This is a genomic window from Streptomyces sp. NPDC048417 (assembly GCF_040651615.1).
In the GTDB taxonomy this organism is placed as follows: domain Bacteria; phylum Actinomycetota; class Actinomycetes; order Streptomycetales; family Streptomycetaceae; genus Streptomyces.
Window position 1 is genome coordinate 126385 of record NZ_JBEZKI010000022.1, and the last position, 56143, is coordinate 182527.

The window sequence follows — 56143 nt, forward strand, 5'->3', positions numbered from 1 at the left end:
ACGTCCGGGGACCGACCGACACCGAATCGGGGACCGACACCACCGGGGACCGGGGACCGACCGACACCGAATCGGGGACCGACACCACCGGGGACCGGGGACCGACCGACACCGAATCGGGGACCGACACCACCGGGGACCGGGGACACAAGGTCCCTCTCCGCCGGAAGACGACGCCGAAGGCCCGGACGAAGAACAAGGGGAAGCGCGGTCGACCCCGAACTCCGCAGGCCCGGCGACCGCCCCGTGAACCGGAGCAGTCGGTGGACCAGCTCGTCCAGCAGGTCCGTCCTCACGTCCCCGCCCTGCTCGAACGGGACGGCAACGAGGCGGTCACCCGTGTGCAGCTGCGGGAGATCCTCCGCCGCGAGGGCTTGAAGGGCGGCCGGAACGACCGGCTGAGCCTCGTGCTCCAGCAGCTGCGGAGCGACGACACCACAACGACCAGGGGCACCGCCCGATGAAGACCTGCCACCAGTTCGACACCGTCCGCGCGGAGTACCAGCGGGAGATCGGCTTCATGGTCGCCCACTCCCAGCGGCACGCGGGCAGGCCGGCAGCGAAGGCCAGCGCGAAGCAGGCTGCCTCGACGAAGCAGCGGATGGCCCGCGCGCTCACCAGCCACGTCAGTCGCTGCCCCGAGTGCGGCTGACCTGGCAAAACACCAGCTCAAGGCCCTCATCGCAACCGGTGGCCCGGCTCCGTGCCGGGCCACCGCCCCGCTCCAGGAGACACCCCGTGATTCCTCACCCCCCTCGCTCGGCCGAGCCCACATACGCCGAGGCCAGCGCCTGGGCCGACGTCCTGGTCAGCCGGCGACTCCTGCACGCCGCCGTCCTCACACCGACCGGCCAGTGGCTCGTCCAGACCCAACCCGACGGACCCGTCCGCCTCCTTCAAGGGCCGGCCGACGTCCTGGCCCTGGCCGCGACCATCCAGCAACGCACCCGCTCTACGAGGCCCGAATCCCGATGACGAACGCACCCAAGAGCAGCACCACCCCGGAACCTGATCCCGACTCCAACTCGGTGTCGGGGCGAGCAAGTTATCCCCTTGGATACTCCGCCTTGAGCGGAGTATCCAAGGGCTCCCCCGCCCCTGGGGGGCCGGGGCTCGTCCGGCGCCGGGGGACGCCAGACGAGGAGGCTGCGACCGAGGGCGGATCGCAGCCAGAGGGGACGCAGGACGAACGTGAGCAGCCTCGCACGCGCCGCCGCAAGTACCAACGTCGCCAACGTCCGCACGTCCGCAACACCCGCTTCAGTGACGACGAACTCATCCTCGTGACCGCCGGCGCGAAGGCCGCCGGCCTCACCCTCGCCGGCTTCCTCGCCCGTGCTGCTCTCTCTGCTGCCCGTGACCTCGAACGAACCGCTAGTGCCGTTGCCGACGAGCGTGAGGTGATCGCCGAGTTCTTCGCCGCCCGTCGGCACCTCGGCCACATCGGCAGCAATCTGAACCAGATCGCCCGAGCGGTCAACGCCGGAGCTCACCCGGGCGAACTCGACGTGGTCATCGCGGCCACCGACCGCGCCGTCCAGCGCGTCCAGCGCGCCACCGACCGACTCCTCCACCACGACTAGGACCGCCTCACCTTCATGATCCCCAGGATCCAAAAGCGTGGCCAGCGCACCATCGGCCTTCTCTACTACCTCTACGGACCGGGCAAGTTCGAGGAGCACTCCGATCCCCACCTCGTCGCCTCCTGGGACCACAACGCTCCCGACCCCGGCCGCGACGCCACCGCGACCCTCAAACAGCTCCAGCAGCTACTGGACCAGCCCGTCGAGAACATCGACCCGTCGCAACGACCGAAGAAGCATGTGTGGCATCTGTCCGTGCGCAATGGCGGCGAGGACCGGATCCTGTCGGATCAGGAATGGGGAGACGTGGCCCGCCGGATGGTCGCCGCTGCAGGCATCGACGACCCCGAGGCTGGAGCGGGCTGCCGGTGGGCTGCTGTACGGCACGCTGACGACCACATCCATATCGTCGCCACCCTCGTCCGTGAAGACGGCTACAAGCCTGATCTCGACAACGACGCCATCCGTGTGCAGGCGCAAGCCCGAGTCCTCGAAGCGGAGCTGGGTCTGCGGCGCCTCCACAAGGGTGACGGCACCGCAGCGAAGCGGCCCACCAGCGCCGAACGCCACAAGGCCCAACGCCAGGGCCGCGAGCGCACCGCACGCGAGGAGCTGCGCGAAACCGTACGACGGGCGGTGGCCGGCGCGCGGAGCGACGAGGAGTTCTTCGACCGGCTCGCCGCCGCCGGCCTCCTGATCCGCAAACGCGCCGCGCCCTCCGGCGACCTCCTCGGATACAAGGTCGCTCTGCCCGACGACCTGAACAAGGACGGCGAGCCGGTGTTCTATCCCGGCGCCCGCCTGGCCCCCGACCTGTCGCTGCCACGCATCCGCGAGCGCTGGACCGGTGAGGCCCAGGATGTTCCAGCTGCCCAGAAGGAGGCGATCCCTACGGGGCCGGGCAGTCCGGCCGCCGCGCGCCGCGGGACGGCATCGGCTGTGTGGCAGGCCGTGCTCGTCATCGAGCACGGCGACGATGCGGTCGCCGCCGCCCACATCGCCGCGGCCGGCGAGGTCGTGGACGCCCTCGCGAAGACGTCAGCTGCCCACACCCGCCGCGAACTACGCGACGCCGCAACGGCTTTTGAACGGGCCTCGCGCTCTCACATCCGCGCCGTACGCGGGCACGATCGAGCCCTGCGGCAGGCCGCCCGCGACCTCGTCCAGGGCGGCCCGGCCCTCGGCCGCGGTGAGGACGGCGCCACCACGGCGATGGCGATCGACATGCTGTTCTTCCTGATCACCGCCGCCGCGCACTGGCATGCCAGGAAGGGGCACGCCCAGCAGGCCGAGGCCGCCGCCCGCGCCGCCGAGCACCTTCGCACCGCCTACCAGGCCGCCGCCGCCCAGCCGCTCGGTGTGCTCTACCAGCGCGGCCGGCGTCTGAGCCGGCCGATGCTCCAGCGGCAGACGGTGCTGCTGCGCGAGGCGCTGCCAGAGCTGGCCGAGCAGATCCTCGCCGAGCCCGGCTGGTACGCCCTGGCGGCGACGATCGCGGAGGCCGAAGCCGCCGGCCACGACCCGGCCGCCCTCCTGACCGACGTTGCCGCACGGCGCGAACTCGGCACTGCGGACTCCGTCAGCGACGTGCTCGTGTGGCGGATGCGACGGACCGCCGACCTGCCCGCCGATGCCTCCCACCTGCCCGAGACCAACACCGCAGGGAACCGGTCCACGACGCGCGGGACGACCACCAGGCACTCCACGCCCGGCAGGCGACGCAGCGGAGAAGAGACCCCGCGCAAGACCCGGTAGGCCGCCAGATGCCGGTACAACGACGTGTGATCGGGCACACCGTGGCAACGCCGCAGCACCGTACCGAAATACGCCCGAGAAGCCGAGCACCCCGGCTGACCTGGCCGGAGAGGCTGTGGACTTTGTGAATTGAAACCACCGGTGGCGTGGGGCACGATCATGAAGCGCGCAGGACGAAACGACGAGGTAGAGGAGGCCGCCAGGGTGTTTCACCGGATACGCCGCCGGGCCAAGGAGCCGAGCGAAGCTCAGAGGCAGTTCGCCGAACTGCACGCGCAGCTGCAGGGCCAGGTACCGCCCGGCTTCGGAGTACCGGCGCCTGAGCCGGAGCCCACCGAGCCGGCCGCCGTCGTGGACGACTTCCTTCCGCCGGAACTGCGCGTGCCGAGCCACGACCAGGTCGAAGGCAAGATGATGCCCTGGGCGCAGCCCCTCGTTCTCGACGGCGAGATGGCTGCCTGTGCCGAGTGCGGCGCGTACCGGGACTGGCTCATCCTCTCCACCCGCGGCGAGATCTGGCTGCGCTGCCGGGCCGGCCATCAACAGCGGGAGACTCGCATCGACACCGCCTGGTACAACCGGCACTCCGGGCCGGTGGACGCGACGCACGCCACGTTCGAGGACTGCCTGCGCCACCTCGGACACTGACCACCACTCCTACGACCCCACCGGGCCTGCGGGCCCGCACTGACCACCCGTCGCCTAGCACCAAGGGGTCAGTTCCGCCATGCGCGTTCGCGTCGCCACCACCGCCCTGGGCATCACCGCGGCCCTCCTCGCCCTGCCCGCCTGCTCCACCGACACCACCGGGACCAAGCACCAGACCTCTTCCTCCTCCTCCCGTACGGGAAAACCGTCCGGTGCCGTCCAGAATCCGGCCGCGCTCGGTTCCCGCCTGCTCGACCAGAGCGACCTCGGAAGCGGCTACCTGCCGAAGCCCGAGCGTCCGGCCCAGCACGACGACGTCACCGTCATCGGCTGCCCGGCCCTGAGCGAACTGGGCGGCGACGCGGCGACCGGCGGCACGCTCGCCTTCCCGCACAAGGCGAAGGCTGACTTCACCTACGGCAACAGCTCCTCGGAGATCTCCGAGGAGCTGTACAGCGACAGCCCGAACAAGCTGTCCGACGGCATCGACCGGATCTTCGACGCCATGACCGGCTGCCCGACCTATCAGGTCGTCGCGGGCGGCACCCCGGTTGACGTGACCTCGCAGAAGCTGCCCGTACCCCACCGCGGCGACGAGGAGTGGAGCCAGCTCCTGACGTTCCTCGCCGAGGGACGGAGCACCGTGGTCAAGCAGACCGCGATCCGCGACGGCAGCCTGCTGCTGGTCGTCTCCGGCTCCCCAGCCCTCGTCGACCGCCACCTCGACAAGGCCCTCGCCAAGGCCACGGCGACCAGCTGACCTGCGTGCACGTCACGCTGCTGCCTCCGACCTGCACAGGTCGGGGGCAGCGGCGCGTTACGGGCTGACGCGTTGAGCAGCGCGAGCGGCTTGGGCCGGCACCCAGGCTCGGACCTGGCCGGGCTGTACGTAGAGCACGTTCGGGTTGTGACTGTGCGGCCCGTAGCCGCTGGAGGCGTTCACGATCAGGTACGCCCCCGCGGGGACGTGCCAGTTCCAGAACCAGGCGTCCTGCTGCCGCCCGGTGTCGCACCAGGTCACGACAGCTTTGGAGCCACGGCGACCGCGCTGGTAGACCCGTGCCACCTGGAGGAGTTGCCCCTGCCCGGAGCTTCGGTGCTGCTGGAATGCCTGCCACTGCGCCGCGAGGGCAGCCGTGCGCTTGCGGCGTGAACGGACCGTCAACGCGATCGTCACGGCGACGACGAGAGCGACGACCAGAAAGGCCCCGAGGCTGGTGTGCATTGCCGCATCCTGCACCGTTCCATCATCGGGCAGCAATCCTTCCTCGGAGGACCCATCGGCCACTTCACACCCGAAAAGCAAGAAAGCCCGGCACCCCCAACTGGGAGGGTGCCGGACTGCGTTCGTCGAGAAATACGAGCGGGGCGTTAGATGGCCGGCGCGCGCAGGAGGCGTTCCCGGGTGGCCTCGGGCAGCACCCTCCGCAGGACCGGTGCGGTCGAGCTGAGAGACGCGGCGAAGGCGGCGACGAGATCGTGCGGGACGCTCGCGGCGAACGATGCCGCCCACAGACACGGTGCGCCGAGCGCGGGCTCGGCCCACGCCTGCCATCCAGACGGTCCCGTGTCGTCGTCTTCGGCGTACAAGGTCCGCGGGTCGGCGTCCTGGATGAGGGGCGGGACCTCGCCGAGGCTGATGTGCGAGGTGAACGTCGGGTCCGTCGCTGCCGCTTGAGGCTGGTCGATGTCGCGGAGCCATCCGTGGGCGGCGACAGCGTCGAGGACCAACTCGGCTCCGGCGAACGGCACGGCAGGCTGGTCGCTTGCGTCGAGTGCGACGAGGAAGTCGACCACCGCCTCGCCGGGGACGTCGCGGGTGAAGTAGGCGGACCACTGGGCGAGCGGGCTGCTCGCCTCGGCTCGGGCGGAGACCTGCCAAGCGATCGGCAGCTCGCCCAGGTGGAACGGCTCGTCCGCCAGGCCCCACTGGGCCCAGCGTAGGGCGTCGGGACTGATGTGCAGGACGGTGCTGCGCAGGACTTGGCGATCCTCCGGTGCCTCGTCCAACTCATGCCGTCCGCGGACGATCGTCAGGCTCGTCCAGCCCAGGCCGGCGAGCGTGTCAGCGACGACATCGTAGAGGCGCCCATCGTCACCGGCCAGGTGCCGGGGGCCGACCCAGAACGCGGGCTGGCCGCCGCGTGGGGCGGACGAGTGAAGCGGGAACTCGGGGTACAGGGGCGCCTCCAAGGGCTCGGTGCGTATCTAGTTGCCGCCGGCACGGCGGCGGGGGCGGCGCGGGGGGGCCTGGACAGGCCCCTGCCGCGTCAGCTCGATGGCGACCTCCGGTGGCAGGTGGCCGAGCTGTGCGTCCTCGCCCCGCCCTTCAGCGAGGTAGACGACGGTTCGTCCGGTCTCGTCGACCGACTGCAGGACCCGCGCCAAGCGGTGGGCCATCGGGAAGAACGGGTTCATAGCCTGGCGGACCGGAGCATTCCGGTCGCAGCCGGACAGCAGATCGATGAGATTGCCGACGGTCATCTCCGGGGATGTCACGAACAGCCTCCTGGAATGCGGGGAAACGGGTGCGGTGGAGCGGGCGGCCGTTCGGACGGCCAGCTGGCTCACAGGGCGGGCATCACCTGTCGGTGTCCGCCCTGTCACAGGCGGCGTGAGGTCTCCAGCACGCGCGCGACGGCGGCGGCGACGATGTCGGCCGGCGTCTCGGTGTCGAACGACAGGTGATAGCCGCGGACCCCGGCGGTGCCGGTGACGGCGATCTTCCATCCCTCACCGTCCGTGCCGGGACGCCCGAGCGGGAACCAGCCGAGGTAGAACCTGCCGTCCTTGCTGCTGACGTACACGTCCGCGCGGTCATCGACGATCAGATGGAAGTCCTCGGCGGAGAACTGGTCCATAACCAGGGTCGGCTGACCGGGGCCAAGCTGCCACTCCCGCAACCGCAGGGCTTCGACGGTAGTGGAAAAGCCGGTGCCCACAGGGGCTACGGTCACGGGCAATCACCTCTCTGACCTGGGGTTTCTCGCAAGGTCGTCTACGTTGACATGACCTCGCACCCGTTGGCCAGTCTTTCCGCGATCTTTCCTGTCTGCCCCGGGCGAACTGCCCAAGCACCACCTCATGTGGGATCTCAGACGGCGTGGCCAAATCTCGCGGCCGTTGGCCAACCCGTGGCCGACTGGCCACGGATCTGAGACTCCCCAGCCCACTCTGCTCGCTCTTTTGGGTGAAAGTGAAGTAGTGCAGCCACCGTCTGGACAGCCTCTCGGTAGCCCGGCCCCTCTGCCCGGCACACCGCCACCCGTCTGGAGCAGTGGCGCACCTGGTACGCACAGGACCACCTCTCGCTCCAGGACATCGCCGACCACGAAGGAACAAGCGTCTCGACCGTCAGACTCGCATTCCTCAAGAACCCCGTCCCTCTGCGCCCCGCCGAGTCCTATCCGGGCCGCCCAAAGGAAATGATCCTCAGCTGCGAACAAGCCGGCCCGATCGAAGGGAAGGTTTTCGGAAACCCATCCCGGCAGTCGCTCCGTCTCCTAGCCTGTTCTGCGGCGATCACGGGCGAGGCAGCAAAGGTGTAAAGCGTGGTTGGGGGCGACTTACCGGGGACGGGGAAGGCCGACGACCTTGCCGTGGTCCTTTCGATGTCCAAGTTCCGGCTTGCCCACGCGGACGACGATGGCGAGGGCGAGGATCCGGAAGACCCGCCAGAACGATCGGCCTGGCCAGATCTCGATTTCGCCGAGGACCTCGGTGTGCTCGTTGCCCAGCGCTTGTCGGGAGTGCTGGCCGGGCCTCCGGACCACCTGCACAACCCGGATCACTCGACGGTCGCCCGTCGCATGGACCGGTTGCTGAGCGAGATCAGGGAGGGCGGGGACGCGATCGTCCACGTCCTCAGCCATGGCTTCATCCTGCGGAGAGCGCAGGAGCTGTGCATCGTCGCCAAGGACTCCTTGCCTTCGGACCACCGGGACGTCGTCCAGACGGTTTTCGGGATCACACGGTTCCTCACCGACGCGGACCGGTGCTCCGGGCGCATCCTGCTGCTGCTCGATGTCTGCCACAGCGGGGCAGGCATCGATCCGACGACAGACGTCACCTTCCCGGACCGCCGTGCGTTCGTCATCGCCGCCTGCCCGTCCAACAAGCAGGCACGAGGCGGACGCTTCTCCCAGGCGGTCAGCGACGTCCTCAAAGGTCTGGCTCAGGGCCACAGCGAGATCCACCCGAGCGAGCGCTTCGTTCGTCTCACCTGGTTCAAGGACGCGGTCCACAAAAGGGTACGCAAGCTGTGCACGGACGCGGACGAACCGGTACAGGAGGTCGTCTCCAGCGACCTGCACGCACCCGTGACCCAGTTCCTGCCCAACCCGTGGTTCCGCGAGGACCCCGCAGAGGTCCTGGGGTTGAAAAGCTACTGGGCCCTGCAGGAGTTCATCGTCGGCAGTGTGCATCCCTCGCTCGATGTGGATCACTACTTGTCACGCGCGTCCGGGCGCGATACGGCGCAGCAGGCTCAGCCGACCTGCCACTTCTCCGGCCGTGAAGCGGAGTTGGAACAGATCCGCGCCTGGCTTGCGAATGGCGCGGAGGAAGGTGCGACGCTGTGCGTCGTCACCGGGAGCCCTGGGGTCGGCAAGTCCGCGCTGCTGGGCGTCGTGGTCTGCTGTACCCACCCGCAGCTGGCCAAAGAACTCAGGCCGGTCATGAACAGCATCCCGAAGAAGCTCCGTCCCGATCCCCGCTCCCAGGTGGCCGCGGTGCACGCGCGGGGCATGGTCCTGAGCCAGGTTGTCGACGCAGTCGCCGCCCAGCTCGACCTTCCGCTGCCGCCGGAGGGCTGGACCGCTCAGAAACTGGTGGACGCGGTAGCCGGGCTGGCGGAGGAACCTCTGATCGTGGTGGATGCCCTGGACGAAGCCATCGAGAGCGTCCAGATCAGTGTGGAGCTGCTGCTGCCGCTGGCGAACCGGGAGGACCAGGGAGGCGGCCGACGGCGGGCATGCCAGCTCCTGGTGGGTGTGCGCCCCTATTGGGACAAACTTCCCCAGTTGGCCGAGGCTGCTCGCGACGCCCGCCAGTCGCTGGTCGATCTGGACGCCGTCGACCGGGCGGGGCTCAGGGACGCCCTGACCGATTACATCGACGACATGCTCAGTTACACGGACACCTACCTCACCCGCGGAGAGGAGCGGCTCAAGGTCGTGCAGGGCGCGGCTGAGCGGATCGAAAGCCGCGCTGAAGGGGGAGAGTTCCTCGTGGCCCAGCTGTCCGCCCGGTTCCTCGAGGCTGCGGCCCCGATGACCGAAGAAGAGCTCGAGCGCGCGCTCAGCGGACTACCTCTGACCTTCGCCGCCCTGTTGGAGACACAGCTGAGCGAAGAACGTACCCATCCGTGGGCACGCCCGGTCCTCGCGGCCCTGGCCTTCAGCGCGGGCAGCGGAATGCCCGCCGATGCGATCGCCGATGTCGCGCCCGAGTTCCACCCCCAGAAGGCACGGCCGACCCGTGCCGACGTCCGTTCGGCGCTGGACCACGTGGCGTTCTACCTCCGGCACGACGTCGACCCGACGTACGGGACGACGCTCTACCGGCTCTTCCACCAAGAGCTGGTGGACCATCTGCATCGGCACCCGCGCGCCGGATCCGGCCCGTCGGCCGGGTCGCTCGCCGACCGGCCTGAAGGAGGATCGGGTGCAGGCCCGGTGACGGCGTCATGAGCCGGGACGAAGAGGCCGTCTTCCGACGCCTGCTGTCCAGCCTGCCGCGCTACGGGGCCGGCCGGCGCTGGGACCTCGCCGATCCCTACCTGCGACGGCATGCCGCCGAGCACGCGGCCCGGGTGGGTGGCGACCTGCTCGGCGAACTTCTCTCCGACGGCGAGTACCTCGTGAACGCGGACCCGAGGTCCGTCACATCGGCACTCTCCCCCTTCCGGGACGTGTACGGGGGCTTCATCCAGCAGCTGCTCGACGTGTACTGCGCCTCCGTCAGTTGGCATCAACGGGTGGACCCGGGAGCGCGACGTCAGATCCTTGCCCTCGACGCCCTGCGCCTCGGCCACCGGGAACTGGCAGCGAGCATGGAACGTCTGCCAGGCGGCCGCGTACTCCCGTGGCACTGCGTGTGGTCGAGCGCCACCAACGTCTCCCCATCGGCAGGCGCCACCATGACTGGTCACGCCGAGGCCATCACCGCACTGACCGTGACCGAGGTCGCCGGCTGCCTGGTGGCGGCAACGGGCAGCAAAGACCGTACGGCTCGGATCTGGGACCTCACCACCGGCCGGACCCGGCACGTACTGCTTCACGGCTCGCCGGTCACCAGCCTCGCCTCCACCCTTCTCGACGGCCGGCCGATCCTGGTAACCGGCAGCGACCGGATCACCCGGTGGGATCTGTCGACCGGCCATCCGCTGGGCTCGGTGTCCGTGGGATCTCCCGTCAGGCAGCTCGCCCTCAATGACTCCGGTCTGATCGCCATGGCCACCGAGACCTTCCCCTACGTGGCCGACCTGCGTGCAGAATCAGAACCTCCCCGGCCGGTGCGAGCCGCAGGACAGCGGGTCCGGTTCGTGGCCGTCTGCCGCGAAGGGAGCAGCCGCTTCGCGCTGGCCGTCACCGAGGGCAGCTACGTCAGCGCCTTCGCCCTGCCCGGCGGCGAGCTCCGGTACCGGAACGTGCTGCGCCGCAGCGGCGACACTGCGGACCGGATCACCGCCCTCGCCACCCAGGACATCAACGGCCAGTGTGTGGCGCTCGTCGGCCACGAGAGCGGAGCCTGTACGGCCTTCCACGCACACAGCGGCCTGCTCGTCCATTCCCTGCTCCACCCGGCCGTCACCGAGGGTCGGCGGCCCCGCGGGGTGCGCAACGAGGTCGACTCCATCGAAATCCACCCGTCGGCGCATGGCTGGCGGGCTGTCGCGGGCCACCGCGACGGCATGCTGCGCACCTGGGACCTCGGCTCCGGCGGGCTGCTGCGCGAGGAACGCGCACACGCCGGCTCCGTCACGGATCTCGTGACCACCACCGTGAACGGCCGCCGCGTGTTGCTGACCGCCTCGGAGGACGACACGGTCCGTTCCTGGGATGCGGAGACGGGCGAACTGCGGGACGTCCTCGCCGGACACACCAGTGGGGTCACCCGCGTCGCGCCTGCCCTGTCCGGCCTGCCCGGTACCCGTCCAGTGGCGGTGACCGTGTCGAAGGACCGGACCGTGCGCACCTGGGACCTGCGCAACCGCCGGCCGGCCCGGCTTCCAGGCGAACACCCGAACTGGGTCCGCACCCTCGGCCTCCACCGCATCGACGGCCGGCTATACGCCGTCACCTCCTGCCGCGACGCCACCATCCGGGTGCTCGACGCGGACACCGGCGAGAACGTACGGGAGTTCACGGAACCGGACGTGCAGCCCCTCCAGGCCGCCGACGTCCTCACGCAGAGCGGGTTCACCTGGATCGCCGCAGGTGGCGAGGAGGGCCGGCTGCACCTGTGGGAGTACAGCACGCCGGAGCCGAGGGAAAGCACGGGCTCCGGCACCAGCGCAGTCACCGCGCTGGCGATCCTCGCCCGGGACCCGTTCGGGTTCCAGGTGGTCGCAGGCAGGAACGACGGCGCGCTGGCCGTCTGGTACCCGGGCACCGGTGAGGAACCACGGCTGCTCGCCCCGCCCGGGCGTGGCAGAGACGCCGGAGTGTCCGCACTGGCCGTCGCCGCAACCTCACGCGGACCGGTGGTCCTCAGCGGAGCGTACGACGGCACGTGCCGGACGCTGCTCCTGCACAACAGGCGCCTGTTGCACAGCCACCGCTACGGGACACCAGTCAAGGCGGTCGCGATCGGATCGGTCGCCGGTGAGCAGGTCACCGCGGCGGGCGACGACAGTGGTCGGATCACCCTGCACCGCCTGGACGACGGCACTGCACTGCGCACCCTGCTGGGGCATACCGGCCCCGTGCGCTCACTCGCCTTTTCCCGGGTCGGTCACGTGGACGCCCTGGTCTCGGGCAGCTCCGACGGCACCGTCCGCATCTGGGAGCCCTCGACCGGATCCCCGCTCGACCGCATCGACCTCCCGGATTACGTCCAGACCGTCGCCCATGCCGACGGCGTCCTGGCCATCGGCTATGGGCGGGAGGTCTCCGTGTTCGCCCCGTCAAGCCGGCCGACCCAGCCGGAACACCGAGCAGAAGGAAGCCGATGACCCGCATTCTCGCCATCCACGGCGTCAACCAGTATGACCCGGCGCGCACACCAGAAGCGGCCGCCTCCCGCCTCGGCGCGGTCTGGCACCAGGCCCTCAACCGGAAGCTGCCCGTTCCCGTGGATGCCGTGGACATGCGTCTGGTGTACTACGCGGACCTACTGCGTCCTACCGGTCCCGCCGCACAGAGCGCCACTGACGACCTCGACCACTTGTCACCCGAGGCCGCTGACGCCGCGCGCCGATGGGGTGAATTGCACGGCCTCGATCTGAACAAGGCACAGGGCCGGGTCCTGACGCCCGTCCGCTGGGTCGCGGACGCCGTCGCCCAGCGCAAGGGGCTGGACAGCAAACTCGTCCGCAGGTTCGTGGCCTCCTACTTCCCCGAACTCGTCGCCTACCTGCACTCCCCCGCGCGCCAGGCGGTGCAACAGCGGCTGGCGGACGCCATCGCCAAGGAGTCACCCACGGTTCTGATCGCCCACTCGCTGGGCTCGGTCGTCGCCTACGACACGCTCTGGCAGCACGCCCACAAGGTCGACGTGCTGCTCACCATCGGGTCGCCGCTGGCAATGCCGGACATCGTCTTCCCGCACCTCCAGCACACACCCAGGTCCGGCAAGGGAGTACGGCCGCACACGGTGGGCCACTGGATCAATATCGCCGACCCCGGAGATCTGGTCGCCATTCCTCAGCCCCTCACCCACCACTTCGACGCCGTCGACTCGAACGTGTCGTCGGGCATCGGTGCTTTCAGCTTCCACAAGGCCGCCTCCTACCTCAAGTGCTCCGCCACAGCCAAGGCGCTCGCTCCGTTCCTCGGATAACGCCTTCTCGCTAACGGGTCGTACCGGTGCCCGGCCATCGGAGCGTGCCACTAGCCCGGACGCCCGGATCCGTGGGCAGGGTGCCGAGCGATGATCGACACCCTGCCGTATCGGCGTAAGGACCTTGTCACCGGGGGTTGGCTACCTCACAGCCTCCGCAAGCGTCGGCTGACATAGGGTCGGTTGGATCGAGTCCGAAGTCACCGCCGGAGTCTGCTGCCGTCTGCACTCAGGAAATGGCCGCCCTCGTGAGACGCAACTTCCATGCCACGGGAGACAACTAGCAGAGCGCCAGGTCAGCGAGCAGTCCCATGGCATGAGCCGCGAGACCCTACACGAACCTGTTGGGTCTTACGGCTGATGTCCTAATCGCACGAGCCGTGTCGTACCGATGTCGTATACGACATCGCCGTGAGACTAGCGCGTGGGTGGGTGTTGCTGCCCCGGGTGTGTGGTGCTCGTCGAGCTCCGGTTGGACTCGACGTGTTTCAGTGGTCCATCCGTCTGTGGTGACGGATCTTGTTGCCGTTCCTCTGTGGGCTAATCAGCCCACTCCATGGCTTGGGCGGCGCACAGAGCCGGCGAGCACGAGATATACGGAGGTACCAGTGAAGGCAATCGTCGCGACGGATCCGGCCGCGGAAGCAGCCGGGATCACACTCGCGGAGCGGCCTGAGCCGACGCCGGCGATCAACGACGTCGTCGTTGAAGTCCATGCGTCGGGCTTCGTCCCCGCGGAGTGGGAGTGGCCCTCGACGTGGGTCGATCGCGCCGGTCGCGATCGAGCCCAGGCGATCATCGGCCACGAGTTCGCCGGAGTGGTCACCTCCCTCGGCTACGGCACGACGGGGCTCTCGCTGGGACAGCGGGTGTTCGGGATCACGGACTGGCACCGCGATGGAACCCTGGCCGAGTACGCGGCCGTGGAGGCACGCAACCTGGCGCCGCTGCCGGGGAACGTCGACTTCACGGTGGGTGCGAGCCTGCCGATCTCCGGCCTGACCGCGTGGCAAGGTCTGTTCCAGCACGGTCGTCTTCAGGCGGGGCAGAGCGTCCTCGCACACGGCGCCGCCGGCGCAGTCGGGTCCGTGGTTACGCAGCTCGCCCGGGAGTTCGGCGCCTACGTCATCGGTACCGGGCGGGCGGCGGACCGCCAGGCGGCGCTCGACTTCGGCGCGAACGAGTTCCTCGACCTCGCCACCGAGGATCTCGACGACATCGGCGGGGTCGACGTGGTCTTCGATGTCATCGGCGCTGACATCCAAAGGCGCTCGGCGAGAATCATCCGGCCTGGCGGGACGCTGGTGTCGGTGGTCGGGCCTGTTGAGGCTCGCCCTGTCGACGGCTTGGCGGTCGACTTCGTCGTCGAGTCCGTTCCGAGTCAGCTGGTGGAGATCGTCGACCGGGTGCGGGACGGGCGCCTTCGCACGCACATCGGAACCGTCGCGACCCTCGACGACGCCGTCCCTGCGCTCAACCCGACCGAGCGGCGCAAGGGCAAGACCGTCATTCGCGTGCGCCCCTGAGCGCCCTGGAATGGGCCAGCAGCGGTGGTGGGCTGGACGACCGCTGACCTGCCCGGTGTCGGACGAGGAAATGCCACGGACTTGAGACTGATCATGGTGACACGGCCGTGAGACAACCAAGAAAGCCCAGGTCGCAAAAGATCGACATGTCGGACGCGGCGAGATCCGACACCTCAGACGAGGGTCATACCGACGTCCGGCGCACCCCGCCGGGGTTCCACAGATGGCTCGGTACCCAACACCGGGTGCGGTCCGGGACCGTGCCAGAGTGATCCGCATGATCCCCGCACACGTCCCCGACGAGCCGCCCTTGACCTACGCCGACAGCTTCGACATACCGGTCCTGTTCCGTAACGGGCCCGCGAAGAAGCCCCGACGGCAGTGGCGGACGGCCCAGCACAAGGCGTGGACCGCCTCGGACGGATTCCCGGCCGCCGACGGCTGGTACGCGCCGACCACCACGTGGCGGGAGATCATCAAGGCCGCCACCGAAGTCGGCCGCGACGTCACCCCGCACCTGCAGAACCAGCCGCGCTACGCCCACGGGGAACTCGTCGCCCGAGTCTCCCCGCTGTACGCGTACCTCGGCGCGCACCCCGTGACGCCCCGGCACCCCGTGGACGGCGCGAGGGGCCGGCGCCTGACCTGGAACCCGGTCTACGCGCACGGCACCGAGCGCAGTGCCAAGGTCGCCGCCGGCTACCGGCTGGGCATGACGATGACCGAGTGGGCCTGCCGCTCGCTGCTGGGCCTCGGCCAGACCGAGCACCTCGAACTCGGCGGCCCCATCCCCGCCCTGCTCAAGACGTTCAAGGACCCGAAGAAGAAGCTGCCCGACCTGTGGGGACATCACGAGACAGAGCAGCTGTACTGGCTGATTGAGGCCAAGGGCGGCGACGTGGGGCTCAAGAAGCTCCGCGAGGGGTGGGAGCAGCTCGCGGCCGGCAGCAAGGTCCTCGGCGCGTACGGGCACCGCACCGTCCTGGTCGGAGCATCCGTGAGGCCGGACGACGACCTGTTCCTCACGATCGACCACGACCTCCACCCCGGCCAGCCGCCGCTCGCCCCTGCCGGATCCGATACCGACGACGAAGCGGCGGGCCCGGGAAACCTGGAAGACCGCCTCGGCGACAGCGACGACGCACTCATCGGCGCCGCCCGCGCCCAGATGCTGGCCTACCTGGCACTGCGCTCGGCTCCCGCGGCGCAGCTGCGCACCGTACCCGTTGCCGCCGACCGCGCCTCCCGCCGCCGGCGCTCCGGGCTGACCACCCCCCTGGAAGACGACAGCCTCACTCTCGCCATGCGAGCCGACGCCCGCGGAGCAGCGGCCGACACCGAACAGCACGCCTTGCGCGCCGGAATCCGTGCCATGGGCCTCGACGACTTCCTGAGCTGCCGCATCCCCGGCACGGAGGTCCACCTCGGCATGTCCCGAAAGCTGTTCGCCGCCTGCGAGCGCCTTCACGAGGAAGACCTCGCCATCGCCCAGCGCACCCCAGGACTGCGCGCCGAGGACCAGCCGCCCGCCGACCTGGAACTCAGCGACGAAGCCCAGGAAGAACAGCGACTCACCCAGCGGCGCATCTTCCGAGAACAACAGGAGAAAGCCCGCCCACGGCTGCGTCCTCTGCTCCGCGACGCCTACGAACAAGGGGCAGCAAGCGACTGGAGCGACCTCCTCCGTCGTCCCCAGGAGCCGGCACTCGACCTGGAGGGCGACGCAAGCCTGCTCGAAGCAGCGACGCCGGAAACCTACGTAGCCGTCAGCCGCTACGACGTGCCCCCCGCACGCCTCTAGCTCTCCCATCACGACGACCGTGGCGAAGGGCTACCTGGTCTAGCGGCTCACCTGCAAGGATGCGCCAGAAATCGAACACGTGATGCAATAGCTTGTATGCGCTGCTCTGCTATCCCCGAGGACTTGGTCGCCGCACAGTGTGCGTGGGAGCGGACCTATCGGAGCCTTGCCGATCCGGCCAACCGGCAGCGGACGACAGCTCTCCGCCGCCGCCTGCTGGAGTTGTCGGTCCAGGTGTGGTGGCATCCCTACTGGCAGCAGGCCGGCACCGGGCAACGGGCAGCGCTGCGCTCCTCGGCCCGAGAGCTGGAACCAGGGCCCCGGTAGGTGAACGGCCCGCGCAGTGACCGGCGAGCGGCCGGACCCACTCCGGCCGCCATATCGCTCACGCTGCCCGATGGGCAAACCGTGCGGGTCCGCCTCCACGCCCGCCAGGAGGTCGCTGGCCCCCGTCCGTGGCGTTATCTCGTAGGCGTCCCCTCCTGGATCGCGCGGCCGGACGGGGTCGAGGCGGCCGAGTACACCGTCTGGGTGACCGACCGGCAGCTGACCCCCATCGAAGGAGTGGAACTGTCCGGCGTGCCGACCCGGCGTCTGCCCGGCCCTCCACCACAGCCGGCCCCCGGCTGGGTAGTACGTCCCGCCCCCGAGCGCCGGGGGCGGACGGTCGTGCACGACGCCGCATGCCGCCTCGCCTCGGGCGGCGGAACGGAGTTGGGCACGCAGGAAGCCGTGGACGCTCTGATGCGAGACGGCGCTCGGGCCTGCACCGACTGTGACGCGGCGGCGGTACTGGTCCCGGCGCTCGAACTCGGCCAAGGGCACGGATAGCGCAGCGACGGTCGCTACCCTCTGCCTCCTATGGAGATCCCGGAGCCCGCCGGCCCGCCCTACCTCGATCCCGACCGAGGAGATCTGCAGCGACCGGTCTGCGGAATCTGCCCGGCCACCCGTTACCCACGAGAGCAGTTCGTCGTCTACAGCAGGCCCTCCTGGGCATGCCCCTTCAACCCGGCGGACGGGCACCGCTACACCCGCGACGAGGGAGTTCCGGCCTGCGTGCACCCGGGCAAAATCAATCTGGAGCCCGACAGGATCGCACCGCCTCCGAAGACACTGGTGGACCAAGAGGAGACACCGGCTCGCCGCCGGGGGTGGCGGCCTCCCTGGTGGGCTCGCCTCACGCGCCAGCAAGGCCGGTCATGAAGCGTCGGTCCGCCAGGAGGCGCCAAGATCGGCAAGGTGCCCGCGGAGTGCACCGCGCTGCTCCTCCAAGTCCTGCGAGGCCGGCGACAGGAGATAGATGTTGTCCCGGTAGGGGCGGAAGCCCAGGCGCTCCCACCCCTGGGCGATCCTGGCGTTCACACGGTCCCATTCGGCCTTGTCGGTGATGCCGGGCGAGCACGCGACGGCCCGGCAGCCGGCCATGAGCCGGGGGATCGCCTCACACGCGAGTACGGCCGCCAAGCCGTGCCCGCGCCAGGGGGGATCCAGTGTCACGCGGTCCATGACGAGCAGCGCCGAGCCGACGTACTCCAGACGTTCGCTGACTTCGTCGGTGAAGGTGCCAGTGTCGGGATCGAGGATGGCCTGGGCGGTCTCGTACGGCTCCTCGGACTCCTCCTCCATGGGGGTCTGTGTAGCGAACGGCCTTGTCTCACATTCGGTGGTAACAGGCGGCGATAATGGTTACCTGTAGCGATTTGCCCAGCTCAACTGCCTGTCGACATCTGGACGATGAGCTCGCCACAGGCAGGGAAGCGAGGTCGCGGGCGGCCACCCGTGCGGTTCGACTAGGTGTTCTTCCCATGACTTTCAGTTACCACCGCAAGTGAGACAGGGCCTAGCGAACGGTGGAACTCGGTCGGTTTTGTTCAGCGGCGTCCGGCGGTGAGCCGGCCGTCGAAGGTGATGTCGAAGGCTTGGAGTGCGGCCTTCCAGCGCATGGTCCAGCGCTTGCGTCCGGTGCCGGTCGGGTCCAGGCTCATGACGGCCAGGTAGACGCACTTGAGGGCGGCCTGGTCGGTGGGGAAGTGCCCCCGGGCCCGGACGGCCTTGCGGATCCGCGCGTTGATGCTCTCGATCGCGTTCGTGGTGCAGACGATCTTGCGGATCTCCGTCGAACTGGAGGAAGGGCACGAACTCCGCCCAGGCCGCCTCCCAGAGCCGCACGATCGCCGGATACTTCCCGCCCCAGGCATCGGTGAACTCCACGAACCGCTCCAGCGCGGCGTCCTCGGTCGCGCGGTGTAGACGGGCCTGAGCGCCTTCGCGATCTTCTCCCAGTCCTGCCGGGCCGCGTAACGGAAGCTGTTCCGCAGCAGGTGAACAACGCAGGTCTGGACGATCGTCGCAGGCCAGACGGGTATTCACGGCGTCCGGGAGACCAGTCAGGCCGTCGCAGACCAGCATCAGGACATCAGCCGCGCCGCGATTCTTGATCTCGGTCAGGACCTGGAGCCAGTACTTCGCACCTTCACCACCGTCGCCGATCCACAGACCCAGAATGTCCCGGTGCCCCTCGGCAGTGACCGCCACCGCCATGTAGACGGGCCGGTTGGCGACCTGCCCGTCCCTGACCTTCACGTTCACGCAGTCGATGAAGACGACCGGGTAGACGCTGTCCAGCGGACGGTTCTGCCATTCCGTCATGCCGGCCATCACACTGTCGGTGATCGTGGAGACCGTGGACTTGGAGATCTCCGCGCCGTACACCTCGGCGAGATGCGCAGAGATCTCCCCGTGCGTCAGCCCCTTCGCCGACAGCGACAGGACCATCTCATCCACCCCGCCCAGACGACGCTGACGCTTCTTGACCAGCTGCGGCTCGAACGACCCCGCCCGGTCCCGCGGCACCGTGATCTCGACCGGCCCCGACTCGGTGATCACCGTCTTGGACCGGTGGCCGTTGCGGTAGTTCTCCCGACCGCCCTCGGCCCGCTCACCTGGCTCGTGCCCCAGATGATCAGTGAGCTCACCCTCCAGCGCGGACTCCAGCACCCGCTTGGTCAGCTGCTGCAGCAGGCCGCCATCCCCGGTGAGCTTCACGCCACCGGCCTGAGCCCGGGCCACCAGCTCGGCGATCAGCCCGTCATCCACGGTGCTCGCCCCACTCACAGCGGCCTTCCCGGCCTCGGTGCCACTCGTCACGTCAGTCATCAACTGTCGCTTCCAGCTCGGGAGTTACACCGCTCACCGTACAGACCCTCGTTCAGCGCAAGGTCCTCTCACCCAACGACTTCACCGACCTCACCGAGGTCAGGGACCGGCTCCGAGCCTTCGAAGACCGCTACAACGCCACAGCACAACCGTTCCAGTGGAAGTTCACCACCTCCGACCTGGACGATCTGCTGGCCAGACTCGACCGGCACACCGCCGATCACCAGGGAGAATCCTCCGCCGCGCCAGCTACATGATCAACCCCCGAAGGACTTCCGGAGCCGACCACTAAGCCCACCGCCGCGCGCGAAGGCGCATCACCGGACCCGTGGGTTCGGTGCGTTGACACTTTCAGTTCGTACCGTCTTGGAGACGTTCCTTCATGTCTGCCGTCAAGCGGATCACTGCTGCCCTGGGCTCGGACGTAGTCGGCGGCCTGCTGCTGATCGGCGCCACCGCGGTGGCGCTGACGTGGGCCAACTCGCCCCTGTGCCTCTCGTATGAGGCGCTGCGCTCCTTCACATTCGGCCCCGCCGCGCTGCACCTGGACCTGGACCTGCCGCTTGAGACCTGGGCCGCGGACGGGCTGCTGGCCGTCTTCTTCTTCATCGTCGGCAACGAGCTGAAGCAGGAACTCGTGCACGGCGAGCTGCGCGTTCCGCGCCGGGCGGCACTGCCGATCGTTGCCGCGCTCGGCGGCGCATTGGTCCAGGCCGCGGTGTTCCTCGCCGCGAACGCCACCACGTCCGGGGAGGAGCTGGGCGGGTGGGGCATTCCCATGGTGACCGATCCGGCCTTCGCCGTGGCGTTCCTTGCGGTGGTCGGCCGGCACCTGCCCGCCCGCTGCGCACGTTTCTGCTGACGCTGGCGACGGTGGACGACGTGTGCGCCGTCCTGGTGTCGCCGCCCGCCGCACTGGCACCGTGAACGTACCCGGTGCACCCTGGGAGTGGGCATCTCCCGCGCCTGGAGCCACAGGCGTGTGCCGCTCTGCCGAGGGGAGGAGGCGTGATGTCCTCATCGGCCGGCTGGGGCCGGCTGACGATCTACCTCGATGAAGCACGGCAGTGGCGGGGTCGGTCACTGGTCGAGGAGGTCGTGCGCCGTGCTTGGGAAGGCAAGCTGCGGGGGGCGAGCGTGCGCCGTGGTATTGCAGGATTCGGCGATGCTGGCACCGTACGCAGGGAGAGTGTGCTCGCGCTTGTTCAGCATCTCCCGGCCGAGATCGTCCTCGTCGACGACATGGTCATCCTGCAGACCTTCTTGACACGCCTGGACCGTATGCAGGCGGTTCTGCTGGCGACCCTCCAACCGGTTGAGGTCGTCGATATCTCCGCCGTGGCCAGCCACGATGCGCACGAGTGGTGAACACCCCCGCCGATACGGCCATCCGCCCCACCCCGGCGATCCTCCCCGCAAAGGAAGCGCGCGATGACCCCACACCTTCCCCGCCACCACCACGGGGACGACGACCTCCCTCCGCGCGCGCCCCGTGCGCCCCTCAAAGGCCCGGTCCTGCGCATGACAGTTTTCCTCGGCGAGTGGGACCAATACCACCACAAGCCGGCCTATACCGAGATCGTCCACCGCGCGCACCGCGCCGGGCTCGCCGGCGCCAGCGTCTTCCGCGGCTTCGAGGGCTTCGGTGCCTCCTCGCTCGTGCACACCACCAGCCTGCTCGACCTCGCCGAAGACCTCCCCCTGACCGTCGTGGTTATCGACGAGGAGGACCGCGTGCGTGCTTTCCTCCCACAGGTCCGCGACGTCGCCCCCCAGTCGCTGGTCACCCTGGAGCCGCTGCAGGCGGTCTGCCACGTCACCGGCTTGCCTCGACCTGCCGCCGGAGAGGAGAGGCGCTGATGCCCGTCCTGATGGTCTTTCTGGGCGGCATGATCGGCGCCCCGCTGCGGTATCTCACCGACAAGGCTGTTCAGGCCCGCCACGACAGCGTATTTGTGTAGCAGCCAGCCCGGCCGGATGGTCCCGCCGATGACGAACGCGTAACCCCTCACATCGACGGGGTGCCGGTCACCGCCCGTTCCGACAAGCAGGACGTCCCACCTGCAGCAAGATCTACGGGCACGGGACTCCGGCCCGGCGTAGTCGGATCGAAAAGCTGGACGCCCGAGTCGAGGACGCCGCATACGTCGGCTGGAGCGGTCCGCGCCCTCCACGGGGGTGCCCCGTCTTGTTCGAATGTCCCTCCCGGGCGGCAGAACGAGCAGACAGGTAATTCCCGGTGAGATCACCCGCCTGCCCTGTCCCAGGTCGTGTTGCCGCTGAGTGAGCTTTGGGGCGTGACCGTCCTGCTCTTCGTTGTTTGCGAGACGGGCTGCGGGTCTGGCGGCCAGCACGGCGGTTGGTCAATGCATAGCGACGGGCATGATGCCGCGCATCCCCAGGAGCGAGGTTTAGGCTGGTCGTACGGCATCGGTGGGGTCGCAGGAGATGGTGCCCGAAGGGCGGCAGTAACGCGACGACGGTCCTTGCTCACCCGGAGCAGGGGCGGGTGCACGGTGATCGGTGTGCAGAGGCGCGCGGGGCGTAGCGGTTTGAGGAGTGTGGCCGGAGGGCCGAGGACGGTTGCCGGGCCGGCCGAGCGGGCTACGGCAGCCGAGGAGGCGCAACTGCGGCGTGAAGCGCGCCGCCGGGAGTTCGCGGTGTTCTCCGTGATCGCCGTAGGTGGGGCGGTAGGGGCGGGCGCCCGCTACGAGGCGGGTCAGATGTGGCCCATCGGTAGCAGCGCGTTTCCGTGGACGACGCTGGGTGTCAACGCCGTTGGCTGCCTGATCATCGGCGTTTTTCTGGTGGCGGTCACCGAGGTGTGGTCGGCGCACTATCTGCTGCGGCCGTTCTTCGGCACTGGGGTGCTGGGCGGATTCACCACCTTCTCCACGTACTGCGCCGACATCGAGCGCCTGGTCTCACAGGAACGGGCCGGTATTGCGCTGGCCTACCTGGCGGTAACCGTCATGGCCGCCATGGCCGCGGTGACGATCGGCGTGGCAGCCGCGCGCCGTGCCATGACCGGAAGGATGCAGTAATGAAGCTCATGGGTCGCGCACTGCGGATGACGGTCTACGTAGACGACACCGACACCTGGCATCACAGGCCGCTGTACACGGAGATCGTGCATCGTGCTCACGCGGCGGGACTGGCCGGGGCGTCGGTCTTCCGCGGGGTGGAGGGGTTCGGGGCGTCCTCGATCGTGCATACCACCCGGTTGTTGTCGATGGCGGACGACCTGCCGACTGCGGTCGTCATCGTGGACGAGGAGGACCGGATCCGTGGCTTCCTGCCGCAGCTGGACGAACTGGCCATCGAGGGCCTGGTCACCCTGGAAGAGGTCCAGGTGGTGCACTATGTGGGGCGGGAGGCCGTGAGCCGATGAGGCTCTTGCTGGTGCTGCTCGGTGGCGCCATTGGTGCCCCGCTGCGGTATCTGACAGACCGCACGGTCCAGGCGCACCACGACACCGTCTTTCCCTGGGGCACTTTCGCCGTCAACATCACCGGCTCGGTGATTCTCGGGGTGCTGACGGGGGCAGCGCTGTCCGGCTCCGCGTCGAAGGAGGTGCAGCTGTTCCTGGGGACGGGGCTGTGCGGGGCGCTGACCACGTACTCGACGTTCTCCTACGAAACGCTGAGCCTGGCCGCGGCCGGCGCGAGGTTCCTGGCGTTCGTCAACGTGGCGGCCTCGGTCATCGCGGGGCTCGGAGCGGTGTTCATCGGCTTGGCCGTGGCCAAGGCCGTGTTCGGATAGGCCCCGCCCGCGCCATCCGGACACCGGTGGGGACACCGTTCGCTCCGTCAGCGCCGCCCCCGTCAGACGGCGTCTGCGTGCGTCTGGCCGATGCAGACAACCTCGACCTCTTCGACGATCACCAGGCCCTCGGTGACCAGTTCCTTCACCGTGGGCAGGAAGCGCCGGATGCGTTCCTCTTCGTCGACGATGACGATCGCGAGGGGAAGATCCTGCTTGACCGACCACAGCCGGTAGCCGTGGATGACTGTGGATGCCCCGTAGCCCTCCACTCCGCGGAAGACGGACGCGCCGGCCAGTCCGGCCTGGTGGGCCCGGTGCACGATCTCCGCAACCAGCGGCTTGTGCCTCCAGGTGTCGCATTCCTCGATGAACACCGTCAGCTGCAGGGCCCTGTCAATTAGCCTCATGGTGTCCTCCTGGCCGCACGCGGTGCGTGCCGCGCCGCACCCCGCACCGCCGCGGTGAAACCAGCCGTGAACGTCAGACCGCCCGAGGCCGGGTACCCGACGTTGTCCATGGAGAGAGAACCTGCGCGCCGCATGTCCACGGCGCCGCGCATGCGTGAGCCGATCAGCCTGGAGACCGGTGTACCCCGTGACCTGCGGCTTACTGCCTTTCATGCCGTAACCCTCCTACTCGTGTGGGCCCACAGACGGGCAGACCAAGTTTCACGAGTAGGGACTGTTGGCGGCACCGAAGGTGCCGCGGTTCGGGTACGGCGAGCCCCACCGCCGCGCGACCGCCGCTGACAGGACAGAGGCGCCGCTTACAATGAAGGCTACTCCCGCAGACGACCGGCGGCCGATCACCACATCCCGTGCAGCCCCGGCCCCCAGCACCGCGGCCCCGGGCGCGGCCAAAACCCGCAGGGCCGGGTATCCCTGGCCGGGGGCCGCACCGCCTTGCCGACCCGCTCGGCGATCACCAGCGCGCATGCCGCCCGCAAGACGCCGACCAGACTGAGCACCTGCACGGTGACCACCGTCAAGGCGTACCGGCGAGTCAGGCCCCAAAAGCGCCGGGTACGGTCCACCAACGGCCCCTATACCAGCCGCAGCCCCAGCGCAGCGGCATCACCCGCGCCGGTCATCACCCGACCACAATCGCCGACGCACCCAGCGACGCCAGCAGCGGACCCGTCACCGAACGGGCGCCCTCGTACACGAAGTCCGCCCGGCTCCCGTGCCGAATCACACCAAGATCCGCCATCCCCACCCCGACGCCGGCCGCCCGGACGGCGTGTACGAATCATCCCCACACCGCCTGCGCCACCGCCGCACCGACGAACACCGCTCCCAGGCCGGCCACCACATTGGCGACCACGTTGGCGGCGGCGAAGAACCGCGCACCGTCCTCGGCCAGCCGCAGCGTCTCGTACGAGAACGTCGAATACGTCGTCAGCGCCCCACAGAACCCTGTGCCCAGCACCAGTTGCACCTGCGGCGACGCCGCACCCGCCGTCACCGCCCCCGTCACCAGGCCCGGCACCAGACAGCCCGCCACGTTCACCGCGAACGTGCCCCACGGAAAGACGGTGTCATGGCGGGCCTGCACCGCCCGGTCGGTCAGATAACGCAACGGCGCGCCAACCACCGCACCGGCAATCACTAACAGCCAGTTCACCGCGCCTCCCCCTCCCCGCCTATGTACCGGCTTACCTCGACGCCGTCGTTCTCCGCCCCGCCTGCCAGCCGTGTCATCGCCCGGCCCTCCCACCGACCACGCGGCGCGTCACCGACGCCCCGGCCCACACCCCCGCCAACGCCGCCAACAGCGTCAGCCCCAGGTACGCCAGCCCCGCACCGGCACGCCCGCCGTTGACCAGCCGCTGAATGTCCACGGCGTACGTCGAGAAAGTAGTGAACCCGGCCAGCACTCCGGTACCGAAGAACGACCGCACCAGCCGGGGCGCGTCCCACACCTGGGTGATCACCACCATGAACACCCCGATCACCGCGCACCCCACAGCGTTCACCGCCAGCGTCGTCCACGGGAACGCCACCGGCGCGAGCGGCCACAGCAGCCCCACCCCGTACCGGGCTGACGCTCCGATGGCACCGCCGAACGCCACCACGCGGATGACCGGCCACTGCCCCCGCCACGGCGCACCTTGCCGCAGGGACTGCTCATCAAGATCGGGATCAATAGACGAGTCCACCACCGATGACTGCCGCCACTCAGTCTCCATACCCGCGTCTCCTACTCGCCGGGCACCCGGCATCCGGGCGCACACCATCGCAAGTAGGGACCGTTGGCGGCATCCTCGCCGCAGTTCGCGTACGGCGGGCCCCACCACCGCGCGGCACCCCACAGGCACCGCATGCCGCCAGAGTACCGGACCCGCCCGCTGCCGCTACCGCCCGCGCAGGGCGCGGCTACGGCATGCTCACCGCAGCGACATGCCCACGCCACACGCCTTTCCCCTCCGCCGGCCAGCGAGCCAGTCCGCATCCATTCGTCTCGGTCGCAGCGGGGCTATGGGTCAAACGCCGTGGTGGCGAAACCGAAGCATAAGAGAGTTCACGTGGCGAGCTTGGCGAGTTCCTTGCAGCAGGTCAGCACGGCGGCGAGGCCGAGGAAGGCGAGGAAGTGGCTGCCTTTGCGGTCGTACCGGACGGTGAGGCGGCGGTAGCCGAACAGCCAGGAGATGGACCTCTCGATCTTCCAGCGGTGGCGTCCGAGTCGTTCGGTGGACTCGGACGCCTGGGCGGGCGATCCGGATGATGACGCGTTTGCACAGCCAGGACAAGGTGTCGGCGGAGTGGTACGCCTTGTCGGCCCGGAGCTTGGCGGGGCGCCTGCGGCGCGATCCGCGCCGGCCCACGCAGGCGATGCCCTTGGCGCAACTGAAGCACGGCGAAGGCAGAGAGAAGCAACACCACTGTTGCAACGCTCCCGGACTGGCTGCCCAATTGAACTGGGCATTTAAGCCGCAAAGACAAGCACTCGATGCGTAAGAGATGGCGGGATAAAGTAGGCGTTGCGGCCTCGGTCCAGGTGCACCCGGTAGAACGTCATGGATCCGACGAGGTCCTCGACCGTGCGGAGTGGGGCGTCGGAGGCCGCCTACGCGCTGGGGGCGACCGGCTCGCGCTCCGCGGCGCGGGTGCGTCGGCGGTGCAGGATGGCTACGTTCCAGCGTTCCAGCGTGTCGGCCTGCGGGGTGTCCCGGAGCTCGTCGTCGTAGGAGATGCGCAGGTGTAGCTCGGAGGGATCGCCGGGGAGCGAGGAGGGGTCGATCACGGCGGCAGCGTAACGAGGGCCACCGTGTTCGTGGACGACAGAGCCCCCGGATTCCAGGTTGTGGAATCCGGGGGCTCTGCGTGATGGAACCGGGTGGAGTGCGGGTCAGACCTCGGTGGAGCTGCCTGTGGGGCTGTGCGTGCGCGTGCGGCGTGCCAGGAGCAGAGCGCCTCCGCCAGCTGTGATCAACACGGCTGCGCCGCCGATCAGCCACGGTGTGGCGTCGGCTCCGGTGTGAGCGAGGGAACCTGCCGGCGCCTTCGGCGTGGATTCGCCGGACGAGGCCGCAGCGACGGATGAGGAGTCGCGCTCCGATGTGTCGCTGCCCGCGGCAGACGACGCGGTGCCTCCGGTACCGCTGCTTGACCCATCCGGACTCGACGGGGAGTCGGTGGGCTGGTGCGTCGGCTTGTCCGAAGGATCGGGCTTCGGGACGGTGGCCGTCTTGGCGTTGGTGACGGTCACGGTCACCGGGGCTCCGGGACCTGCGGTGAACGTCTTCTTCGGCTTGTAGAGGCCGTAGCCAGCGGGGGCCTTGATCTCCTTGACCCAGAACTGCATCCTGCGGCTCGACACGGGCAGTTCACCCGAGGCCGTGCCCTTGGCGCCGGTGGTCAGGGTGAGCAGCGTGGAGGTGCCGGTGCCGATGTTCACGGTCGCGCCGGGCAGGAGCTTGCCGGTCTTGTCGTCCTTGGCCTGCAGGAGGACCTTGGCTGCCTTGAACGGGTCGGTGATCGTCAGCCGGGTGGTGTTGCCGGGGGTGACGATGACGTCTTGGTCGGCGACGGCCTCGTGGAGCGGGCTGCCGGTGGCCGTCTGCTTGAGCCGGTAGATGCCCGGCGCGAGGTCGGGGAAGGTCAGCTTCCCTTGGGCGTCGCTCTGTCCGCGTCCGGCTTCCTGGCCGGCGGAGTCGAGCAGCAGGAACACGGCGCCGGGCAGGACGCCTCCGGCCGTGTCCTTCGCGGTGATCTCGACGCTGCCCGCGTCCGGGGCTGGTGTCTCGGCAGGCTCGGCTGAGGCCGAGGGGGCCGGTTCGGAGGGCTGGGCGCTCGCGGCCGGCGCCCAGATGAGGGTGCTGGCCACCGCGACGGTGACGGCGGCGGATCGGACAAAGCACACGGGCACGGGGAAGAGAACTCCTCGGATCTGGAAGCAGGACAGGTCAGCGGGTCCGGCCAGGGGCCGGGGCGGGAAGCGGCGGAGCGACGGGCGTGTTGCCGTGCGGAGGCTTCGTGGTCGGGGTGGCGATGTAGAGGGCGCGTCGGGTCTGGACGGGGACGTCCTGGACGGTGCGGTGCAGTGGCTCGGTGGAGATGAGCGAGGCGGTGAAGGCCGCGACGAGCGTGGTGGGCGCCCGGAAGGAGAAGTCCGCCTTCCAGTGCGGTTCGTCTGGATGGCCGCCCCAGGCTCGCCAGGCCGGCCCGCTGGAGCCGCTGATGGCGTAGCGGTGGCGCACGCCGCCGAGTCCATCCTGGCTGAGGAAGGTCTGCGTGCCGTCGGTCTTGACGTCGTGGCTCCAGCCGCGGGTGAACAGCGGCACGTACACCTCCTGCGCCGCCGTATCGTCCTGGAACAGCCGGTCCTGGTCGCTGTGCAGGTCTTCGAGGTAGAGGTCGAGCAGTTCGGTGTGGACGTCGTGGACCAGTTCGACGGGGGTGGCGGCGTCGAAGTTGATCCACCAGTCCGCAGGGGTGAACGGGGTCCGGTGCGCGGTGATCACCCACGTGCCCTTGCCGCGCTTCTCGGGCTGGGGGTCGTAGATGGTCTGCAGGCGCAGGCACGGGCTGAACGCGGCAGCCGGACCGTGATCGGCCTGGGCGAACGGCCAGCCCTCGTCGTAGGGGAAGTCCCACGTGGTGCGAGGGTCGACGGCGCCGGGCCCGGCCAGATGACGGGGAAGGACCTGCACCGGCTGGGCCGGTTCGAGGTTCTCGAAGGGGTGGGTCATCACGGGCGGGGACTCCTGCTGAAGGGTGCGGAACGGCTGGGTAGGCGGTGGGGGCCCGGCTCAGCGGGCATGGGTGCCGTTGCGGGTGACCGGCGCGGCGGGCGCCGGTTGCGCGGTCCGGCCTGCGGCGCGGCCCGGGGTGGATGTGTTCCAGGCGCCGGGGAACCAGACGGCGGTGTACTGCTCGATGGCGTCGCGTAGCCCGGTGGTGACGGCTCCGTCCCACGGAGGCCGCTTCCGGCGGTGGTACTTGTCGATCACTCCGTATCCCTGTGTGTTGGGACGGGTGTTGTTGGCTTCGTCGCGGCGGTGGAATGTGCCGTGGTCCAGGAAGCTGAGTGCCACCGCGTCGATCTCCCCGCGGTCCCGGTGGGCGATCGCCGCCCGCAGCCCGCCGTAGGTGTCCGCCTGGATGGTGCGGGTGAATTCGATCCGCAGCCGCAGTGGTGTGCCGGGGGCGGGGGCGGCGAAGTAGGTGTTGCCCACCACGGCGTGGTCGGGGAACGGGAGGCAAAGCTCTGCGAAGAACTCGGGTGCCTGCAGGAACAAGAAGGGGCTCCGGTCGAGGTCGAGCTGGTGTTACCGGCGAGGGCCGGGCAGCGCGGGCTGGCTGGTGGTGCTCCAGCGCGGGACGCTGGCGGCGGGAAGCGCGGCCGGGCGGTGGGAGGCAATGCGCCGGACGTCGAGGGGGGTCGGGATCGACGGGCCGGTCGGGAGGATGGGGGTGAGCTGGGCCAGACCGTCGGCGTAGGTGTGGGTTTCCTGTCTCCACCGGGGCAGGGGGGCGGGGTCGCTGAGGCTCTCGGTGACTGCGCGGATCAGTGCGGTGGGTGTGTCGGTGCTGGCGGTGGCGTACCACAGCGGGTGCTCCGGAGAGGCTCCTGCCCACAGGTGCCATCTCGCCTCGCGGGTGGTCAGTTCGGCTGCCGGGTTGAGAGCACCGGTGGTGTACTCCACCACGCCGAGCCCGTCTCGCGACTCGACGGCGAACACTCCCCAGCGGGGGTGGTCGATCCGCCAGCCGCGTTGCAGCAGCGGGACGAACGCCCGGAAGAAGTCGCTGTCGACACGGTCGTGGACCGGCGTGGCGAGGTAGGCGTCGGGGCCCTGCTCGTAGGCAGCAGCGAGCGCGGTGGTGAAGGCAGTGACGAACTCGGTGGGACACCGGTCGTTGAAGCACACACCCCAGGCGGGCAGGCCGAACGGGTCCTCGTAGGCGTTGATGCGCCACAGCCCGTCGTCCGGGCCTTCTGAGAGATAGCCGAGGCGGACCGATCCGTCGGGTGCGCCGAGGTAGAGGTTGCCGCGGCCGTCGTAGGTCGGCGGCCAGTCCAGGCGGAGAAGCGGGTCGAGGGCGGGGTCGCCGTTCAGGGTGGCGAGGGCGAGATGGCGCGGGAAGACATAGGCGTCACCGTCGAGGGTGTCGTCGTGGGGTGGCACACGGCTCCGGTTGGAAGAGAGTCAGCGGGTGCGGGTGGAAGCCGGGGACGGCGGCACAGGGACGGGCGGGCGGAGGGCGGACGCGGTGGTGGCGCGGCGGCGCAGTGCAGCCCTCGCGGCGCGTTCCTGGTCGCCGAGGAGGCGCTGGTCAAGGTGGACCGGGGCCTGGGTGACGGCGGGGGCGCAGGGGGAGTTGTGTGGTTCAGCGGCGAAGGCCGGGGCGGGGGCCGTGGGCCGGTGCGGGCGGGGGTGTGGCGGTGGTCCATCGGCGCACGCTGCGGGCCGGGACGGCGGCCGGGCGGCGGGCTGCGGCGGCCCGCTGGACGTCGAGCGGGGTCGGCGCAGGTGGCCGGGGCGGTGTGACGGGGGTGAGCCGGGCCAGCTGAGCGAGCCGCGGGTCGAGTGACTGCTTGTAGCGCAGGACGGGGGCGGGGTCGGCGAGGGCGGCGGCGGTGGCGGCGATCAGGTGTTTCGGCGTGCGTGCGGTGAAGGTCGCCTCGGCGCGGGCTCCCCAGCCGGGCGGTCCGGCCCACAAGGTCACCGTCTCGGCGTCGGGTCCCGTGGTGACGACGTCGATGCTCGCTCCGGCCAGCCCGTCCGGGGAGACGATCTCCAGCCTTCCGCGGGAGAGGGGCTTTTGCTCCCAGCCCGCGTCGAGGAACGGCCGCACCGCGTCGCTCCAGTAGTACGAGCGCGAGGTGAGGAAGGAGTCGCTGTCTTCGTCCCACTCGGCGGCGAGGGCGCGGGTGAGTCCTTCGGTGATCTCGGGTGGGGTGTTCTGGTTGATGCGCGCCGTCCAGCGGGGAGCGGAGACGGGGTCCTCGGCGGCGCAGATCAGCCACGTGTCGTGGTCGTCGCCGAACCATCCGATGCGGATGCGGTGGTCGGGCGAGGTGACAACCAGCTGGCACGGGCCGGCGTCGGGGCGGTGGTGGGGCCAGTGGGTCACCGGGGCGAAGCTCGGGTCGGCGTGGCCGGGCAGCCCGGCGAGGTAGCGGGGTGAGACGTACACGTCCCCGCCGGTCCACAGGTCGTTGGAAGACACAAAGGTCCTGAAGAGATGAGGGGTTGGGAGGGGAGTCAGTGGGGGCCGTGCAGCAGGGCTGCTTCGAGGTCGGCGATCCGGCCGGTGTAGTGCAGGGTGCGCAGGCCCAGGCGTTCGGCGGCCTGGCAGTTCTCCGCCCGGTCGTCGACGAACAGCACCCTGCGCGGATCACGGGCTCCGGTCGCGGACAGTGCCTGCCGGTAGGCGGCGGGGCCGGGCTTGTTCGTCTGGAGCCGGGCCGAGTAGAAGGCGCGGGTCATGAGCCGGCGGCACCAGTCGGTGGCGTCGAGGACGTCGCTGAGGTGGGCGGGCGCGTTCGACAGCAGGAAGAGCGGCAGCCCGCCCTGGTGGGCGCGTTCCAAGACTGCGAGGACGCGGTCGTCGGTGGTGGTCCACATGTCGGTGTCGGCGTCGCGCAGCTGGCGCAGCAGGCGCGGGCCCGGGTGGGCGCCGAGGACCTTCGCCCAGTACGCCATGTCGCTCAACTGGCCTGCGTCGTACGCCGGTCGGGCGGCCCAGACGGCTTCCTGGAACCCTGCGAGATCCTGCTCGGGCCAGTGGGCGGTGCGGGCGAGGTGCCGCCACTGATCATGTACGGGCTGCGCGCCGAGGACGCCGTTGTAGTCGAGGATCGCGGCGTCGAGGCCGGGGTGTGCGCTGGTGGTACGGGTCAAGGGGTGGGATTCTCCAGGGCGCGGTGGGCGAGAGCGGCGACGGCAGCTGCGAGCAGGGCGGGCAGCAGCAGGGCCGTGGACAAGGAGGTGGCGCTGGCGAGGGCACCGATGAGGGCAGGCCCGGCGAGCAGGCCGAGGTAGCCGGTGACGGAGACCGTGGCCACCGCCGTGGGCCCGCCGGCCCCGGCAGCGCTGATGAGCGAGGGGATGGTGGTGGACAGCCCGAGGCCGAAGACGGCCCACCCGGCCAGGGCGACCGGCACGCTGTCGGCCGACGCGCCGGTGGCCAGCCCGGCCGCCGCGAACAGCGCGCCGGCACGAACCACGGCGGGGGCGCCGAAGGCGGCGGTGAGCGTGTCGCCGGCCAGCCGTCCGGCCATCATGGCGGCGCTGTAGAGGGCGAACGCTGTGGCGCTGACCGCCGTCGTGGCGTGCAGGCTGTGCAGGTGGACGGCGGCCCAGTCGGCTGCCGCTCCCTCGCCGAGCAGGATCGCGGCAGCCAGAGCGCCCAGCAGCCACAGCTTCGCTGCCGGCAACGCCCAGCCGCCGTCGGCCCCGGCTCCGGTGACCGCTGCCGGTTGACCCATCCCGGTCAGTGCGCGGGTGCGTGATGCGGTGCAGAGCACGGTGGCGGTCAGGATCAGTCCGGTCACCAGGAAGAGGGTGGTGTGCGGTGTACGGGCCGTAGCGGCGGCGAGGGCGGCACCTGCGAGGGCGCCGCCGGAGTAGGCGGCGTGCAGGGACGCCATGATGGGCCGGCCGTATTCGTTCTGACAGCGCACTGCCGCCGTGTTGAGGGCTACGTCGAGGATTCCGTGCGCGGCCCCGAAGGCCAGTGCGGCCAGGAGTAGCCAGGAGAGGGCGGTGCACTGGCCCAGGGCGGCGAGACATCCGGCGAGGCCGGCTCCGCCCGCGATCGTGAGGGCGGGCAGCCGCTCCGGCCGGGCCAGGCGACCGCCGGTAGTGAGGCCGGCGACCATCCCGAGAGCGGCGGCCAGCAGCACCAAGGACAGTCGTGCGGTGCTCAGTTGGGCGGCGAGCTGGACGGCGGGCATCCGTGCACTCCAGACAGCCATCACCGCGCCGAGTCCCAGGAAGTAGCCCGTCAGCACGAACCGCTCGCGGCGGGCGGAGGCAGTCGGCCGGCTCATGCCGCCCGGTCCCGGGTGGACCCGTCGGCCGTACGGGGTGCGATGTGAATGCCGACGCTGCCCAGGGCCTGTTCGGCGCGGGCCTGCGCCACGTCGGCGGCGGGCCCCGTGGTGATCAGGTAGCCGATGCGGGCGGTGAACATGTCACCCCCGTCAGCGGGCAGCAGCAGATCGTCGCCGACGTGGTGCTGGAAGTGGATCCGCTCCAGCCACGGCGGCCGGTCTCCCTCGTACGCCAGGTGGTCGAGGGTGCCGGAGGTGTCCGGGTACAGGAGCCGGATGGCGGCAGCCGAGGACCTGGTCGGGGTGAGGTCGGGGGCCCGGCCGCAGGCGATGTCGGCAGCAGCACGCGGCAGGTCGACCCCGGTCGCGAGCCGGACCAGGTGGCCGATCATGTCGCCGCCGATCCGGCCGTTGACCTCGACGAGCCGCGGCCGGCCGTCGACCAGGCGCATCTCGACATGGCTGACGCCGTCGGTGATCCCCAGCGCGCGGATCGCGGCCCGCGCCACCGGGGTCACCACGTCGAGCAGCGGGTCTGCGGCGTCCACGCAGTGGGCCAGTTCCTCGAAGAACGGAGGAGCGCTGACCGTCTTGCGGGTGACCGCGACCACGGTGGTCTCGCCGCGGTAGGAGACGCACTCGACCGACACCTCGGGCCCGTCGAGGTACTCCTCCACGAGCACGCTGGTGGATTCCCGCCCGAGCCCGGCCGCCCGGTCGGCGAACGCAAAGGCAGCGGTGAGCTGGTCGGGGGTGTCGGCGCGGATCACGCCGATACTGGCCGCGTGCGCGGCGGGCTTCAGCACGAGCGGGTAGCCGACCCGCTGCGCCGCCTCCTCCGCCTCGGCCAGGGTCCGCACGCTCACCGAAGTCGCCGACGGAACGCCGTGCCGTGCGAACAGCGCCCGGGACGTGGCCTTGTTGCGGCAGGCCCGCATGGCCTCCGGGGCGGTGGTGGGCAGGCCGAGCTGGCGCGCGAGGCGGGCCACGGCTACGAGGTACCACTCGGTCCAGGTGAACACCCCCGCCAGGTCGTGACGTTCGGCCAGCATCCGGCCGGCGGCGGACAGCGCGGCCTGGTCGGCCGGGTCGGAGACGACGACGCAGTCCCGCAGGTACGGCACCTCCCACGTGGGCTCTTCGCTGGTGATCAGAACTAGGTCGTAGACGGCGGCCACGGACTGAAGGCAGTACGCGCGGTATGCCTCGGCCTCCATGTCGGCTGCGGCAACGACGAGGACGGCGGGGCGGTCGGACAAGGGCAAGCTCCTTGGATGCGGAGGAGGGAAAGGCGCGGGGGAAGCGAGCGGACCGCGTGGCACCGGGACAGTGCACGGTCGCCCCGGAGGGGTGGGTCGCGGGCAGAGGCCGCTCACGCAGCCCGCGCACGGCAGGGGCCGCGTGGGCGAGGCGGCCTAACCAGGCCGTCTTCGGCCGGCAGAGGGCACGACGGCGGTGTAGTGGGAGGGTGTCAGGCAGCGCGGCGGCGGCGCAGTTCGAACAGCCCGGCCCAGTGAGGGTGGTTGTCGATCAGGTGGCGGGCGTAGAGGGCGGTGAAGTTGTTGTTCAGCCCGGCGACGCCGTGGGGAAGTTGGCGGCGCAGGTCCTCGAACAGGTCCTTCAAGCTGACGCGGGTGGCGCCAGCGGCCAGGCGACGGGCGGTCATGCGTTCCAGAGCGCGGTAGACGTGCGGGTTGCGGGCGTCGAAGGCGTGGAACTGCTCGGTGATGGTGCGGCCGGTCGCGCGGTGCGACCCGAGGGCGGCGATGGACATGACGTTCTCCACAGGCTGGGGGCGCAGCGGGTTCAGGTGCGCAGGGCGGGATCCGTGCGCAGGCGGGCGAAGGCACAGAGCAGGCCGAGGGTCTGCAGGGCCGCGCAGACGGTGATGACGGGGCCAAGTGCGTCGGGCGGGGTGAGCGCGGTGAGCACGCCGGCGGCGGGGAAGGGCAGCAGGAGGATGAGGATCGTCGCCGACAGGGTGCTGGCGAACTTGTCCGGCGGGATGAGGCGGGAGCGCAGGGTGCGCAGGACGACCGCCAGGCCGCCGTCGGCCGCCATGAGGACGGCGACCAGGAGGAGGTAGGACTGGTAGTCGGGGGCCTGGGCAGCGGCGAGACAGCCGAGCGAGGCAAGGGCAGCGCAGGCGGCGCCAACGGGCCACAGGCCGAAGCGGTCCAGGGCGAACCGGCAGAGCGTGACGCTGAGGAGCGTCGCTGCGGCAGCAGCGGACCAGACCAGGCCGACAGCGGTGGTGGACTGCCCGAAGTGCTGGACGACGATCACCGGGCCGGCCGCCTGGAGGAGGCCGGTGGCCAGGTTGGACAGGGTCAGCCCGGTCACGAGCCAGCCGAGCGCGGGCAGCGAGCGGATGGTGCGCCACCCGGTGAGCAGTCCGGCACCGGACTTCCCCTTCGCCCCAGGGGCCGGTGCCACAGGCGAGGGCGGGGTGTGCAGGGCGAGCAGCGCGGCGATCAACGAGAGCACGGTGATCACCGCGAGCATCGACGGCGGACCGGCGAGCAGCAGCACGCCGGCGAGCGCCGGACCGGCCAGGGTCGCCGTCTGGTCGATGCCGAGCAGGACGGCCTGGACACGGTGGGCCCGCCGTCCCGCCCTGCGTCCGGCGGCGGCACCCGCCGTCTCGGCCGCAATGTAGCTGAACTCGGTGAGTACGCCGGTCGTTGCCGCCAGCACCATCACGGTCACGCCCGCTGCGGTGCCCGCCGGGTGGAAGTGGAGCAGGACCGCGCCGGCGGCCAGCGCCAGTGCCCGGCCCAGGGCAGCCCGGTGGAAGACCACCGCGGCACCGTGCCGGTCGACAACCGATCCGGCCCGCCCGAACGCAGCCAGCCGCGGGATCCACTCCAAGGTGAACGCCACGCCTGTCAGTGCCGCGGAGCGCGTGGTGGCCAGGACGAGCAGCGGGATGCCGTAGGTGGACATCGCGAACGCCAACGCGTCCGCCGTGCGCGGCAGGCAGATACTGCGCACCAGCCCGCTGGTGTGACGTGCGGGCCAGGGTACGACTGCTCGGCTCACGCGGCCGGCTCGGGTTCGGGCGCCCTGCCCACCTGGGGGTTGTCGGCCAGCCACTGGATCAAGAGCATGCGGGGACGGGTCAGGCCCGCCTCGCCTTCGCCACCGCCCAGCGGGGAGGGATTGTCGACGGACTCACCGGTGAGCGAGGGTGCCAGCAGACCGAGGACGTGCCGGATGCGGCTGCTGAACTCGCAGACGGGGGCCGGGACGGCGTGACGCCGGGCCCAGCGGGCCATCGCGTCGTACAGGTCGGCCAACTCCGTCCCAGGCTGGGTGAGTTCCAGTCCGGCGCCGGGCGTGATCCGGATGAGACCGTGGGCGCGGGCCGTGTCGGACGCGCTGCGCACCTGATGCGTGGAGAGGTCGGACAGGGTGCTGGCTAGCCGTCGCGGCGGTATGGCGCCGTTGTCGTCGATCTCGGTGACCAGGCGGACCAACGGCCGCGAGGCGAGCAGTTCGACGGCGCGCAACGTTTCGGCAGAGGTAATGGCGGTGCTCATCGGCGCGGGCCTCCCGCCGGGATGGCTGCCTTCGGGTGGGCGGTCGCGGCGTGCGAGAACAGATCCCGGTTGTGCCAGGCCGGAGAGGTCTGGGGTGTCCGAGCGGGTGCCAGTGCCGTGGGGGCCGGCCTCGGCTGGCTGCTGATCCATGGCCTCGGCGCGGGCTTCGCCTGCGGGTGCCCCCAGACCGGGTGCTGGGCGGCTGCGTCGAGGGGCTGCCCGGCGGACCAGGCGGACAGGGCGCCGAGCACCGGGCCCAGGCCATCACCCGCTGCGGACAGCCGGTAGGGACGGCCTATGCCGTCGGTGTCGGCCAGGCCGTCGGCGACGAGCTGCCGTAGCGGCGGGTAGATGTTGGTCCAGTCGCTGCTGGGCATCACGATCCGGGCCAGGGCCCGCCCGCTGACCTCCTCGCGGGACTTCAGCACCCACAGGATGGCGGCGGCGTGCCGCCGGGTGAGGAGGGTGAGGCTGTCCTCGATCTGCTCGATCGCGGGCAGCGGGCCGTCCGGCGTGTCCAAATAGTTCTCGGCCCAGGTGACGATCACCGGCAGTACCGGCAGGAGGCCAGCGCCACGCTCGGTGTGGCCGTAGGTCACGTGCCGCGCATCATGTGCGGTGCGCTCGACCAGACCGGCGTCGCACAGCGACGTGAGCTTGGAGTGGAGCTGACCGTCCCGGAGCCAGGGCATCTTGGCCGCCAGCTCGCTGTAGCGCAGCGGCGATCCGGACAGGGTCAGGAGGATCCTCACGCTCCAGCGCGGGGTGATCATGGCGAGGGCCTCGGTGACCCGTGCGATGTCGGCGTCGGTGTCAGGGGGCAGAGCGGTGGTGGCCAAGGGAGGAACTCCTGGGTGATGGAAAGGGGGGATCGCCTGCGGGTCAGCGGCTGTGCACCGGGCTCGGCGCCGCGAGAGGCGGAGCCGGGGCAGGCGGTGAGGGAGCCGGCGGGACGGGCGTCGGGGCCGGGACGCGGGCCAGGCTCTGCAGGACAGCGGTGACCAAGGTGGCTTGGACGTCGCGGACGGCGACGGCTTCGGCAAGCCGGCGGGTGCCGTCGAGGAGGTGGGACACCTCGTGCGGGCCGATCTGCCGCTCGGGATGGATGAGGCGGGCGAGGTGGCCGCGGTGGACGTCGATGCTGCGCTCGGCGAGGGCGAGGGCGTCGTGCATGCCGAGCAGGGCGGAAAGCATGCCGGGCGGCTGGTCGCATGCGTGGGCTGCGAGGTCGGCGAGCGGTGCGCCGTGCAGGTCCTCGATCCGTCCGGCTATGTCGGTGGACGTAGGGCGGGGCAATCGGGGGCTTTCACGGTCGGCGGGCCCGGGCCGCCCCGGCACCCGGCGGTGCCGGGGCGGCGGAAGAAGGGACGGCTGCGGTGGTCTTGAGCTGCGTGGTGCGGACGGGACGGGCCTGCTGGGCGGGCGGAGGCATGGTGCGCAGCAGCTCGCCGAGGGCGGCGCGGTAGCCGTCGCGGGCCTCCAGTGCTGCCTCCAGCCACTGCGCGTCGAAGCGGAGCTGGTCCGCCGACAGCTCGCCCATGTCGCGGTTCGGGTCCATGTCCGCGTGCACGCGGTCGCGGACGCGGGCGACCTGCTCCTCCGTCAGCGCCAGGAAGGAGCGCAGTTCGAGGACGCGGGTGAGCGCGGCCGATGCATCGTGGCCGACAGCCGCCTCATACAGTTCCGAAACCGGGGCCCCGAAGACCTCCTGCAGCTCGTCGTCCATGGTGCTGGCCCTGTCCCGGCTCAACGGACGGGCCTTCCCGGCTGCCTCGCCGACGCCGGTGCGGGTGTTCCCGCGGGCCGGTGGGGGGCGCTGGTCTGTACCGCCGGCCCGGTTCGGGAGCGCGGGCGGGCGAGGCGTTCGGCGGCGGGATCCTTCTTCCCCGGAGCGTCCGGGTCGAGGAGCCACCGTACGACCATGGCCCGGCCGTCGCGGGTGGTGACGGCTGCGTTCACGCGGTGGGCGAGGCTCATCGTCGGGTCGTCGACCTCACTGGGCTGTGTCTCCAGCGCGGCCAGAAGGTCGTCCTCCGCGCGGTCGAGCGCGGACTGGGCCTCTGCGAGGAGGCCGTGCCACTTGACGACATCGGTGGCGGCCGGATGTGCCAGGGGTGCGGCGGCGACCGCGGCCTTCAGTCGGCCGATGTCCATGCCGAAGCGCGCTTCGATCCGTTCGGTGAGGACGCCCAGGACATCCTTGACGTCATCGGATATGCCGTCGGACAAAGCGAGGACTCCTGTTCTGGGAATGGGGGTGGAGCGCATGCGGAAGAAGCCTCCGAAGAGACATAGGGATTGCGTGGATTGGCGCTGCGGGGAGGTTGTCCCGGCTGCAATAAGAGTCCGGAGAATCGCCGGTTTGGCTAACCGGCGATCGTCGGCTATGTTGCGCCGCCCGCGTCGGGCCGGGCACTCAGCGCGAACGGCCGGGCGGTCGCGGGGCGGGGGACTTCGCCGCACCGGCCGGGCGGCTGGCCGCGGACGTCGGACGGACCGGCGGGAGAGGCCGGGCCTCGCCCATGAGGCGGTCCTCGCACCACTGCAGGGCCTGGCCGGCCGTGTCGAAACCGCCCTCGCGCAGGGTGTGCGTCCACGTCTGGGTATCGACCTCTTCGACCACGACACGGAACGGCGACAGGGCACGCTCGTCCAGCGCTCGCAGAGCCACCACGACGACCATGTCGTCCGGGTCGTCGCTGGTGTAGGAGTAGCCCATGGCGTAGTGGTCACCGTCGCCGACGAGGCGCCGCTCCAAGGCCCGCGTGGCCTCGTCCGCCGGCGGCGGGCCACTCAACTCCGGGTCGAGGCCGATGGCATCGGGCGGGCAGCCCCGGTGGATGAGCCAGGACTGCGCCATCGCGGGCAGCGGCAGCGGTTTCTGCTCGAAGGCGAACGTCTTCTTCTCGTGGTCCCGTTGCAGATAGACGGCGAGCACCTGCGGCCGGCCGGGGTGTCCCCAGGTCGCGGTGCGGTCGAACAGGACGTAGTAGCTGTGCGGCCCGTCGTGGTGTTCGGCCATGGCAACGAGCATGTCCTCGCGGACGCCGACATTGCGGTAGAAGTCGAGGTACTTCTCCTCGTCGGCGTCGAGGGCGTCCAGACCGAAGTCGACCTGGGGAATGGGCTTCCTAAACGGCGCCGTTTCGGCGTAAGACAACAAGGGCCTTTCGGTGAAGATCAACGCCGCTGCGCCGGAGCCGACGGCGACATGCCGGGTCGAGCCGGCACCGTCGGCGCCTGTGTCGTGGATGTCCGGCGGGCAGCGACCAGCGCGGCTCGTCCCGTGTCGGTGAGCGTGACCGGCTGGCCCGCGTGCACGGGGTGGCCCGAGTCCCGGACGACCAGACCGGCCTCCTCCAGCCGCAGCACCTTGGCATGCGGCATGCGGGTGCCGGAGGCTGCCGTGACGCTCATCCGGCCGGTGAGCAGGTGTTCGTAGAGCTTGGCTCCGCCAGCGATGGCGAGCAGCGCCGCCTCGTCGTCCGTCGAGAGCTGCTTCGCCTCGGGCGCTGCTGCGGCTTCGATGGGTTCCAGGGCGGCGAGCACCTCCCGAGCGGCGGCGTCCCGCACAGCGGCGGCCTCCTGCAGCTGTTCCACGGTGCGGTCGATGCGCGTGAACAGGGCGTCATCGACGTCGAACCCGCCGGACGAGAGGCGGTTGAGGAGGCACAGGTAGAAGGTGACACCGGTCTGGGCCGTAGCCAACTCGCGATGCCGGTCGACCAGATGAGCGTGGGGCTCATCGAGGACGCCACGGTCGCGGAAGTCCCACAGCGTGTCGACGTCGTGGCCGGTGACGGCTTCGATGTGGTGGTCGAGCGGGGAGACCGCTCGCCGGACTGCGGGCAGTGCGGGTTCAGGGGGCATAGGCGACGCTCCGTTGCGTTCAGCGGGTGGGATGGTGCGCGGGGTTGGATGCCGGACGGGGCAGACCCGGCGCCGCGATGGGCGGCGGGGCGGGCCGGGGCACAGGAGTGCGGGTGGTCAGCTGCGGGGAGCGGGAGCGGGCCGCGTGGGTGCGGGCGCTCAGCGGCCGGCGGGTCATCCCCAGGCGGCGGCCGACCTCGTCGTAGACGTCATTGCCCGCGCGCGGCCGGATCGCGACGACGTGGATCTCCTTGTGGAGAGGGGATCCCGCGGGCGCCGGACGGACGGCGTAGACGACGCGCCAGTCCTTGCGCGAGTCCACGAACAGCTTCCTGAAGCCCTCCAGGTCACCGTCGAGACGCAACCCGAAGCGCTGCGCGTTCACGACTTCCTGCAGGTAGGCGAGGGTTAGGTCGCGGATGTCGCCAGGGGCCTGGAGGAGATCGGTCAGCGCCCGGGGATCAAGGCTCAATCCAAAGGCGGGCTGTCCCACTCCCGCGGTCACGTCGCCAGCTCGTACGACTCGGGCGTCCCGGCGGCCTCCTCAGCGGTGGCCCTCTGCATGCGCACGGACGGCTGCGGGCCGGGCAGGAGACGGTGCGCGGGCCGGTCGGGTGAGGTCATGCAGGCCGACAGCGGCCCGCCCGGCGCGCGGATCGCCGCGACGGCGTGAGTGAGGAAGTCCCGGTGCCACACGAACATGCCGGCCAGCCCGGCTTCGGGGCCCTTGTGCTGCTGGTAGGCGAGCCACAGGGCATGGAGCCAGGCCACGACGTCGTCGTGCTCCTGCCACTGCAGGCACCAGGGCGCCGCGGTGGTGACCTCTGCCCCGTAGACCGGGAGGAAGAAGTCGTCGACCCAGTCGGACAGGGCGTCGAGTTCGTCCTCGCGTTCCTCGCCGTCCAGTTCCAGGATCGGGCGGGGCTCCGGTGGAGCGGCGGCCGGCGGGCCGCCGAGTCCCGGCATGCCGAACGCGGCGAACGGTGACGCGCTCGGTGACGGGTCGGCCGCGAGATGGTCGAGCTGCTGGGCCTGTTGCGCCGACTGCTCCATGAGCCGCCGCACGGTCGCCTCGATTCCCTCCAGCTGCGGATCCGGAATACGAATCGGCTCCAACTCTCCGCCATCGGCGGGTTCTACGGATTCGGGCATCGAGAAGTTCGGCCTCCTACAAGACACAGAACGAGGGAAAACCGGGGCCCCTCACGCGGCGCCGCCGGCAGATTGCGCGATGCGCCGGCGGTATGACGCCGACGGCTGCGCGTGGGGGCTGGGCGGCGGGCAAGGGCGCGGCTCAGGCGGTGAGAACCATGTCGTCCTGCGTGAGAGTTGAGCGGAGCGTCTCGGTGAGCCGCTCGGCCGCGATCGACGCGTAGTGCTCGGTCTTCTCCACCCCGATGAAGTCCCGGCCTTCCAGCAGGGCGGCCACGCCCGTGGAGCCGGAGCCCGCGCAGAAGTCGAGGACCGTTCCCCCCTCGGGGCTGATCTTGACCAGCTCGCGCATCACCTCGACCGGCTTCTGCGTGATGTGCCGGCGCTGCGCGCCCGAGGGCTGCGACGCCGAGTACATGCCGGGAAGATAGACGGGGTTGCGGGAGCCGTCGATCGGCCCCTTGCTGGCCCAGACGATGAACTCGCAGTTCTGGGTGAACCGGCCCTTCTGGGGCCTGGCCTGAGGCTTGTGCCAGGCCAGCACCCCGCGCCACAACCACCCGGCAGCCTGGATCGCATCCGTCGTCGTCGGGAGCTGGCGCCAGTCGGTGAACAGCAGCGCCGTCCCGCCGGTCTTGGTGAGACGGTGCGCTTCGGTCATGATCTGCGTCAGCCAGAACGAGTAGGACCTCTGGTCCATGTTCTCGCCGGTGAAGTCGGCGAGGTCGTTCTTGGAGTCGGCGGAGGTGTACTTCTGCTTCGCGGAACGTGTGGTGCGCTCCTTCGCCGTCCGGCCCCCGGAGTTGTACGGCGGGTCGGTGATGACGGAGTCGACACAGCCGTCCGGGAGGCCGACGAGAACGCTCAGGGCATCGCCCTGGTGCAGGGAAAAAGGCAAAGAGGAACCCCAATTTCGGGTACGGAATCGCAGAGGGAACCACCCGTCTCGCACGGGAGTCCTCGCGGGCCGGAAGTGGGCATGCAGAAGCCCAGGGCCACGGACCGAGGAAGGCGAGGGGGAGTCCAAAAACTGTAGAGGCGAATTTGCCGACGGCCAAGAAGTGCGTTCCTGAGGTGCCGGATTCCGGCACCTCACGCCGGCTTTTTGTTCAACCGCCGATCCGCGCCTACTGTTTTTGAACCGCCCGGCGCACACCGCCGCTGGCTCACCCCCTGCCACACCTCGCGGAGGTACCCCCTGCCCTGGCACACCTAGCTCACGGCCCGGCCACGCGCAGCGAGCGGCAACTCACCGCGTACCGGCCCGCCTTTGATCGCCCGCCCCGGCTGCCGCGCCCTTCCAAGATGCCTCACGCACGCAGCATGCCGGACACCGCAACCCCAAGGACACGTTCATGACGTCCCGCTACCCGCCCATGCCCGAACCCGCTGACCGTCGAGCGGCCCGCTCGGGTTGAAGGGGCTCGCCGCCGGCATCGGCGTCGTCTTCCTCTCCCCGATCCTCATCGCCGGCATCGGCATGATGCTGGCCTCCTCGGCCAACGCCGTGCAGAGCAGCGGCGCCTTCAGCAGTTGCCTGAGCGACATCGACAGCGACCAGGTCGCTGGGCAGGTCGCCAAGATCCTCGACGGTTCCTCCGGCAAGGACGTGCACGTCGAGGGCCTGGACCTGCCCGCCGAGCAGATCCCCAACGCGGCGACCATCGTGGCCACCGGTCTCTCGCTCGACGTCCCCACGAAGGGGCAGATCATCGCGCTCGCCACGGCGATGCAGGAGAGCCGGCTGCGCAACCTCAACTACGGCGACCGCGACTCCCTCGGAATGTTCCAGCAGCGCCCATCCCAGGGCTGGGGCACCGCCCAGCAGATCCGCGATCCGGTCTACGCCTCCGAGCAGTTCTACAAGCACTTGCTCAAGGTGGCCGGCTGGCAGCAGATGACCGTCACCCAGGCCGCCCAAGCCGTGCAAAAGTCCGCACTGCCGAACGCGTACGCGCAGTGGGAAAGCCTGGCCACCGCACTGCAGGCCGCTATCGCCAAGACGTTCCCCAGCGGCGGTGACACGGACCAGAGCAAGCAACCGTCGACCAGCAGGACCGATTGCTCACTGAGCCAGGACGGTTCCGCGTTCGGCCACATCCCCGAGGGGAGCGTCCCGAAGGGATACTCGATCCCCAAGGACGCCGATCCGAAGGCCCGCAAGGCCATCGCATGGGCGATGCAGCAGCTCGGCACGCTTTACCAGTGGGGCGGATCCTGCACCAACGCGCACGGTCCCGACCCCATGGGCCGCTGCGACTGCTCCAGCCTGGTGCAGCAGGCGTACGCCCACGCCGGCGTCACCCTCACCCGCACCACGTACACGCAGGTCAACGAGGGCAAGGCGGTCTCCCCCGCCCACCTTGAGCCCGGTGACCTGATCTTCAGCCGCGGCACCGCCAGCCGGCCCGAGCACGTCGGCATGTACATGGGCGAGGGCCTCGTGATCGAGGCACCGCGCACCACCAAACCGGTCCGGATCACTCCGATCAAGGACTGGACGATCCTCGCCGCCCGCCGCGTCCTGTGACACCGGCCGGGCGAGACCGCCACGACACACCATCTCTGAGCGAGATTCCCCGACAGTACGGAGCATCCTTGATAACCCGCCACCGCGCCCTCGCAGCAGCCTCGCTGGGCCTGGCCGTCGCCGCCGGCGGCCTGGTCAACGCCACCACGGCACAGGCGTACGACACCGGTAAGACCACCATCAGCTGCAGCGCGGTCAAGATCCGCAAGGCCCCGTCGAAGACGTCCACGGTCGTGGGTATCGGCTACCGACACGACAAGGTCGTTTACGACCAGTGGGCGTACAAGAAGGCCGAGAAGACCTGGTACACCCGCGGCACGGTCACCCGGAAGTCCGACGGCAAGAAGATCCGCGGCTACATGATCTACAACTGCGCGAACCCCTACCAGACCAACCCCGCGCCGAAGCCGTCGATCCCGAAGTAGAGCGCTCCCGGACAGCGCCCCGGAGTGTGAGGTACGGCCCTGCCGGCGGCAGGGCCGTACCCGGCCCGGACGAGGATCTCCACCCCGGCCTGTGCACACCATCTGCGTGGCGTCGTACACACCAGGCTGCCGTGCCGCGGATGTCCACCAGGCCGGCCGTTTCCCGCACCGTTGCCGGTCTTCCTTCGCGAGGCAGTCGCCTCGCGCCTCCCTCCGTCCCCCGTCGGCCCCCGCCTGGCCTTCGTACGCAAGGAGTCCCTGCCACACCTATGTCCGTCCCTCTCGCAGACCGCGTCATCCAGCTCGCCTACGACCCAGGCATCACGCCCTCGGGCGGCGGCCTCCCCGGCCTCTCCGTGCTGAAGAACGTGGTCAACTCCATCAACCTGTTCGCGATCGTCGCCGTGGTCGGCGCCCTCGCGGTCTCCCTCGGCGTGTGGGCCTGGGGACACCACACCGGTGGTCACCAGGCCGAAGCCAACGGCAAGAAGGGCGCGGTCGTGGCCGCCGGCGCCGCCCTCGGTCTGGGTGCCGCGAACGGGATCATCGCCTTCTTCACCGGACTGGGGTCGCAGGTCCACTGATGCGAAACCGGCTCCCCTCCCGTTCGCTGTCCTCGTACGGTGCGAGCTGGCCGGTCAACCGGCGCATCGCAATCGTCACCGGCGCCATCGCCATCCTGCTCGCCCTCGCCGGAATCGTCGCTGTGGTGAGCGGCAGCGGGAACGACCGCCAAGCTGCGGGCACCGCCGCGCCGGCCCCTTCCGGCAGTAGTCCGTCCTCCGCCGAGACCTCCCCGAAGCCGTCGTCCGGGTCCGGGTCGGTGCCCAAGCCGCCGCCGATCGCCGATCCGGTCGCCTACGCCAAGGCGGCAGCGCAGATGCTGTGGTCCTACGACACCCGTGACACCAGCCGCGACCAGCTCGCCGGCATGCGCGCCTGGATGACCACGGAGACCAAGTACGCCGACTGGGCCTCCGTTGCCGGGCAGGTTCCCGATCCGGTGCTGTGGTCGCGGATGGCCGACCAGGACCAGCACGCCACCGCCCACGTCACCGAGGGCCACTACCCCTCCGCGTTCAAGCAGGCCCTGGCCGACGACCCGTCCGCGATCACCGAGGCGTACATCTACGTCGTCACCGTCAACGGCACACAGCAGATCGCCTGGAAGAAGGGCGGCAGCGGGGCCGAGGAACGGGCCGTGACCCTCGCCATCCAATGCCGCCCGAACCACGACTGCACCCTGGCCGCCCTCGCACCGAGCGTCACCCAGTGACCCGCGTCCGAGAACGAAAGGAGGAGTAACTCCCCGTGAGTTTTTGTGACTACCCCCTGGCCGACAAGCTGTGCGATGTCGGCGACGCGGTGGATTTCGCCTCGGATCCCGGCAAGGCCATCGGTGACTGGATGGCGAAGTCCGCCGGCGAACTGGCCGCCGCAGCAGCCGATCTGGCAGCCGAAGCGGTCGACACCACCACGAAGGTGGACCTCAACGCGACGTGGTTCGTCGACAACTACGAGACGCTGCTGCCGCTGGGCCTGGTCCTGCTGGTCGCGACGTTCTGCGCACAACTCGTGCGGGCCGCCGTCCGACGTGACGGACAAGCCCTCACCCAGGCGTTCACCGGCACCGCGTCCGGGGTCCTGTTCGCCTTCTGCGCCATCTCCTTGACCACGGTGGCCGTCGAAATCGTCGACGCCGTCAGCGACGGCCTGTTCAAGACCGCGCACCTGGACATCGAGTCGGCCGTGCGCCGCATCGTGGAGGTCAACCAGATCGCATCGCTGTCCGGGCTCGGCTGGCTCGTCCCGGTCGTCGCCGGGCTCGGCGCCGCCATCGGCGCCATCCTCTACTGGTGCGTGATGATGGTCCGCAAGGTCGGCATCCTCGTCATGGTCACCCTCGCCGTGTTCGCGTCCGCCGGCGGCGGCTGGGAAGTCGCCCGGCGCTGGCGCAAGGGCTGGATCGAAGCCACCGCCACCCTGGTCGTCTCCAAGCTGCTGATGACCGTGATCTTCGTCCTCGGTATCGCCGCCATGGGCAAGACCGAGGCCAAGGACGGCATCGCCGCTCTGGCCGACGTCATGTCCGGCATCGTGATCATGGTTCTGGTGCTGCTGTGTCCGTACGCGGTCTTCAAGTTCGTGCACTGGGCGGCCGATGGCACCGACGGCGAGTCCATCCACCGTGCCGGCGGTGCCGGAGCCCAGATCGCCAGGGCGCATGCGGAGAAGGCCGCCCGCAAGGCCGCCGCCGCGGCGGCAACCGCCGGGACCGGTGGCGCTGCCGCCGGCGCGGGTGCCGCACCGCAGGGCCCAGACGCCAGCGGCGGATTCCCCGGCGACATCGCCGCCAACCCGACCGGCGGAGGCGGCGGCGAGGGCAAGGAGGTATCGCAGAGCGGCGGAACGGATGTCTCGGCTGGCGGCGACGCGGTCAAGTCCGGTCTGGACAAGGCCGTCCAGCCCGCGCCGGCCAGCGTGTCCGGCGACACCAGCGGCCAGGTGGGAGGCAGCCCGGGACCCGGCGGATTCGCCACGGGTGCCGCATCCGGGCCGAGCGGCGGATGGCAGTCCACTCCGCCGACCACGACCCCGCCACCGCAGGGCGCACCGCCGTCCCCCGGAACGCAGAACGCCTCGTCGAGCGGGGCGAGCAGCCCCCCCGCTGCCGCCTCCGACCGGCCTCTGATTCTCTGACCGACTCCCGGGGGCGGGATGTGCAGCTCGCTCCCGCCCCCGGGTTCCACCCGCGTCTCCAGGACCCGCTCCTTGACTGATCTCCCCGCCCCGGTCACGGTGAAGTTCCCGCACCGGTCCCGCCGCGGCATCCTCCTCGGCCTCTCCTGGCCCCAACTCGCCCTCGTGTCCTGCATGCTGGCGCTGCTGTTGATGACGGTGATCTCCACCGGACTGCTCGGCGCCGTCGCCCTGGCCCCGCTGTGGGCCACGGCCGGTGCGCTCGTCGTGATCCGCCGGCACGGCCGCTCGCTGATCGACTGGGCGCCGATCGTCGCCCGGTACGCACACCGACGCCGCACCGGCCAAACCCTCTGGCTCGCCCGGCCCGTCACCCGGCCCCGCCACGACGGCGTCCTCCACCTGCCAGGCACCGCCGCATCCCTCAAGGTGGTCACCCCCGGCGATTCCGCCAACCAGGCTGCGGCCGTCCACGACCCGCACCGACAGACCCTGACCGCCGTCGCCCGCGTCACCAGCCGTGCCTTCGCCCTCCTCGACCCCGCCACCCAGAACCACAACGTCACGGCCTGGGGGCGCGCGCTCGCCGGGATCGCCCGCACCGGGCACATCGCCACCGTGCAGGTGCTGGAGCGCACCGTCCCCGACAGCGGCGACACCCTCACCCGGCACTGGACACAGAACGGGCAGCCCCAGGCCCCGGTCGCGGGACAGATCTACTCCGAGCTGGTCGCCTCGGCCGGCCCCGCCGCCGCCCCGCACGAGACCTACCTCGCCATCTCCCTCGACCTCAAGGCCGCCCGGCGCCTGATCAGCCAGGCCGGCGAAGGGCTTCCGGGGGCGTTCACCGTCCTGGAGCAGACCACCGCCTCCATCGCCCAGGCCGCCCGCAACGCCGGGCTCCAGGTCACCGGGTGGCTGAGTGCGCGGGAGATCGCCGCCGTCATCCGTACCGCCTACGACCCGAAGGCACTTGCAGCCCTTCAGCACTGGTCCGAGACCGGCCGCGCCGAGGCCGACCCCGCCGCCGCCGGGCCCGTCGTGCAGTTCGAGGAGTACGACCGCCTCGCCACCGACAGCGCACGGCACGCCACCTACTGGGTGGAGAACTGGCCGCGCACCGAGATGGGGGCCGGGTTCCTGCACGGGATCATGTTCACGGCCGGCGTGCGCCGCAGCCTCTCCCTCATCTACGTGCCGCAGGGGCTCGAATCCGCGTTGCGGGACGTCCAGCGGAAGAAGGCGGCGATCATCGCCGATGCCAACGAGCGGGCCCGCCGGGGGCAGGTCGACAGCGAGGAAGACTCCGTCGAGTACGCCGACGTCAAAACCCGCGAACGCCAGCTCATCGCCGGGCACGCGGACGTGGCGCTGACCGGCCTGGTCACCGTGACCGCCGAGACCGACGCCCTCCTGGACGCCGCCTGCGCACAGATCGAGACCCACGCCGTCACCTCCGGCGTCGACCTGCGTCGCCTCAACTACCAGCAGCCGGACGCTTTCGCGCTTGCCGCGCTCCCGCTGGCCCGCACCGCCCTGTGAAGCCGCCGCACCCGCGCGCGTCCTGACCGGCGGCACTCCGGTTCACCCGCAACGGGACGCCCCTCACTGCCCTGCCTACCGGCAGGAAGGACCACCACCTTTGACCTCTCCCCTGCGCCCCGACGACGCGTACCCCTACCTCCGCGCCGCGAGCGCCGGAATCCGCCACCACACGCGGTCCCTTGCCTCGCCGGACGCGGCCCCGCCCCAGCGAGCGGACCGTGGGCACCTGGACGTGCTCCACGCCCACCTCACCGCCCTGCTCCAGATCCTGGACCTCCTCGCCGAAACCGCCCGGCCGCCGTACCCCGCCGCCGGCCGTCACCTGGCCACCGCGCACACCCGCCTCTGGCAGGCCACCAGCGAGGTCCACTCCGCCTTCCACCTGCTGCCCGCCGACACGGCGGCGGAAGAAGCCGAGGCCAGCGCGTGCCATCCAGAACGGCTGCCCGAGGGACCGCCCGTGCTGACGATCTGCCAACGCCACCTCGCCGCCGGGCACGTCCTGCGCCACAAGACCACCCCCACCGACTTCCGCCCGCACACCACGGCCTGCGTGCGATGAGCACCATCCGCCGAATCGAGGGCCTCCGTTGAGCCACCGGCCCGCTCGTCGCGCCCGCCGTGCCTCGGCCAGCCCGCTCTTCACTCCCCACGGTGCCGACCGTGCCAGTCGCAAGGCCGCCCGTCGTCAGATTGCCGAGGCCACCGCCAAGGCCCGCGCCGAAGCCTCCGCCCACCAGAGCGACAGCACACCCGCCGCGCATCAGATGCCCACCGCGCTCCACCCTCCAGGCGGGCGCCCCGGGCCCGCCTCTGCTCGCGGGAACCGGCTGAGACTTCCCGTCCACCGTATGACCACCGCCATCGCGGCCGGCGCCTATCCCTTCCTCGCCGAGGGCGGACTCGGCGCCGAGGGCATCTACATCGGCCGCGACGTCCACGCCGAAGCCAGTTTCGTCTTCGACCCGTTCGCGCTGTACGGCCGCGTCGAGGGATTCACCAATCCGAACCTCCTGCTCGCCGGGGTCATCGGCCAGGGCAAGAGCGCCCTGGCCAAGTCCTTCGCGCTGCGCTCGGTCGCCTTCGGATACCGCGTCTACGTGCCGTGCGACCCGAAAGGCGAGTGGACACCGGTCGCACAGGCCCTCGGCGGCCGGTCCGTCGCCCTCGGTCCCGGACTGCCCGGACGCCTGAACCCCCTAGACGCGGCACCACGCCCGGTGAGCGTGCCGGAGGCGGACTGGGTCGGCGAGATCCACAAACGGCGCCTGCTCCTGCTCGGCTCTCTGGCCCGCACCGTCCTGGGCCGGGACCTGATGCCTATGGAGCACACTGCCCTGGACGTCGCCCTCGACGCCGTCGTCACCCACGCCGTGGCCGCCGGCCGCACCCCGCTCCTCGGCGACGTCGCCGCCACCCTCAACAACCCACTGACGCTCGACGAGGCCGCCGGAATGATGTCGGGCCAACTCGGCGACGCCGCCCGCGACCTGGCCCACGCCATGCGGCGCCTGGTCCACGGCGACCTGGCCGGCATGTTCGACGCCCCCTCCACCGTCGCCTTCGACCCGACCGCGCCGATGCTCACCATCGACCTGTCCCGACTCGGCGGCAGCGGGGACGACACCGCCCTCGTCCTGGCTATGACCTGCGCGAGCGCCTGGATGGAATCCGCCCTCTCCGATCCGAACGGCGGCCGGCGCTGGATCGTGTACGACGAGGCATGGCGCCTGATGCGGCACGTCGGCCTGCTCCAGCGGATGCAGGCCCAGTGGAAACTCTCCCGCGGCCTCGGCATCGCCAACCTCATGGTCATCCACCGGCTGTCCGACCTTCTCACCGCCGGCGACGCCGGATCACAGGGCCGCGCCCTGGCCGAGGGACTCCTCGCCGACTGCTCCACCCGCATCATCTACCGCCAGGAGACCGACCAACTCCACGCCGCGGCTGCCCTGCTCGGCCTGACCTCCGTCGAAATGGACGCCATCGCCCACCTCAACCGAGGGCGCGGCCTGTGGAAAGTCGCCGGACGATCTTTCATCGTGCAGCACCTTCTACACAGTCACGAGCTGGCGCTCTTCGACACCGACGCTCGAATGAATATAAAGACCGTAAAAGCTCATGAAACCTGATATCCAGCGTGAACTGATCCCGCGCGCCACCACCCTCCACCTCATCGACGCGCTCAACTCCGTCAGGGGCAAACTTTCCGGCGCCTTCGAGCAGTGGGAGTTGCTGGACGACACCGGTCATGTCCCGGCCTCGCCGTCCTTCACCGCGCTACTCCGGCACGTCACCGACGCACAGGCTCTCGCCCGTGATGTCGTCCAGCTGACTGCCGACTTCGCCCGGACCACCTCCAGTGAGAACCGTGCCGGCAGCGCCGTCCTCGCCCATCTGGCGTCGGCGGTCACCCTGTCGAGCCAGGCCATACCGCACTTCGCCGAGACTGCGCAGAGCGCGCTCTCACTGCCCCGGTCGCACAGCGAGAACGACAGATACTTCCGGGACAACCGCATGGTCATCGAACACGCGACGGCGCGTTCCTGTCTGCGGCGCGCGTCGGAGTCGCTCGGTGACGCAGTCCAGGAACTCACCGACCACCTCGACTTCCACCGCTTCTTCCTCACGCCCTCCCCCCGCCAGAGCCCGATGCCGCCCAAACCGGGCGGTCGCCACCGCTGACCCGGACCGACCCCCGCCCCTTCAAGGAGTCCTCTGAACCGCCCCGCCCACTTCAGCGACGCCGACTGGGCCGACTACCAGCACTGCCAGGCCGAGCACGACGACCTCATGGCACAGATCGCCGAACGCGAAGCTCAAATGGAGCACGGCCTGATCACCGTCTGCGACGAGTACGCACTCGATTTCAGTCCGGTGCCGAAGCCGCAAGCCGACCCCGCTCGCCGGATACCCCCGCCCCACCGCCCGCCGGCCTCCCGCAGGCGGAACCGTGGCCGCTGACCAGCAGAGCACTCCAGACACCCGCCGCGCGGCTCCGCGCGCGCCGCTTCCCGACCATCGCAACGTGGACACTCCGTGGTGGCAGGAGTTGTGGCGCCGCCACGCGCACATCACCACGCCGCTGCGAGAGCGCGGGCTGGAGTGCGACATCGAGTTCGGCCTCAGCGCCCACATCGTGCGCGTGGCCCTCCCCGACGACAGCTACCTGATCATCAGCCCGCCGCAGGAGCCGCCCTCCGAACGCCCGCCCGGCGACCCCGAGGGCTGGATCGTGACCCGCGAAGACCCCGACGACCAGAGCCTCTTCGAGGTCCTCTACGACTCGGCCCCCTCCGACGACCCCAGTACCTCGCAGCGGCCCGAGGCTCGCCACGGCGGAAGCACCCAGCCTCTAGTGGCGGCTATCGACCACCGCCTCGGCCGGCTCGGGTTGCTGCCCCACCCCGCCTCGCCCGCCAACTCCTCGGAGTCCAGCCACCTCCCCGAACCGGTCACGCCTCGCACCCGGCCGGGCCGCCCGAAGAGCCGGTGACCCGAACCCGGACACGTCCCGCAGAGCACCATCCCTCCCCCTCCCCCACGGGTTCCCACAGGCCGGCGGACCCGCGCTCCGTCCACGCGGGAGGTTGGCGGTGCTGTATCTCGGCACTCCCTCGGGGCCTGACATCCGGGCTGCGATGAGCGCCGGGCGCATCGGCTGTATGACCACTCCCGCGCAAGGCAGCCGCATCCCAGAGGGCGCCCTGTACGCGTGTGACAACTCGAAGTTCGGCAGCGACGGCAAAGGCCGCTACTGGCCGGGCACCGAGGCATGGTTCGCATGGCTGAGCCGCACCGTCGAGCGGTACGGGCCTGACCGGTGTCTGTGGGCGCTCGCCCCGGATGAGCCGTTCGACGCAGCCGGCACCCTGATCGAGTCCCTGCCCTGGCTGGCCCGCATCCGCGAACTGGGCGTTCCGGCGGCCTACGCGGCACAGGACGGATGCGATGCGCCCGGTCTGCTGCCGTGGGATGCCTTCGACGTCCTCTTCCTGGCCGGATCGACCGAGTGGAAACTCGGCCCGGTCGCCGAGCGGTTGGCACGGGAGGCGAAGGGACTCGGCAAGAGCGTGCACATGGGCCGCGTCAACTCCCGGATCCGACCCGGGATCGCCGAGTGGTTCGGCTGCGACACCGCCGACGGAACCTACCTCGCCTACGGGCCCGACAAGAACCTGCCCAAGCTCCTGAGCTGGCTCCGCGACCTCGGCGACCGCCCCTCCCTCCTCGGCGGTGTCCCCGAAACCCCACCGCCGGACAGAACGACGAGCCCCCCACCCCCACGCACCGCACACGGAGCTCCCCAGCCGGTGAGCGGCGCCGTGAAAGCACTCGCGCCTCCCTCCCGGGCATCGCCCCGCAGGCACCACCGCTCGTGACGACAGCCCCGCCCGAAGCGACCACAACGCCCCTTCCCCTTCTCCGGAGTTACCCCTGCAGCACCCCGATTTCGAGCTGTACGACAACGTCGGGCGCACCGCGGAGCAGATCCGAGCCCACCAGACCGGCTCGGCCACCACAGACGACCTGCACCGATGGGCCAAGCGCGACGCAGAAGCCTTCCGCGCCCGACATTCACTGACAGCCGCGCCGCTCCCCGTCCCAGACCTGAGCCCGTACCGGGAGGCACTGGACGCCGCCGACACGCCGGCCGAGTTCAGCACCGTCCTCAACGCACTGCTGGACACGGTCGAGCCGTTCCTCGCAGAGGTCATCGACCACCTGGCCCTGGCCGCCCGCTGGAAGAACCAGAACCGCGGCGCGGAGACCGGGTCACCGCCGAAGCTCCTGCGCGACGCGGCCAGCCGTATCTCCTCCGCCCTCGCGATGGCAGCCGAAGCCGACCTGAAGATCCTCCGGGCGCACTACGACCCGCCACCGGATCCCGACCCGCTCACGCAACGCGCCCGCACAGTCCGCGGAACGCTGCCGGGGCCACCCCCGCCCCCGCCCCCGGCTGCGCCGGGCGGCCCCAGCCGATGACCTTGGCGAAGCCCGTGCTGCCGACCCGCACGACCTTGCTGATCGAGACCGCCGGGCAGGCAGCGGGCACACCGTCTGCGGCCCGGCGGTAGCCCTCTGATGCCTGCTGAAGCTGCCAGCGACCTCGACGAGCGGATGCTGCTGCACGACGTGGCCGACCGGCTCAACTCCATCGCCGACCAGCTCCCGCTGCCCGACCAGATCTGCGCAGACCCGGTGCTCAGTGACCTCCTGGGCGACGAAGTCCGCCACCTGGCCCGTCTGCTGGGCTACCTGGCCGGCCAGCACGCCGCGCGTCACCGGGCTGCCGACCGCTACCCCTCCCAGGTCACGGCCGCTCAGCGCCGCCTCGCCGGCGGACTCGCCCGCGCGGCCGAGCCTGCCGGTGCCGCGCTCGCCTCGCTCGGTGCCGCCGTCCACGTGCTCGACACTCTCGCCGACCTCAGCTTCCAAGCGCCGACACCCGGCCGGGCCCGTGCGATGACCACCGGCCACCGGCATCTCGCAGACCGCATCGCGCAAACCCGAACGCATCTCGCCGACGCCGCGAAGCACCTGCGGACCGCCGCCGACACCCGGCCCCCAGCCCCTGCCGCGCCACCCGCGCCTGCGGCAGCCGCGGTCCCCACCCGAACCCACTGACCGTACGCACCCGGAGCACCACATCCCCCAGCACACCCTCGCCCGCCGCACCACGGCCGTGCTCGCCGCCACCATCACGGCCGCTTTCACCGCCACCGCCTGCGCCACCAGCAACAACGCCAGCACCACGGTCAAGACCGCCCCCAGCGCTTCGCCCTCCCCGACTGCCTTGCCGGCTTTGACGAGGAAGGAGGCCCTGGCCCAGATCGCCCACTACTCGAAGATCAACAACGAGGCGAACAAACACCGCAACCGGGCACTCCTGGACACGGTCGAGGACGGGCCGCTCTACGCGATGTCAGTGGCCGACTACAAGGAAAACGAGGGCCTGCCCCAGGCCGACCGCGAGCCGTACAAGCCGTGGTCCTACGACCTCGCCGCCACCGACGTCTACATCCCCCGTTTCCGCGCCGGCCAGCAGCGGTGGTTCGCCGCCGTCACCCGCAGCGGCAAGAAGAAGCAGCACGTCCGGGTGATGGTCCTTGCCCAGCAGGCCACAACGAAGCGGTGGGAGATGGTCGCCGCGGTCGACCTCGACGACCCGAAGAAGCTCCCGAAGGTCTCCCTCGACGCCGACGGCTACGCCACCGCCCTGGACGCCACCTCCAGCAAGGACGTCGCCACGCCGGTCACCACCTTGCGTACAGCCGTCGGCGACAACTTCGCCACGGGCGGCGACCTGAGCGGAAGGAAGGTCTTCACCTCTTCGGAGGCGACCGCCCGGCAGATCAAGGCACACGACAAGACGGTGCACAAGTTCGGCAGCCACGGCGTCACCACGTTCTCGGCCGCCGCCCCCGAGTTCACCGGCAGCTACGCGTTGAAGGCCGCCGACGGCCAGGCCCTCGTCATGTTCGCCCACAACCACACCCAGCGCGACACCGTCTTCTCCGGCTTCGAGATCATCCCGGACAAGAACGACCGCTCCTGGCTCGGCACCACCAACAGCCCCTACTTCACATACGAATTCACCTGCTCCGACGTCGCCGCCGTCCCCACCACGCCGGGCAAGTCGACGCTGCTCGGCTACACCTGCCGCCGCACCGACGCCCACGGCATGACCGCCTCCTCGTGACCAGCGCCACCGACGACCACCCCCACGAGGAACCTCCCGTGCACCTCACCGAGTTCGCCCACGCTCTCGCCGAGCGGCTGCCCGGCTGGCAGCCCTCCCCCCACACCGTGCTCATCGCCGACGAACCGGCGGGCGCACGGATGTGGGACAGCGGCCCCATGCCGTACACGGCCTACGAAGCCGGCGCCCGGCGCACCGTGCTCACCCACCACTGGGGCCTCCAGCTCTACGTCCTGCCCCGCCCCCACCGCCCCAGGCAGTACCTGGTGCTGCCGATGCTGCCCGCGAACACCAGCTACTGGCATGCCCGCGGCATCCGGGCCCCGCGCGGCATCGCCGTTCCCGACGACCCGGTCCGGGCCGCAGCCGCCCTGCACCGCCAACTGCTGCTCGCCTACCGGCTCGCCGCCCCGATCGTGATCCGGCGCAGCAGTCCGGGCCACATGCAGGTCCACGTCGCCTTCGACGACCAGCAGCGCCCCCAGATCCGCTCCGGCTACCTCGGTGCCAACGCCGAACTCCTCGCGCACGGCGGGTTCCTCCTCGACCCCGCGACCGGCGAGTGCCACCTTCCCGACGCCCTCAGCCCCCAGGAGGTACGGCGCCACCTGATCACCGGCCTGCAGCGCCTGCGGCACCACAACTTCCACATCACCCTGCACACCAACGACGGACCACGTACGCACCCGCCCCTGCCAGGAGCAGCCGCTTACAAGGGAAAGCGCCGATGAGCCTGAGCAACGACGCCTTCGTTCACGCCCGCCTGACCACCTGGCAGCGACGCATCACCGAGACCGCCGCCGCCCTCGTGCCTCCCGAGGCCGACAACGCGCGGGCCGCCATCACACCCACCACCGACGAACTGGTCGCCGTGCACAACCTCGCGACCGGCCTCCTCACGGATCTCCGTCAATCCGCCGACAGCCCGATCG

General features: G+C 70.4%; 64 protein-coding genes and 3 pseudogenes (1 of these 67 cut by a window edge). 36 read left to right on the forward strand and 31 right to left on the reverse strand.

Going from position 1 to position 56143, the window contains the following annotated elements; translation table 11 throughout:
* The 7 genes and pseudogenes from AB0D59_RS31870 to AB0D59_RS31900 form a co-directional block, all read left to right on the forward strand.
* Nucleotides 1–464: pseudogene (locus tag AB0D59_RS31870) on the forward strand (hypothetical protein); the annotation flags it as partial.
* Nucleotides 461–652: a hypothetical protein gene (locus tag AB0D59_RS31875; protein ID WP_362572776.1), complete on the forward strand. Its 192-nt coding sequence runs from the start codon at nucleotides 461–463 to the stop codon at nucleotides 650–652. The pseudogene AB0D59_RS31870 and the gene AB0D59_RS31875, both read left to right, overlap by 4 nt.
* An 86-nt stretch (nucleotides 653–738) precedes the next feature.
* Nucleotides 739–975, forward strand: a complete 237-nt coding sequence (locus AB0D59_RS31880) for a hypothetical protein (RefSeq protein ID WP_362572779.1) — start codon at nucleotides 739–741, stop codon at nucleotides 973–975.
* 308 nt (nucleotides 976–1283) lie between these two features.
* Nucleotides 1284–1583, forward strand: a complete 300-nt coding sequence (mobC, locus tag AB0D59_RS31885) for a plasmid mobilization relaxosome protein MobC (protein WP_362572782.1) — start codon at nucleotides 1284–1286, stop codon at nucleotides 1581–1583.
* Between the two features lie 15 nt (nucleotides 1584–1598).
* Entirely contained in the window at nucleotides 1599–3338 is a 1740-nt protein-coding gene (locus AB0D59_RS31890) for a mobilization protein (RefSeq protein WP_362572785.1), read from the forward strand.
* A gap of 204 nt (nucleotides 3339–3542) precedes the next feature.
* The gene (locus AB0D59_RS31895) at nucleotides 3543–3986 is read left to right on the forward strand and encodes a hypothetical protein (RefSeq protein ID WP_362572787.1); all 444 of its coding nucleotides are present in this window, start codon (nucleotides 3543–3545) and stop codon (nucleotides 3984–3986) included.
* Nucleotides 3987–4065: 79 nt separating this feature from the next.
* Nucleotides 4066–4746, forward strand: a complete 681-nt coding sequence (locus tag AB0D59_RS31900) for a hypothetical protein (RefSeq protein ID WP_362572790.1) — start codon at nucleotides 4066–4068, stop codon at nucleotides 4744–4746.
* A 57-nt stretch (nucleotides 4747–4803) separates the two neighbouring features.
* Here AB0D59_RS31900 and AB0D59_RS31905 read toward each other — a convergent pair whose 3' ends face one another.
* The 4 genes from AB0D59_RS31905 to AB0D59_RS31920 form a co-directional block, all read right to left on the reverse strand.
* Nucleotides 4804–5211: a hypothetical protein gene (locus tag AB0D59_RS31905; RefSeq protein ID WP_362572792.1), complete on the reverse strand. Its 408-nt coding sequence runs from the start codon at nucleotides 5209–5211 to the stop codon at nucleotides 4804–4806.
* A gap of 146 nt (nucleotides 5212–5357) precedes the next feature.
* The gene (locus AB0D59_RS31910; protein WP_362572795.1) at nucleotides 5358–6179 is read right to left on the reverse strand and encodes a DUF317 domain-containing protein; all 822 of its coding nucleotides are present in this window, start codon (nucleotides 6177–6179) and stop codon (nucleotides 5358–5360) included.
* A gap of 15 nt (nucleotides 6180–6194) precedes the next feature.
* Nucleotides 6195–6485, reverse strand: coding sequence for a hypothetical protein (locus tag AB0D59_RS31915; RefSeq protein WP_362572798.1), 291 nt, complete (start codon nucleotides 6483–6485; stop codon nucleotides 6195–6197).
* A 104-nt stretch (nucleotides 6486–6589) separates the two neighbouring features.
* On the reverse strand, nucleotides 6590–6943 hold the full coding sequence (locus AB0D59_RS31920) for a DUF317 domain-containing protein (RefSeq protein WP_362572801.1): 354 nt from the start codon (nucleotides 6941–6943) through the stop codon (nucleotides 6590–6592).
* Nucleotides 6944–7597: 654 nt separating this feature from the next.
* Here AB0D59_RS31920 and AB0D59_RS31925 point away from each other — a divergent pair.
* From AB0D59_RS31925 to AB0D59_RS31955, 7 genes are all read left to right on the forward strand, one after another.
* On the forward strand, nucleotides 7598–9676 hold the full coding sequence (locus AB0D59_RS31925; protein ID WP_362572805.1) for a hypothetical protein: 2079 nt from the start codon (nucleotides 7598–7600) through the stop codon (nucleotides 9674–9676).
* Nucleotides 9673–12162, forward strand: coding sequence for a hypothetical protein (locus AB0D59_RS31930; protein WP_362572808.1), 2490 nt, complete (start codon nucleotides 9673–9675; stop codon nucleotides 12160–12162). The genes AB0D59_RS31925 and AB0D59_RS31930 overlap by 4 nt, the downstream gene beginning before the upstream one ends.
* Nucleotides 12159–12989: a hypothetical protein gene (locus AB0D59_RS31935; RefSeq protein ID WP_362572811.1), complete on the forward strand. Its 831-nt coding sequence runs from the start codon at nucleotides 12159–12161 to the stop codon at nucleotides 12987–12989. Before AB0D59_RS31930 ends, AB0D59_RS31935 begins: the two co-directional genes overlap by 4 nt.
* A gap of 608 nt (nucleotides 12990–13597) precedes the next feature.
* Nucleotides 13598–14515, forward strand: a complete 918-nt coding sequence (locus AB0D59_RS31940) for an NADP-dependent oxidoreductase (RefSeq protein ID WP_359556751.1) — start codon at nucleotides 13598–13600, stop codon at nucleotides 14513–14515.
* A gap of 277 nt (nucleotides 14516–14792) precedes the next feature.
* Nucleotides 14793–16316 (forward strand): gamma-glutamyltransferase, encoded by a 1524-nt coding sequence (locus AB0D59_RS31945; RefSeq protein WP_362572814.1) that lies wholly within the window; start codon nucleotides 14793–14795, stop codon nucleotides 16314–16316.
* Nucleotides 16317–16412: 96 nt separating this feature from the next.
* Complete coding sequence (locus tag AB0D59_RS31950) at nucleotides 16413–16643, forward strand: hypothetical protein (protein ID WP_362572816.1); 231 nt, start codon at nucleotides 16413–16415, stop codon at nucleotides 16641–16643.
* An 81-nt stretch (nucleotides 16644–16724) separates the two neighbouring features.
* Nucleotides 16725–17147 (forward strand): DUF6233 domain-containing protein, encoded by a 423-nt coding sequence (locus AB0D59_RS31955; RefSeq protein ID WP_362572819.1) that lies wholly within the window; start codon nucleotides 16725–16727, stop codon nucleotides 17145–17147.
* A gap of 369 nt (nucleotides 17148–17516) precedes the next feature.
* On the opposite strand, the gene AB0D59_RS31960 is transcribed toward AB0D59_RS31955, so the two are convergent.
* From AB0D59_RS31960 to AB0D59_RS31970, 3 genes and pseudogenes are all read right to left on the reverse strand, one after another.
* On the reverse strand, nucleotides 17517–17945 hold the full coding sequence (locus tag AB0D59_RS31960; RefSeq protein ID WP_362572822.1) for a hypothetical protein: 429 nt from the start codon (nucleotides 17943–17945) through the stop codon (nucleotides 17517–17519).
* Between the two features lie 245 nt (nucleotides 17946–18190).
* Nucleotides 18191–18685 carry a transposase gene (locus tag AB0D59_RS31965; RefSeq protein ID WP_362573022.1) on the reverse strand — a complete coding sequence of 165 codons (495 nt, stop codon included), beginning with the start codon at nucleotides 18683–18685 and terminating at the stop codon, nucleotides 18191–18193.
* A 52-nt stretch (nucleotides 18686–18737) separates the two neighbouring features.
* Nucleotides 18738–19475: pseudogene (locus AB0D59_RS31970) on the reverse strand (IS256 family transposase); the annotation flags it as partial.
* A gap of 382 nt (nucleotides 19476–19857) precedes the next feature.
* Between AB0D59_RS31970 and AB0D59_RS31975 the strand changes: the two are divergent.
* From AB0D59_RS31975 to crcB (AB0D59_RS32005), 7 genes and pseudogenes are all read left to right on the forward strand, one after another.
* The gene (locus tag AB0D59_RS31975; protein ID WP_362572825.1) at nucleotides 19858–20337 is read left to right on the forward strand and encodes a Na+/H+ antiporter NhaA; all 480 of its coding nucleotides are present in this window, start codon (nucleotides 19858–19860) and stop codon (nucleotides 20335–20337) included.
* A 149-nt stretch (nucleotides 20338–20486) separates the two neighbouring features.
* Nucleotides 20487–20843, forward strand: coding sequence for a DUF190 domain-containing protein (locus AB0D59_RS31980; protein WP_362572828.1), 357 nt, complete (start codon nucleotides 20487–20489; stop codon nucleotides 20841–20843).
* Between the two features lie 153 nt (nucleotides 20844–20996).
* The gene (locus AB0D59_RS31985; protein WP_362573024.1) at nucleotides 20997–21335 is read left to right on the forward strand and encodes a DUF190 domain-containing protein; all 339 of its coding nucleotides are present in this window, start codon (nucleotides 20997–20999) and stop codon (nucleotides 21333–21335) included.
* A pseudogene (locus AB0D59_RS31990) lies at nucleotides 21335–21430 on the forward strand (fluoride efflux transporter CrcB); the annotation flags it as partial. The gene AB0D59_RS31985 and the pseudogene AB0D59_RS31990, both read left to right, overlap by 1 nt.
* A 705-nt stretch (nucleotides 21431–22135) precedes the next feature.
* Entirely contained in the window at nucleotides 22136–22519 is a 384-nt protein-coding gene (crcB, locus tag AB0D59_RS31995; protein WP_362572831.1) for a fluoride efflux transporter CrcB, read from the forward strand.
* A complete protein-coding gene (locus AB0D59_RS32000) occupies nucleotides 22519–22866 on the forward strand; it encodes a DUF190 domain-containing protein (protein ID WP_362572834.1) in 348 nt (115 codons plus the stop codon). The genes crcB (AB0D59_RS31995) and AB0D59_RS32000 overlap by 1 nt, the downstream gene beginning before the upstream one ends.
* On the forward strand, nucleotides 22863–23237 hold the full coding sequence (gene crcB / locus AB0D59_RS32005) for a fluoride efflux transporter CrcB (RefSeq protein WP_362572837.1): 375 nt from the start codon (nucleotides 22863–22865) through the stop codon (nucleotides 23235–23237). The genes AB0D59_RS32000 and crcB (AB0D59_RS32005) overlap by 4 nt, the downstream gene beginning before the upstream one ends.
* Before the next feature lie 62 nt (nucleotides 23238–23299).
* Here crcB (AB0D59_RS32005) and AB0D59_RS32010 read toward each other — a convergent pair whose 3' ends face one another.
* The 24 genes from AB0D59_RS32010 to AB0D59_RS32125 form a co-directional block, all read right to left on the reverse strand.
* Nucleotides 23300–23647: a DUF190 domain-containing protein gene (locus AB0D59_RS32010; protein WP_362572840.1), complete on the reverse strand. Its 348-nt coding sequence runs from the start codon at nucleotides 23645–23647 to the stop codon at nucleotides 23300–23302.
* An 841-nt stretch (nucleotides 23648–24488) separates the two neighbouring features.
* Nucleotides 24489–24863 (reverse strand): fluoride efflux transporter CrcB, encoded by a 375-nt coding sequence (crcB, locus tag AB0D59_RS32015; protein ID WP_362572842.1) that lies wholly within the window; start codon nucleotides 24861–24863, stop codon nucleotides 24489–24491.
* 73 nt (nucleotides 24864–24936) lie between these two features.
* A complete protein-coding gene (locus tag AB0D59_RS32020; RefSeq protein WP_362572845.1) occupies nucleotides 24937–25428 on the reverse strand; it encodes a CrcB family protein in 492 nt (163 codons plus the stop codon).
* Between the two features lie 878 nt (nucleotides 25429–26306).
* On the reverse strand, nucleotides 26307–26483 hold the full coding sequence (locus AB0D59_RS32025; protein ID WP_362572847.1) for a hypothetical protein: 177 nt from the start codon (nucleotides 26481–26483) through the stop codon (nucleotides 26307–26309).
* Between the two features lie 105 nt (nucleotides 26484–26588).
* Entirely contained in the window at nucleotides 26589–27608 is a 1020-nt protein-coding gene (locus AB0D59_RS32030) for a SpaA isopeptide-forming pilin-related protein (RefSeq protein WP_362572850.1), read from the reverse strand.
* 37 nt (nucleotides 27609–27645) lie between these two features.
* Nucleotides 27646–28431, reverse strand: coding sequence for a DUF317 domain-containing protein (locus AB0D59_RS32035; protein ID WP_362572853.1), 786 nt, complete (start codon nucleotides 28429–28431; stop codon nucleotides 27646–27648).
* A 60-nt stretch (nucleotides 28432–28491) separates the two neighbouring features.
* A complete protein-coding gene (locus AB0D59_RS32040) occupies nucleotides 28492–28980 on the reverse strand; it encodes a hypothetical protein (RefSeq protein WP_362572856.1) in 489 nt (162 codons plus the stop codon).
* 30 nt (nucleotides 28981–29010) lie between these two features.
* A complete protein-coding gene (locus tag AB0D59_RS32045) occupies nucleotides 29011–29871 on the reverse strand; it encodes a DUF317 domain-containing protein (protein ID WP_362572859.1) in 861 nt (286 codons plus the stop codon).
* Nucleotides 29872–30073: 202 nt separating this feature from the next.
* Nucleotides 30074–30916, reverse strand: a complete 843-nt coding sequence (locus AB0D59_RS32050; RefSeq protein WP_362572861.1) for a DUF317 domain-containing protein — start codon at nucleotides 30914–30916, stop codon at nucleotides 30074–30076.
* A gap of 35 nt (nucleotides 30917–30951) precedes the next feature.
* A complete protein-coding gene (locus AB0D59_RS32055) occupies nucleotides 30952–31590 on the reverse strand; it encodes an HAD-IA family hydrolase (protein WP_362572863.1) in 639 nt (212 codons plus the stop codon).
* On the reverse strand, nucleotides 31587–32741 hold the full coding sequence (locus AB0D59_RS32060) for an MFS transporter (RefSeq protein ID WP_362572866.1): 1155 nt from the start codon (nucleotides 32739–32741) through the stop codon (nucleotides 31587–31589). Before AB0D59_RS32060 ends, AB0D59_RS32055 begins: the two co-directional genes overlap by 4 nt.
* On the reverse strand, nucleotides 32738–33961 hold the full coding sequence (locus AB0D59_RS32065; RefSeq protein WP_362573027.1) for an ATP-grasp domain-containing protein: 1224 nt from the start codon (nucleotides 33959–33961) through the stop codon (nucleotides 32738–32740). The genes AB0D59_RS32060 and AB0D59_RS32065 overlap by 4 nt, the downstream gene beginning before the upstream one ends.
* Nucleotides 33962–34215: 254 nt before the next feature.
* The gene (locus tag AB0D59_RS32070; protein ID WP_362572869.1) at nucleotides 34216–34518 is read right to left on the reverse strand and encodes a hypothetical protein; all 303 of its coding nucleotides are present in this window, start codon (nucleotides 34516–34518) and stop codon (nucleotides 34216–34218) included.
* A 32-nt stretch (nucleotides 34519–34550) separates the two neighbouring features.
* Nucleotides 34551–35786, reverse strand: coding sequence for an MFS transporter (locus tag AB0D59_RS32075; RefSeq protein WP_362572871.1), 1236 nt, complete (start codon nucleotides 35784–35786; stop codon nucleotides 34551–34553).
* Nucleotides 35783–36286, reverse strand: a complete 504-nt coding sequence (locus tag AB0D59_RS32080; protein WP_362572874.1) for a regulator — start codon at nucleotides 36284–36286, stop codon at nucleotides 35783–35785. Before AB0D59_RS32080 ends, AB0D59_RS32075 begins: the two co-directional genes overlap by 4 nt.
* Nucleotides 36283–37125 (reverse strand): winged helix-turn-helix transcriptional regulator, encoded by an 843-nt coding sequence (locus tag AB0D59_RS32085; RefSeq protein WP_362572876.1) that lies wholly within the window; start codon nucleotides 37123–37125, stop codon nucleotides 36283–36285. Before AB0D59_RS32085 ends, AB0D59_RS32080 begins: the two co-directional genes overlap by 4 nt.
* A 43-nt stretch (nucleotides 37126–37168) precedes the next feature.
* Nucleotides 37169–37582: a hypothetical protein gene (locus tag AB0D59_RS32090; protein WP_362572879.1), complete on the reverse strand. Its 414-nt coding sequence runs from the start codon at nucleotides 37580–37582 to the stop codon at nucleotides 37169–37171.
* A 10-nt stretch (nucleotides 37583–37592) separates the two neighbouring features.
* The gene (locus AB0D59_RS32095; protein WP_362572881.1) at nucleotides 37593–38036 is read right to left on the reverse strand and encodes a hypothetical protein; all 444 of its coding nucleotides are present in this window, start codon (nucleotides 38034–38036) and stop codon (nucleotides 37593–37595) included.
* A complete protein-coding gene (locus AB0D59_RS32100; protein ID WP_362572884.1) occupies nucleotides 38033–38515 on the reverse strand; it encodes a hypothetical protein in 483 nt (160 codons plus the stop codon). The genes AB0D59_RS32095 and AB0D59_RS32100 overlap by 4 nt, the downstream gene beginning before the upstream one ends.
* Nucleotides 38516–38702: 187 nt before the next feature.
* Nucleotides 38703–39449 (reverse strand): hypothetical protein, encoded by a 747-nt coding sequence (locus AB0D59_RS32105; protein ID WP_362572887.1) that lies wholly within the window; start codon nucleotides 39447–39449, stop codon nucleotides 38703–38705.
* A 17-nt stretch (nucleotides 39450–39466) separates the two neighbouring features.
* Entirely contained in the window at nucleotides 39467–40156 is a 690-nt protein-coding gene (locus AB0D59_RS32110; RefSeq protein ID WP_362572890.1) for a hypothetical protein, read from the reverse strand.
* A gap of 19 nt (nucleotides 40157–40175) precedes the next feature.
* Nucleotides 40176–40661, reverse strand: coding sequence for a hypothetical protein (locus AB0D59_RS32115; protein ID WP_362572893.1), 486 nt, complete (start codon nucleotides 40659–40661; stop codon nucleotides 40176–40178).
* Nucleotides 40658–41209 (reverse strand): DUF4913 domain-containing protein, encoded by a 552-nt coding sequence (locus AB0D59_RS32120; protein ID WP_362573030.1) that lies wholly within the window; start codon nucleotides 41207–41209, stop codon nucleotides 40658–40660. The genes AB0D59_RS32115 and AB0D59_RS32120 overlap by 4 nt, the downstream gene beginning before the upstream one ends.
* Before the next feature lie 241 nt (nucleotides 41210–41450).
* Complete coding sequence (locus tag AB0D59_RS32125) at nucleotides 41451–42206, reverse strand: site-specific DNA-methyltransferase (RefSeq protein WP_362572896.1); 756 nt, start codon at nucleotides 42204–42206, stop codon at nucleotides 41451–41453.
* 516 nt (nucleotides 42207–42722) lie between these two features.
* Here AB0D59_RS32125 and AB0D59_RS32130 point away from each other — a divergent pair.
* The 15 genes from AB0D59_RS32130 to AB0D59_RS32200 all read left to right on the forward strand — a co-directional run.
* Nucleotides 42723–43838, forward strand: coding sequence for a C40 family peptidase (locus AB0D59_RS32130; protein WP_362572899.1), 1116 nt, complete (start codon nucleotides 42723–42725; stop codon nucleotides 43836–43838).
* A 68-nt stretch (nucleotides 43839–43906) separates the two neighbouring features.
* Entirely contained in the window at nucleotides 43907–44263 is a 357-nt protein-coding gene (locus AB0D59_RS32135; protein ID WP_362572902.1) for a hypothetical protein, read from the forward strand.
* Nucleotides 44264–44532: 269 nt separating this feature from the next.
* A complete protein-coding gene (locus tag AB0D59_RS32140) occupies nucleotides 44533–44847 on the forward strand; it encodes a DUF6112 family protein (RefSeq protein WP_362572904.1) in 315 nt (104 codons plus the stop codon).
* Entirely contained in the window at nucleotides 44847–45539 is a 693-nt protein-coding gene (locus tag AB0D59_RS32145) for a hypothetical protein (RefSeq protein ID WP_362572906.1), read from the forward strand. The genes AB0D59_RS32140 and AB0D59_RS32145 overlap by 1 nt, the downstream gene beginning before the upstream one ends.
* Nucleotides 45540–45574: 35 nt before the next feature.
* Nucleotides 45575–46963, forward strand: a complete 1389-nt coding sequence (locus AB0D59_RS32150) for an ATP-binding protein (protein ID WP_362572909.1) — start codon at nucleotides 45575–45577, stop codon at nucleotides 46961–46963.
* Nucleotides 46964–47035: 72 nt separating this feature from the next.
* On the forward strand, nucleotides 47036–48505 hold the full coding sequence (locus tag AB0D59_RS32155) for an SCO6880 family protein (protein WP_362572911.1): 1470 nt from the start codon (nucleotides 47036–47038) through the stop codon (nucleotides 48503–48505).
* 100 nt (nucleotides 48506–48605) lie between these two features.
* Nucleotides 48606–49070, forward strand: a complete 465-nt coding sequence (locus AB0D59_RS32160) for a DUF6238 family protein (RefSeq protein ID WP_362572914.1) — start codon at nucleotides 48606–48608, stop codon at nucleotides 49068–49070.
* A gap of 28 nt (nucleotides 49071–49098) precedes the next feature.
* On the forward strand, nucleotides 49099–50640 hold the full coding sequence (locus AB0D59_RS32165; RefSeq protein ID WP_362572916.1) for an ATP-binding protein: 1542 nt from the start codon (nucleotides 49099–49101) through the stop codon (nucleotides 50638–50640).
* A complete protein-coding gene (locus AB0D59_RS32170; RefSeq protein WP_362572919.1) occupies nucleotides 50630–51193 on the forward strand; it encodes a hypothetical protein in 564 nt (187 codons plus the stop codon). Before AB0D59_RS32165 ends, AB0D59_RS32170 begins: the two co-directional genes overlap by 11 nt.
* A 343-nt stretch (nucleotides 51194–51536) precedes the next feature.
* Nucleotides 51537–52004 carry a hypothetical protein gene (locus AB0D59_RS32175; RefSeq protein ID WP_362572922.1) on the forward strand — a complete coding sequence of 156 codons (468 nt, stop codon included), beginning with the start codon at nucleotides 51537–51539 and terminating at the stop codon, nucleotides 52002–52004.
* A gap of 169 nt (nucleotides 52005–52173) precedes the next feature.
* Complete coding sequence (locus AB0D59_RS32180) at nucleotides 52174–52890, forward strand: hypothetical protein (protein ID WP_362572925.1); 717 nt, start codon at nucleotides 52174–52176, stop codon at nucleotides 52888–52890.
* A gap of 703 nt (nucleotides 52891–53593) precedes the next feature.
* Entirely contained in the window at nucleotides 53594–54136 is a 543-nt protein-coding gene (locus AB0D59_RS32185; RefSeq protein ID WP_362572928.1) for a hypothetical protein, read from the forward strand.
* Between the two features lie 58 nt (nucleotides 54137–54194).
* The gene (locus tag AB0D59_RS32190) at nucleotides 54195–55211 is read left to right on the forward strand and encodes a hypothetical protein (RefSeq protein ID WP_362572931.1); all 1017 of its coding nucleotides are present in this window, start codon (nucleotides 54195–54197) and stop codon (nucleotides 55209–55211) included.
* Nucleotides 55208–55942: a hypothetical protein gene (locus AB0D59_RS32195; RefSeq protein WP_362572934.1), complete on the forward strand. Its 735-nt coding sequence runs from the start codon at nucleotides 55208–55210 to the stop codon at nucleotides 55940–55942. Before AB0D59_RS32190 ends, AB0D59_RS32195 begins: the two co-directional genes overlap by 4 nt.
* On the forward strand, nucleotides 55939–56143 hold the 5' end (the start) of the coding sequence (locus tag AB0D59_RS32200) for a hypothetical protein (RefSeq protein WP_362572937.1). Its footprint extends 323 nt past the window's final position; only the first 205 of its 528 coding nucleotides appear in the window; the start codon lies at nucleotides 55939–55941; the stop codon falls past the right edge of the window. The genes AB0D59_RS32195 and AB0D59_RS32200 overlap by 4 nt, the downstream gene beginning before the upstream one ends.

Excerpts from the sequence above, each read along its gene's own strand:
- AB0D59_RS32000 (WP_362572834.1), top strand. The coding sequence starts at position 22,519 with ATGAAGCTCATGGGTCGCGCACTGCGGATGACGGTCTACGTAGACGAC.
- AB0D59_RS31975 (WP_362572825.1), top strand. The coding sequence starts at position 19,858 with ATGTCTGCCGTCAAGCGGATCACTGCTGCCCTGGGCTCGGACGTAGTC.
- crcB (WP_362572837.1), top strand. The coding sequence starts at position 22,863 with ATGAGGCTCTTGCTGGTGCTGCTCGGTGGCGCCATTGGTGCCCCGCTG.
- AB0D59_RS32010 (WP_362572840.1), bottom strand. The coding sequence starts at position 23,647 with ATGAGGCTAATTGACAGGGCCCTGCAGCTGACGGTGTTCATCGAGGAA.
- AB0D59_RS31900 (WP_362572790.1), top strand. The coding sequence starts at position 4,066 with ATGCGCGTTCGCGTCGCCACCACCGCCCTGGGCATCACCGCGGCCCTC.
- AB0D59_RS31960 (WP_362572822.1), bottom strand. The coding sequence starts at position 17,945 with ATGGAGGAGGAGTCCGAGGAGCCGTACGAGACCGCCCAGGCCATCCTC.
- AB0D59_RS32065 (WP_362573027.1), bottom strand. The coding sequence starts at position 33,961 with ATGGAGGCCGAGGCATACCGCGCGTACTGCCTTCAGTCCGTGGCCGCC.
- AB0D59_RS32180 (WP_362572925.1), top strand. The coding sequence starts at position 52,174 with ATGACCACTCCCGCGCAAGGCAGCCGCATCCCAGAGGGCGCCCTGTAC.
- AB0D59_RS31980 (WP_362572828.1), top strand. The coding sequence starts at position 20,487 with ATGTCCTCATCGGCCGGCTGGGGCCGGCTGACGATCTACCTCGATGAA.
- AB0D59_RS31950 (WP_362572816.1), top strand. The coding sequence starts at position 16,413 with ATGCGCTGCTCTGCTATCCCCGAGGACTTGGTCGCCGCACAGTGTGCG.
- AB0D59_RS32120 (WP_362573030.1), bottom strand. The coding sequence starts at position 41,209 with ATGGAGCAGTCGGCGCAACAGGCCCAGCAGCTCGACCATCTCGCGGCC.
- AB0D59_RS31930 (WP_362572808.1), top strand. The coding sequence starts at position 9,673 with ATGAGCCGGGACGAAGAGGCCGTCTTCCGACGCCTGCTGTCCAGCCTG.
- AB0D59_RS31890 (WP_362572785.1), top strand. The coding sequence starts at position 1,599 with ATGATCCCCAGGATCCAAAAGCGTGGCCAGCGCACCATCGGCCTTCTC.
- AB0D59_RS31985 (WP_362573024.1), top strand. The coding sequence starts at position 20,997 with ATGACAGTTTTCCTCGGCGAGTGGGACCAATACCACCACAAGCCGGCC.
- AB0D59_RS32080 (WP_362572874.1), bottom strand. The coding sequence starts at position 36,286 with ATGAGCACCGCCATTACCTCTGCCGAAACGTTGCGCGCCGTCGAACTG.
- AB0D59_RS32170 (WP_362572919.1), top strand. The coding sequence starts at position 50,630 with ATGAAACCTGATATCCAGCGTGAACTGATCCCGCGCGCCACCACCCTC.
- AB0D59_RS32035 (WP_362572853.1), bottom strand. The coding sequence starts at position 28,431 with ATGACCCACCCCTTCGAGAACCTCGAACCGGCCCAGCCGGTGCAGGTC.
- AB0D59_RS31925 (WP_362572805.1), top strand. The coding sequence starts at position 7,598 with ATGTCCAAGTTCCGGCTTGCCCACGCGGACGACGATGGCGAGGGCGAG.
- AB0D59_RS32070 (WP_362572869.1), bottom strand. The coding sequence starts at position 34,518 with ATGTCCATCGCCGCCCTCGGGTCGCACCGCGCGACCGGCCGCACCATC.
- AB0D59_RS32020 (WP_362572845.1), bottom strand. The coding sequence starts at position 25,428 with ATGGAGACTGAGTGGCGGCAGTCATCGGTGGTGGACTCGTCTATTGAT.
- AB0D59_RS31935 (WP_362572811.1), top strand. The coding sequence starts at position 12,159 with ATGACCCGCATTCTCGCCATCCACGGCGTCAACCAGTATGACCCGGCG.
- AB0D59_RS32145 (WP_362572906.1), top strand. The coding sequence starts at position 44,847 with ATGCGAAACCGGCTCCCCTCCCGTTCGCTGTCCTCGTACGGTGCGAGC.
- AB0D59_RS32140 (WP_362572904.1), top strand. The coding sequence starts at position 44,533 with ATGTCCGTCCCTCTCGCAGACCGCGTCATCCAGCTCGCCTACGACCCA.
- AB0D59_RS32110 (WP_362572890.1), bottom strand. The coding sequence starts at position 40,156 with ATGCCCCCTGAACCCGCACTGCCCGCAGTCCGGCGAGCGGTCTCCCCG.
- AB0D59_RS31945 (WP_362572814.1), top strand. The coding sequence starts at position 14,793 with ATGATCCCCGCACACGTCCCCGACGAGCCGCCCTTGACCTACGCCGAC.
- AB0D59_RS31905 (WP_362572792.1), bottom strand. The coding sequence starts at position 5,211 with ATGCACACCAGCCTCGGGGCCTTTCTGGTCGTCGCTCTCGTCGTCGCC.
- AB0D59_RS31875 (WP_362572776.1), top strand. The coding sequence starts at position 461 with ATGAAGACCTGCCACCAGTTCGACACCGTCCGCGCGGAGTACCAGCGG.
- AB0D59_RS32060 (WP_362572866.1), bottom strand. The coding sequence starts at position 32,741 with ATGAGCCGGCCGACTGCCTCCGCCCGCCGCGAGCGGTTCGTGCTGACG.
- AB0D59_RS32185 (WP_362572928.1), top strand. The coding sequence starts at position 53,594 with ATGCCTGCTGAAGCTGCCAGCGACCTCGACGAGCGGATGCTGCTGCAC.